Below are 54883 nucleotides of genomic sequence, written 5' to 3' on the forward strand. Positions count from 1 at the left end.
CCGAGCTTCCGCAGCACCTCGGCGATGGTGGCCCGGTAGGTCCGCAGCGCCTGCAGCCCGGCGGCGTAGCGGTCGCGGTGCCGTGCGATGTCCACGGCCTGCTGCCGCGCCCGTGCAGCGTGCCAGAGCTCGGCCGTATGGTGGCGGCGTTTGCAGGTGACGTCCGCGACGGCGGTGGCCCGCTCCCGCTGCGTATGCCGGGTGTTGCCGTCACTGCCCCGTTGCCAGGCGGGGTCCGTGTACGCCGCGACGGGGTCGGGATAGCGCGTGAATCCCTGGTCTGCCACACAGCGGGACCACACGTCCCAAGCCGCGCGGAGGCGCGGGTCGCGCTTGACCGCCTTGTCGACCTCGACCGCCCGTATGCCTGCGTAGAGCCAGTCCCGCTTGAGGTCGATGCCGCGCATCAGCCGCCGGCTCGCCTCGGCGTTGCAGGCGGGGAAGTCCGCATACTCGGCGTCGGTCATCCGACGGCCCGTCGGCCGGAGGGCCGGGGACTTGGCCGGGTCCCAGCCGTAGCCCCAGCGGCCGGCGGCGGCGAGATCCAGGGCACCGTAGTCGGTGCCGACCGCGGTGGCGACGACGGGGTCGCTGGGGTAGCGGGGGTCGAGCGGGAAGTCCCGGTGGCCGCGCTCCGCCATGCACTGCCGGACCAGCAACGCCGATGCCCGCTGCGATCGCTGGTAGTCCTGCGGCGTGACGTCGTAGCGGTCGGCCGGCAGGGGGCCGAGGTCGGACGCCGTGCTGATGACGTCCGGGCGCTCGGGACCGGAGACGCAGATCGCCGCCAGCACCGCCACGACGCCAAGTCGCCACCCCCGCCCCGTCATACGAGGGATGCTAGCGGGCGGCGTGCAGGGGGGCGGGATGAGGGTGTCTGTCGTTGGGAGAATGAAATGCAGGCGGGTTGCCGGGTGTTGGGACATGCGCCCGGCACCCGCGCCGTCGGCCGTCACACCGGACCCTTGCTACGCCGACCGCAGGGTGAGCACCGTGATCTCGCTGGGGGCGAAGATCCGGAAGGGCGGGCCCCAGAAGCCGGTGCCCCGGCTCGTGTAGAGCTGGGTCCGCTCGCCGTGCCGGCTCAGGCCGTACACCACCGGCTGGTCGATCCGGACGAGGAAGTTGAACGGCCAGATCTGCCCGCCGTGGGTGTGCCCGGAGATCTGCAGGTCGATGCCGGCGCTCGCGGCCTGCCGGACGTACTTGGGCTGGTGCGCGACGAGCAGGACCGGCAGATCCGGGTCCGCCCCCGCCAGCGCGCCGACCAGGTTCGCCCGGTGTCCGGTCTGACCGGAGTACTCCGCGGTCACGTCGTCCACACCCGCGAGCACGAGGCTGTCCCCGCCCCGTTCGACCACGACGTGGCGGTTGTGCAGCGGCTCCCACCCCAGTTCCGCCATGAGGTCGAGCCAGCCCTGGGCTTGGCCGGAGTACTCGTGGTTCCCGGTGACATACACCTTCGCCAGCCGTGACCGCATCGTCCCGAGCGGCGCAGCCTGCTCTCGGCGCTGGTCCGGGGAGCCGTCGGCGATATCGCCCGCGTGGCAGACGACGTCGGCGTCCAAATCGTTGACCGCCTCGGCGACCCGCGCCGACCATCCGGCCCGGTCGATCGGCCCGTAGTGGGTGTCGGCCAGCACGACGACCCGCGTCCCGTCCAGGCCCCGGCCGAGCCGCGGGACGGTGACGTCCAGCCGCGCCACCCGGGGCACCCGCATGGCCTCGCGGTACCCCCAGGCCAGCAGTCCGGCCCCGACCGCCGCGAGGAGAACGGCCACGATCCTGGACCGGTCCGGGTCACCGACGCCGAGCACGATCAGGACCAGCCGCAACAGGCCGCTCAGCGCCGACCAGGCGAACAGCACCCAGACCACGCCGAGGGTGGTGTCGGCGATGCGTGCCGCCCGGTCCGAGCGCCTGCGCCCGTGCCCCATGACCATCAGCACCGGCAGGGCGAACGCGGCGGCGGCGAAGAGGACCGTACCCACCAGGACCACCGGGAACGGCCAGTCCGTGCCGGAGGAGAACAGCGTCCACCAGGGCAGGAAGAACAGGGAGACCAGTACGGCGACGAGGATGGCGAGCCGGCGCAGGATCCGAACGGCGGTTCCGCCCCTCGTCGCCGGCGAGGCTCCGGCGTCGGCCTGTCCCTCGACCCCGGACGACGGTCCGAGCACGACGGTGTCCGGTCCGCCGCCGCGGGCCGACGGTGCAACCGGCTCCGACCGGTCAGATTCGTAGTCCGTCACTGCACTGCCCCTCACGTCCGCGGTCCGGCCGATACCCATCATCGGGCATGCCGGACCGCCACCTGAACGGGGTCCGCACCGCATCAACCGCGCAGGACGCACTGCCGGGCGTCGTGCCGGGACGCCTCGGCCCGGTTGGTGCGACGTGCCGTCGAGCACCAGCGGCGGCCGTTCTGCGAGTTGTCGGAGAAACGCCGAGATCCACGTCTTTCGGAAGGAAGAACCTCGCCGCGCGGACGGCTGCCTTGTCCTTGCACGGGCCAGGGCCCATCGCCCGCCACATCCACGGCGTCGGCGGGCATGCCGTCGACGCCGCGCGGGAAGCATCGGCCTGCAACGGTACTTTCTGTCCCAGGAGTTCACCGAGGACGTCGTCCGCCGCACGCTCCGTGTCCTCGTCCCTGATGAGCTCATGGCCCGCACGTCGTGACCGGACATGCTCCCGCATCCGAGGTGCCCGCTCGCCCATGACCAGACCGCAGGAGGAAACGACATGGCCCTCTCCCGTCACGTGCCCGGGCTGCCCTTCCCCCTCTCGCCGTCGTCCGGCGAGGCATGGACCATCGACGAGGCGACCGCCACAGTGACCGCCGCGGCGGCCGCCCACAGCGACATCTTCATCGACCCGGGAGCAGGCACCCAGCTCAACGCCGAGTCCATGCTCAACGCCGCGACCCTGCTCGGTGTCCCCCCGGACGGCGACTTCCAGTTCAGCGCGCGGGTCACCGTCGAGTTCGCCTCCACCTACGACGCCGGCGTACTGCTCCTGTGGATCGACGACCGCCACTGGGGCAAGTTCTGCTTCGAGTACTCCCCCGACCGCGAACCCATGATCGTCTCCGTGGTCACCCGCGGTGTCTCGGACGACGCCAACGCCTTCGTCGTCGACGACCGGACGGTATGGCTGCGTGTCTCCCGGATCGATCACGCCTTCGCCTATCACGCCTCCCTCGACGGCAAGACCTGGCGGATGATCCGGTTCTTCACCATCGCCGACACCTCCACGCCCGTCTCCATCGGCTTCGAGGCACAGTCACCGACCGGTGACGGCTGCCTCGTCACCTTCGACGACATCCACTTCACCAGTACGCGCCTGCGCGAACTGCGCGACGGCTCATGACTCAAGGCCCGGCATCGCGCGTGCCCGCACTGGCACACGCCGCGTGGCTGGTCGCCGAGGGCTGGATCGTCGCCCCCGAGTTCCCGCTGGTGTGGCGACCGCGCAGGGAACGGGCCAGCTCCGGCGCGCTGGGGGACCTCGGGTCGCATCTCGTCGACCTGCTCCAGCACCTGACCGGAGAGCGGCTCACCGGGGAGTCGGCGACGCAGGCGACGTTCGTGGGCGAGCGACCGCTGCCGGAGGAGTCCGGCGGGCTCTCGGCGCGGGAGGGTGACCGTCGACGACGCGACCGCGTTCACCGGCCGGCTGGAAGGGGGCGCACTCGTCGTGGTCGAAGCGACGCGCTTCGCCACGGGGCGCAAGAACGCGATGCGGACAGAGGTGAACGGATCACGGGGGTCGCTCGCCTTCGACTTCGAGTCGACGAACGAGCTTGTGCTGTACGACGCGGCCGACCCGGAGACGAAGGCGGGTTTCCGCCAGATCCTGGAGGCCGAGTCCGAACGCAGCGCCGCGGACGCGTCTCGCTGGACGAGCATCCGCTGACCGCCGGGCACCCGAGCAGCGCCCTGAAGGGGCGCTGGGGGTACCCCCGGCCGAAGGCTGGGGGAGGAACTGCGCGACCAGCCACGACGGCGGCGCAGTCGACCGACGGCATATCGCGGCACTTCCCGCGGAGCGCTTAGTCGGCCTCGCGGTACAGCACCAGGTGCTCGTGGTAGAGAACACCGTCGCGGATGTCGCCGGTGGCGGTGAAGCCGGTGTCGTCGACGTAGTCGAGGTGGTTGCCGGTGACGGTGTAGCTGCCGGTGTAGGCGCTCGGGCGGTTGCCGCGAGCCTCGTCGTAGCGGCCGTTCGGCAGCAGTTCCTGGCGGATGTGTCCGTCGGCGGTCACCCACATCCCGACGTACGGGTGCGGGTCGCGGGGCGTTTCGTTGCTGGTCATGCCTCTACGATCAGCCCGGCGGCCGGTGCCGACCAGGCCGCCGTCTCCCCAGGTGGGGGCTTCCTGGGTGCGGTGCACCTAGGGACAGAGCGGCCTGGTTCCGGTTCCGCCGCGCGACGAACCTGGTGGTCAGGCGGCTGCCCCGGCCGCCGGACCCTCGCCTCGGAACGGCGTCGACGCTCACTCCCGCAGCGGACACACCGATGAGGCGACTCCACCGAGGAGCGCGCAATGACCATCACCGACAGCTGCACCGACACCGGCACCGTGAGCTGGAATGCCGAGGCCCTCGACGAGATCCTCTCGAACGACGGGGGGCGTCCCGTCCTGTTCGCGAATGCCCGGATCCTGACGACGGACCCGTTGATCGGGGCCCTGGTCGGCGCCGACATCCTGTTCGTCGGCCCACTGATCGTGGGGGTCGGCCCTGGCATCGTCACCGCGGCCGGGGACGACAACGCCATCGTCGTCGACGCCACCGGCATGACCGTCGTCCCCGCCGTCCTGGACACCATCGCGCTGACCGGCGGCCGCAGCACCCGCTCGGAGTACGTCGCGACGCTGGCCCCGGGCAACACCACCGACTTCCTGGTGGTACCCGACGAACTCGCCGACGACGTGCCGGTCGCGGTGGCCACGCTCCTCTCCCGGCCGGAGCAGGTCCGCGCGCTCGTCGCGGCCGGCCGCCCGGTCCTGTGGGCCGGTACCGCCGTCCCCGGCCGCCCCACCGCCCCCGAGACGGGCATCCCGGCCGCCGCGGACCTGACCGGCAGCCCGCGCGTCGGCGTCTGGACCGACCGGAACGACTTCCTGCACCAGGAGCTCAGCGCCGACGGCCGCTACGACGAGACCCGGGGCGGGCGCCCGCACGCCTACCAGGGCCGCTACTGGATCGACGGCGACCGCATCGACTACCTGGACGACCTCGGCTTCTGGGCCTACGGCGAGTTCCACGGCGCCGAACTCCACCACGCGGGCTACGTCATGAAGCTCGGCTGACCTTCCCTCCGCTCCCCTCCCCCTTTTTCCTTCCCCCTCCTCCGCCCTCTCCCTCCGCCGTACCGAAAGAAGAGCCCTCATGAACGTCAACGACACCACCAGCGCCGCCGTACTCGAAGAGCTCCGGCGGCGGCCCGCCGACCGGCGGCGCATCCTGTTCACCGGCGCGACCGTCGTCACCATGGACCCCGGCCTCGGCGTCCTCGACGGCGGCGACCTCCTCGTCGAGGGCGACACGATCACCGCCGTCGGCCCCCGCCTCGACGCGGCGGACGCCGTGGTCGTCGACGCCACCGGCACGATCCTCACCCCCGGCTTCGTCGACACCCACCGGCACGCCTGGGAGGCCCAGTTGCGCCGGATCATGCCGGACGTCGACGACCTCGGCGGTTACGTGATGGCCACCCTGGCCGGCTACGCCACCGTCTACCGGCCCCAGGACATGTACATCGGCACCAGACTGGCCGCGTTGACCGCGATCGACAGCGGTATCACGACCATGCTCGACTTCTCGCACAACTCCCGTACCCGCGAGCACTCCGACGCCGCCGTCGAGGCGCTGCGCGACACCGGCATCCGGGGTGTGCACGCTTCCATGGGCCCGCACTTCGGTGACTGGGACCGGCAGTGGCCCGGCGACCTCGCCCGGCTCAGGAGCCGGTACTTCAGCAGCGACGACCAGTTGCTCACGCTGCGCCTCGCGACCCTGGCCACCGACGAGATCGCCGGACCCGCGCTCGCCTACGGCCCCGAACTCGCCCGTGTCGCCCGGGAGCTGGGCATCGGGGTGAGCGTGGACGCCGTCTTCGGCACCGCCTCCTCCGACGCGGTCCTGCGCTGGGCCAAGGACGGCATCCTCGGCCCCGACGTCACCCTCATCCACTCCACCGGGCTGACCCCCGAGGCGTGGCAGGCGATGGGCGGCGCCGGCACCACCGTGGCCCTCGCGCCGACCTCCGACGCCCAGATCGGCCTGGAGACCGCGATCCCCGCCGTCGACGAGGCCCTGTCCGTCGGGATCCGCCCCGGACTGAGCATCGATGTCGAAGTCGCCCTGGCCAGCGACATGTTCACCCAGATGCGGGCCCTGCACGCCATCCAGCGGATGCGCGCGGTCAACGGCGTCCACGGCACCGACCGGCAGCCCTCCCGTATCACCACCCACGACGTACTCGACTTCGCGACCCTCCAGGGCGCCCGCACCAACGGCCTGGCCGGTGTGACCGGTTCACTCACCCCGGGCAAGAAGGCCGACCTCCTCGTCATCCGGGCCGAGGACCTCAACAACATGCCTCTCAACGACCCGATCGGCACGATCGTGCTGGGCTCCGACGCCCGCAACATCAGCGCCGTCCTCATCGACGGCGAGCCCCGCAAGTGGGACGGACAGGTCCTCGACGTCGACCTGGCCGCCCTGCGCGGCGAGGTGCACGCCTCGCGCGAGTACGTACTGAACACCCCGGCTGTGTGAACGCGCGCGGCGAAGGAGTCCGCCATGGCAAGCCTGGAACTGATCGCCGTCGTCGCCGTCGGTGTGCTCCTGATGGGCTGGCTGTCGCGTCGTACGGGCCTGAGCGAACCGCTGCTGCTGCTCGGCGCGGGCTGCCTCGTGGGACTCACACCGCCCTTCGCGTCGTTCGCGCTGTCCCCCGAGGTCGTCCTGTTCCTCTTCCTGCCCGCCCTGCTGTACTGGGAGGCGCTGACCTCCTCGGTCCGCGAGATCCGCGACAACTTCCGCAGCATCGCGCTGCAGTCCACCGGGCTGGTCCTGGCAACGGCCGTCGCCGTGGCGGCCGTTGCCCATGCGCTGGGCTACGGCTGGCCCGTCGCCTTCGTCCTCGGGGCCGTCCTGGCCCCGACCGACGCCGCGGCCGTCGCCGCCGTCGCCAGGGCCATGCCGCGCCGCATCCTGACCGTGCTGCGCACCGAGAGCCTGCTGAACGACGGCACCGCGCTGGTGCTGCTGGCGGTGGCCGTCGATGCCGTCACCGACGAGCGGCCCTTCTCCTGGTCGGGCACGGCGGTCGCCTTCGCCGGGTCCTACGCCGGCGGAGTCCTGGCCGGCGGCGTGGTCGCGCTGCTCCTCATCCCGGTCAGGCGCCGGTTGCCCGACCCCCTGCTGCACAGCGTGCTGAGCGTCGCCACGCCCTTCCTGGCCTACCTGCCCGCCGAACTCCTGCACGTGTCAGGCGTCCTCGCCGTCGTCACCTGCGGCCTGGTGACCACCCGGTTCGGCCCTCGTGTCATCGGTCCCGACGCCCGTATCCAGGCCGTCGCCTTCTGGGAAGTGTCCAGCTATCTGCTCAACAGCGCGCTGTTCGTCCTCGTGGGTATCCAACTGCCCTCAGCAGTACGCGCGTTGACCTCAGTCTCCTTGGTACAGGCGACGTTCGCCGCCCTCGCCGTGAGCGTCGCCGTGATCGGGACCCGGATCGCGTGGTTCTACTCGGTCCCCTATCTCGTCAGGCTCCTGGACCGGCGTCCCCTCCAGCGCGAGCGCCGGATCAGCGGACGCCAGCGGCTGCCGCTGGCGTGGGCGGGGATGCGTGGTGCCATCTCGCTGGCCGCGGCGCTGACCGTGCCCGCCACCACGGCCGAGGGACATGTGGTCGGGCAGCGTGACGCGGTGGTGTTCCTCACCGCCGTCGTCATCGTGGTCACCCTCGTGGTCCTCGGTCCCACGCTGCCGGCCGTGGTCCGCCGGGCCCGTTTCCCCGAGGACGCGGACAAGTCCGCCGAACTCACCCTCGTGCGCTGCCGTATGAGCAGTGCCGCGCTGCACGCCCTTCCGGAGCTGGCGCAGCGGTTCGGGGTCGCCGAGCAGGACACCCGGCGCATGGTCCAGGACATCGAGGACCGTACGGCCCCCGCTCCCGGCGCCGCGCGACGTCAGGAGAGCGTGCGGCGCCTCGAACTCGCCCTGCTCCGGGTCAAGCGGGACACGCTCACGGACCTGCGCGACGCCGGCCGTATCGACGACATCGTCCTGCGGACCGTCCAGCGCATGCTCGACGTGGAGGAGGTCCGGCTGCGGGGCAAGGCAGGTCCCGCAGCCGGTTCCGCCGTCACCCCGCGGCGGCGGTGAGCGCTCCGAGGGCGCTGGCCTGGGTCCGCCAGTCGGTCTGGTTCGGGCTGGTGCCGGCCCAGCGTTCGCCGAGGGCGTTGAGGGAGGTCCGGTCCTGTGCCCACAGGGTGTCCGCCTGGTTCAGGACGTAACTCCGGTAGGCACCGGCGCCGGTGGCGGTCGCCAGGTCGGCGAGGTTCCGCAGGAAGATGCCCTTGAACTGCTTCTGGTTGTCGTCGCAGGACGCCGAGCCGACGTCGCAGGACTCGGTGAGCACTCCGCCGACGGTCAGCGCCGGGCTGCTGATCGCGGCATCGGCCAGGGTCCGCGCGGTGGTCAGCAGCGAGCTGTCCCCGGTGGACTTCCACAGTTCGGTGAAGCCGCCGATGGCCAGCCCCTGGTTGTAACTCCACACGGTGGAGCCGTTGTTGGCGCAGGCCGAGGTCAGGCCGTCGTTCACCAGACCCGAGGAGTTGATCATCCCGCTGGCCCGGTACCAGGCGGCGGACGTCTTCGCCCGCTGGAGCCACACCGTGTCGCCCGGGATGCGCTGGTGCAGTGCCGTGGTCAGCCACAGGTACTGCCCGTTCGTCACGGCGTTCTTGTAGGTCCGTTCGCGGTCCCACCACACGCCACCGCCGCAGGTGCCGGTGTCCCAGTACTGCTGCACGTAGTTCGCGATAGTGACGGCCTCGTTGAGATACCGGGAGTCGCCGGTGTAGTCGTACGCGTCGATCCACGCGATGGCCCACCAGCCCGAGTCGTCGATGGCACGGCTGATGAAGTCGCCGTCGATCGCGTCCGAACTGCGGACTCCGGCGGCGAAGGCGCCCTTGTTCTGGTCGAAGGTGCGCGCGATGGCCCAGTCGTAGTCGTGCGTGCCGGTGGTCCTCGCGAAGTCGACGAGGGCGGTGAGGGTGGCGGCCGAGTTCCACCAACTGCTGGGCCACCAGCCGTTGTAGGGGTCGTACGACGACATCAGCGCGTCCGCCGCCGCGCGCGCCCTGGTCGGTGCGGGCCTGATCCACGCGGTGCAGCTGCCCTCGTTGTGGCTCGCCTCCCGGCCGCAGGCGCGGACCGCGCCGCCGTAGAGGAGGCCGCGCGGATCGCGGGTGGCGTACATCGCGGTGCGGGTGCCGGTGGCTCCGGAGGGGGTGCTGGTACGGCCGAGGGAGGAGCCGTCCGGCCAGGTCGAGCCGCCGTCCCAGGAGCGGTCGAGCCAGATCTCGTCACCGGCGCCGCCGCTGTCGATGCTCGCCCAGGCCATGGAGTTCCGCTGGTCGACATGGAGCCGGATGGTGCGGCCGTAGAGGGTGGTGGAGGGTACCGGCTGGTCGTCGCCGGCCGCCTGGCCGGCGCTCGTGCCGTCGCAGAGGGTGTCGCAGACGGTGGGGTAGACCCAGTTCGTGCAGCCGACCCCGGCCGCGTCACCGCAGGCCCGGACCAGCCCGCGGCGGTGGTTGCGGGGATCGGTGATGTTGTACATCAGCGTCCTGGTGCCGGTCCAGGTACCCGGGATGCTCGCCTTGCCGAGCAGTCCCTCCCAGGTCGCGCCGCCGTCCCAGGAGCGGTCCAGCCACACCGAGTCCCCGGTCACGCCGTCGTCGATGCTGGCCCACGCCATGTCGTCCGCGTCGGACACGTGCAGTTCCAGACGGCGGCCGTTGAGGTTCTTGTCCGGTACCGGGAAGGTCTCCTGCCGGGCCTGCGAAGGGTCCAGCGTGTCGCAGGCCAGTACGCAGACCTGGGTGGCGGCGGACGCGGGCGTCGCGGCCGGCACCAGGGCGGCGAACGCGAGCGCGGCCGCCAGCAGGAAGCCGAGAAAGCGTGGTACGACAACGATGTCTGAGCTGCGTGAGGACACCAGGACTCGCCTCGATTTCGCGATGGGGGGACGACGGTCGGCGCACGTGACGGGGGCCGACGGCTCTGGTCGAGCCGGGCCGGAATCGAGCACTGGTCCATACCTGTCAACGAGGCAGTGAACCGGCTTGGCGAGGTCCTGTCAATGCCACAAGGGCAGCCTTCCCAAAGGGAGTCGGGAGGCTGCTGTGACGGGTTGACACCCGGATTTCGGGCGCCCATCATCGGTGGAACTTCGGCGAGACCCCTCGTGCATCCACCTGTCGCACCACGCACCGGGTCTCGTGCGGCGCGGATTTGAATCGTTTCAGACACTGCGTTTCCCCAGGCACCCGCACCCCCCACCCAGGAGGTCTCCATGCGCCGTCGATCACCGCTGAGCAGACCGCCGGGCCGGCATCATCTGCTCGGCCTGGCCGTCGTCGCGGCCGCCACGCTCACCGTGGGCCCCGCCCCGTCCGCCGACATCGTGCCGGTATCCGCCACGGGGACCTCAACGGGCGCCCGGGCGGCGGCAGTCGACCCCCTGAACTACTCGCCGGCCTCACGGACTCTGAAGCCGACCGCCGTCTACCGGACGTCCGGCAGCGTCGCCAGCCCGCAGAACGTGCTGAGCGGACAGCCGACCCGGATCTCCGGCTCGCAGTCGGCCGTCACCCTCGACTTCGGCAAAGAGGTCGGCGGCCTGGCAACGTTGTCCTTCGGGAGTGTGAGCGACAACGGCCAACGGGTCGGGCTGGCCTTCAGCGAGTCGTCCCTGTACGCGGGCAACAACAGCGACCGCAGCAGCGGCCGTGACGGCGAGGACGGCGCCCTCTACGCCACGGCCTCCGCCAACGGCACCTATACGGTGCCCACCGCTCAACTCCGGGGCGGCTTCCGGTACCTGACGGTCTTCCTCGACACCTCGGGCTGGGTCGACCTCACGGGCGTCAGCCTCGGCTTCACCGCGGCGCCCGGAAAATCGAACCCGGCCGACTACGCCAACTATTTCCACTCCAGCGACGACCTGCTCAACCGCATCTGGTACGCCGGGGCCTACACGGTGCAGCTCAACACGATCGCCTCGAACCAGGGCCGCGCCTGGCCCCCGCCGGCCTCGACCTGGGACAACGGCGCCACCGTCGGGGTGGGCGACTCCGTCCTGGTCGACGGCGCCAAGCGGGACCGCACGGTATGGCCCGGCGACATGGGCATCGCCGTCCCCACGCAGTACGCGTACTCCGGCGACCTCACCTCGACCCGCAACGCGCTCACCACGATGTACAACGCGCAGTCGGCGGAGGGTGAAATCCCCTGGTCGGGGCCGCCGTTCAACCTCACCGGCTCGGACACCTACCACACCTGGACGCTGCTGGGCACGTCGACGTACTACACCTACAGCGCCGACCGGGCGTGGCTGGACTCCGAATGGGCCAACTACAAGCGCGGGATGGCCTTCATCACCAACAAGATCGACGGCAACAACCTGCTCGACGTCACCCGCACCCAGGACTGGGCCCGGGTCGGCCAGGGCGGCGAGAACATCTCCGCCAACGCGCTGCTGTACGCCGCGCTCAAGGGCGGCGCCACCCTGGCCGTGGCCGAGGGCGACAGCGCCCTTGCGGCGAGCTGGACCGGCAGGGCGGACGCGATCAAGGCCGCTGCCAACTCCCTTCTGTGGGACGCCTCGAAGGGCATGTACAAGGACAACCCCACCAGCGGTCTGTATCCGCAGGACGGCAACTCCCTCGCGGTCTGGTACGGGCTGACCGACTCCGCGGCCAAGGCGCAGAGCGTTGTCGCGGGGCTGGGGAAGAACTGGGGCGCGTACGGCCCCACCACCCCCGAATGGGGCGGCAACGTCTCGCCGTTCGCGGGCGGCATGGAGCTCAACGCCCGTTTCACGGCGAACGACGACTACACCGCGCTGGACCAGATCCGGCGCACCTGGGGCCACATGCTCGACAGCGACATCGGCACCAGGAGCACCTTCTGGGAGGGCGTCAAGGCCGACGGCGGCCTCGCCTACGGCGGTTCGTTCATGAGCCTGGCGCACGGCTGGTCCTCCGCGCCCACCTCCACGCTCACCTTCGACGTGCTGGGCACCGCACCGGAGTCGGCGGGCGGCGCCTACCGCTTCGTCCCGCACCCCGGCGACCTGACCAGCGCTGAGGGCCGTATCACCCTGCCCCAGGGCGCCGTCGACGCCTCCTGGTCCCGCGACCCCGCCGCCGGCACCTATACGGCGCACCTGACCAGCCCGGCCGGGACCACCGGCCGTATCGGCATCCCGAAGTCCGGCGGCGGCAACGTCTCGGTGTCCGTGAACGGCACCGTCGTCTGGAGCAACGGAACGTTCACCCCCGCCTCCGGCATCACCGGCGCGAGCCAGGACGACACCTACGTCTACCTCACCGGTGTGGCAGCGGGCAGCTACACGGTGACCGCCACCGGCCTCGGCAACCCGGCCGCGCCCGCCGACCCGGCCACCACCGGTGCGCTGCGCGCGGGCTACACCCGGTGCGCGGGCGAGGGCGGCACCTGCTCCTTCAGCGGCACCCGCTCGGTGGCCTACGGCGCCGGAACGTACACGTACAAGACCGTGACCGGCAGCACCGCCTGCGCCAACGACTCCTTCGGCGGCGACCCGGCGCCGAATCTCGTCAAGTCCTGCTACGTCGCCGACGCGGGCGGCCCGCCCGGCTACACCGCCTGCGCTGCCGAGAACGGCACCTGTGCCGTGCCCGGTTACAACCGTGACGTCGTCTACGGCGCCAACGGCAACTTCGTGCACCAGGTCACCAACGGCTCCGTCGCCTGCTCCAACGCCCACTTCGGCGATCCCGTCGACGGCGTGGCCAAGTCCTGCTATCTGCCGCCCGCCGGAGCACCGGCCGGCGGCTGGACCAAGTGCGCGGACCAGAACGGCACCTGCGCGGCCGCCGCCGGACAGCCGGTGATGTACGGCGCGTTCGGAGCGTTCACCACCCTCAAGGCCACCGGCGACACCCCGTGCACCGACGCGAAGTTCGGCGACCCGATCCCCGGCGAGTCGAAGGCCTGCTACACCGCCGGCGGCGGGCCGGCCGGTTACGCCACCAACTGCTCGGACGAGACCGGGACCTGCGCCTTCAGCGGACAGCAGACCGTGGCCTACGGCGCCCGGGGCGCCTTCGTCTACAGAACGTTCACCGGCGGCACCAGTTGCACGACGACGGCTTTCGGCGGCACGGACCCGCTGCCGGGCGTACGGAAGGGCTGCTACCTCACCTCCTGAGGAGGGCGACGCTCCCGGCGGCCCGCGCGCTTGCGGTGCGCGGGCCGCCGGATCACTCGGGGGGCGCCGGTGTCAGCTGCCAGGCACGGTGTCCTCGAAGGTGGTGCCCGCGCCGCGGTACGCCGCCACCTTGGCGGCGACCTGCGCCGGCGTGAGGACCTGGTCCTTGACGTGCAGGACGTAGTCGACCTGCTCGTCGTACGCGCGCGCGGTGGAGCTGGTCAGACCGCCGAAGTCGATCAGCCACTGGTTGAAGTTGATCGACATCGGCCGCTCCGGCAGGTACGCGGCGTCATGCGTGCCGAAGAGCTGTCCGTCGATGTAGTACTTGATGTTGTTGTTGTCGATGGTCAGCACCAGGTCGTGCCAGCCGTCGTAGCTCTGCCGGCCCTCGGTGTGCTGGTTGACCGCCACCCACGGGTCGGGCTGGTAGGTCTCCCAGGACGTCGTGTAGAGGATGTTCGACGACTCGCCCCAGCCGCCGTTGGGGAGGTACTCGAAGTCGTACTCGGAGTAGTCGTCCGCCATCGGTGCCGTGAGGTCGTTGATGGTGAAGAACGTCTGGACGAGGTGGTCGCCGTCCGGGCCGGACTTGGGCGCGTCGCTGAACCTGACCCGGGCCGCGTAGGTGCCGTTCTTGAACTTCCGCGCGTTGGTGACGACTTCGGTCTGCCTGGTGCTGTCGCCGGTACCCGATGTCGAGGTCTCCAGGTTCATGACGGAGTTGCCGCTGGAGGTGGCGAAGGTGACGTTCTGGGGCGCCCAGGTGGCGCCGGAGACGCCGGGGCCGCCGGAGGTGGAGCGCACGCTCCAGCCGTGCGCCGAGATCTTCGGGTCGTTGTAGGCGCTGTAGTCGAAGTCGTCGAACAGCGTGGCGCCGGTGGCCGGAGGGTCGGTCGGCGGGTCGGTGGGCGGGTTGGTCGGGTCGTTGCCGGCGGGGGCCTGGCCCCACAGGGTGGTGCCGGACAGCTGTGCGGTGACCTTGGACCAGTCGCCGTAGGAGGTCTGGGAGGCGCCGAAGGAGTAGTCGTCGCTCTGGACCAGCGGCTGCCACGTCGACTGGTAGAAGCGCAGCTGCATGTCGCCGGTGTCGGCGCCCGGAGCGAGGGTGCCGGCACCGGAGGTGAAGCCGATCTCCAGGTAGCGGTCGGCCGTGGCCGTCGGGTTGGTGAGCGTGCCGAAGGTGCCGGTGACGTTGGCGCAGCCCTTGACGGCCCAGGAACAGGCGAAGCGGTAGGTGGCGCTCGCCGCGTCGGCCTTGAAGTAGTAGCGGATCCTGACGTTCGCGAGTGGCAGGGTCGTGGTGCCGGTGTTCTTCACCTTGAACCAGGGTTCGGCCTGGTCGGCGGTGGCTCCGGTGGCGCTCGTACGGTACTGGACGCTCAGTCCGTCGCCGGCCGCGCTCGCGGTGGCCGGGAGTGCGGTGAGCGCGGCGGCTCCGATGGCCGCCGCGACCGCGGCGGATGCGGCGGCGCGCAGCCGGTTCTTCGCGAATCTCATGGTTGTTCCTCTCCAGAAGGTGGGGTGATTCCGGAACGGGACAGGGTGTGGGGTTTCGTCAGGGGCTGTGTCAGGGGGTGGTGTGCGGGGTGGTGGCGGACGCCGAGCGCGTCGAGCCGGGCGGTGTGCCCGTCGAGGCGGGAGCGGAAGTCGGCCCATTCGGTGGTGCCGCTCCAGGCGCGGTCGGCGAGGGCGCACAGCCGGGGGTAGGTGAGGTACTCGATGTGGGCGGGCGTCGTGACGAACTCGGTCCACAGCTGGGCCTGGGTGCCGAGCACCCGCGCGGCCACGTCCGGTTCGGCGTCCTCGGGTACGGGGTCATGGGCGTGGGCGGCGCGCAGATCGACGACGGTTCCGGGCTGGGCCGGCGGCTCGTGCGGGTCGGCGGTCTGGGCGTAGTCGAGGTAGGCGGCCCGGTGGTACGCGCTGACGACGGGGTGGCCGCGGCGCGCCGCCGTCAGGGTGTGGGACGCGTCGCGCCAGGTCATCACCGTGAAGTCGAGGGGCAGTTCGGCACCGGTCTCGGCCCAGCCGACCGGGCGGCGGCCACGCCGGACGAGGAACTCGCCGATCTGCCCGAGGAACCAGCCGTGCAGGGCCTCGGGGTTCGGCAGGCCCTGTGCCGACGCCCGTTCGCGCGCGGCGGCACTGTGCGTCCACTCGGTGGTGGGGCACTCCTCGCCGCCGATGTGGATGTACGGCGAGGGGAAGACGTCCATGACCTCGTCGAGGACGTCGCGGCAGAAGTCGAGGACCTCGTCGTGGACACCGAGGACGGTGTCGCACACTCCCCAGCGCGTCCAGACGTCGAGGCTGCGCTCCGGCTGGTTGCCCAGTCCGGGATAGGCGGCGAGGGCCGCGCGAACGTGTCCGGGCATCTCGATCTCCGGCATGACGGTGACGCCGCGCGCGGCCGCGTACCGGACCAGGCCGCTCAGTTCGGCCCGCGTGTACGACCCTCCGTGCGGGACGCCGTCGAACGTGCCGCTGCCGGCCGGGCCCTGCTGCGACTCGGCGCGACGGCCGCCGATCTCGGTGAGTTTGGGACGGGCGGTGACCGGCATCCGCCAGCCCTGGTCGTCGGTGAGGTGCAGATGGAACACGCTGATCTTGTGCAGGGCCAGCAGGTCGACGTAGCGGCGCAGGTAGGAGACGGGCTGGAAGTGGCGTGCCACGTCCAGCATCGCGCCGCGCCAGGGGTGCCGCGGGACGTCGGTGATCTCGACGCAGGGCAGCAGCCACTGAGTAACGGGCCGCGGGGTCTCCGACAAGGCCTCGGGGGACAGGAGTTGACGGATCGTCTGGATGCCGCGCAGCAGGCCGGTGAGGTGCGCGGCGCGCAGCAGCACGGCGTGCGGGGCGACGGTGAGTCCGTACCCTTCGTCGCCGAGACCGGTGAGCCCGGGGGCGAGCGCCAGGGTGAACTGTCCGTCCGGGGACGGTCGCAGGGGCAGTCCGGTGGCGGGGGCGAGCAGGGTGCGCAGCAGTTCGGCGGCCGGTTCGGCGCCCGCGCCGATGTGCAGCGCGGTGTCGGCGTCGAGCGTGAAGTGCCCCGGCCGGAGTGCGGCCTTGGTGGGGCGTGGGACGAGGGCGAGCACAGACGGGTGTGCGGGCATGGATCGTCTCCGTGGGCGGGTCGCGTCGGGTGGGCGGATGTGCGGTCAGCCCTTGACCGCGCCGGCCGCGAAGCCGGCGGTGACATGGCGCTGGAGCAGCAGGAACACCACGAGTGCGGGGGCGGCGAAGAGGGTCGAGGCGGCCATGGTGGCGCCCCAGTCGGTGCCGAAGACGTTCTGGAACGAGGACAGCCAGACGGGCAGGGTGCGGTGGTCCTGCTGCTTGATGATCAGGAAGTTGGCGTACGCGAACTCGTTCCAGGCGGTGATGTAGCCGAACAGCGAGGTGGCCATCAGCCCCGGGGCGAGGAGCGGGAACGCTATGTGCCGGAACGCGCCGAGCCGGGTGCAGCCGTCGACCTGGGCGGACTCCTCCAGCTCAGGGGGGATCGTGCCGATGAAGCCGCGCAGCACGATGACGGTGAAGGGCAGCGTCATCATGAAGTAGACGAGGGTCAGGGTCGGCAGCCGGTCGAGCATGCCGGTGTCCCGGGAGATGATGTACACGGGGATGATCAGTGACTCCCAGGGCGCCATCTGGGCGATGAAGACCATGAGCATGAACTGTCGGCGTCCCCTCCACCGCATCCGGGCGACGGCGTAGGCGGCGCCGAGCGCGATGACGAGGGCGAGCAGGACGGCGCTCAGCGTGACGAGGATGCTGTTGCGCCAGAACAGGCCGAAGCCGGCGGCGCCGACGGCGGTACGGAAGTGGTCGAGGGTCCAGGTCTCGGGGATGATCCGGGGGTTGTCGGACTGGATGTCGCGGGTCGGGGTGAACGCGGTGGCGACCATCCAGTAGACCGGGAACAGGCAGACCACGACCGTGACGACGGCGGCGGCGTTCAGGGGCAGGCGGCGGACGCGGGGCCGGGTGGTGCTCATGCGAGCTCGTCCTCCTGGCGGAACATCTGGCGGAAGTAGAGGACCAGCACGCCCGACATCAGCACGACGGTGACCATGGAGGCCGCCGAGCCGAGGTCGTAGCGCTGGCTCGACAGGGCGGTCTGGACCGCGTACACGGGCAGGATCGTGGTGGCGTCGCCGGGCCCGCCGTTGGTCATCACCCAGATCTGGACGAACGCCTTGAAGGTCCAGATCACTTCGAGCGAGAGGACCAGCAGGAAGATCGGCCGGACGATCGGGAGGGTGATCGAGCGGAAGATCCGCGGCCCCGACGCCCCGTCGAGCCGGGCCGACTCGTACAGCTCGGTGGGGACGGTGGTGAGGGCCGAGTACAGGGTGATCGCGGCGAACGGCACGGACTGCCACACGACGAGGACGACGACGATCGCGAAGGCGGCCGGGCCGTGCGCGAACCAGGGGTAGCGGTGGAAGGACTCGAACCCCAGGTCGGTGAGGACCGCGTTGACGATGCCGAACTCCGAGTGGAACAGCCACTGGAACACGGTGGTCGCCGCGATGACGGGCATCGCCCAGGTCAGCACGAGCGCACTGAGGACCGTGGTCCGGCCGAACCGGCCAAGGCGTTCGACCATGAGCGCGACCAGGGTGGACAGCACCATGATCAGTACGACGTTGACCGCCATGAAGAGGAAGGTGCGGCGCACCACCTCCCAGAAGCGGTCGTCGCCGAGCAGCGTCTCGTAGTTCCGGAACCCGACGAACCGCGCGTCGCCCAGGATGAGCTGGCGCAGACCGAAGTCCTGGAGCGAGATCACCACGGCGCGGACCAGGGGGTAGACGAGCAGGTAGAGCGTGCCGAGGACGGCGGGCGCGATCAGGACGTACGGCCAGATCCCGCGGCCGACGGCCGTCGACGGGCGGCGCCTGCCCGTGCCGGAGGACCGCCGGGGCGGCCGGGTGGTGAGTGGGGGGCGGGACACGGTCTGCTCTCGGACTGCCGGCACGGCACTCCTCCTTCCCGTGCGTCGACGACGGTTCAGGAGCCGGAGTTCATCGCTGCGGTGATGGCCTCGGACGCCGTGGTGGCCGCCTTGTGCACATCGCCTCCGGTGAGCACGGCGGTCATGTAGTCCTTGATCGGGTTCTTGGCCTCGACCGCCGCCCAGCCGGGTGTGTTGGGCGTGGCGTGGCCCTCGGCCGCGCCGACCGCCATGGCCGCGGCGCCCGGGTCGGAGGCGACCGCGGAGGCCAGGGTGGTCTTGTTCGGCACGTAGCTCATGGCGAGGGCGAGCTTCTTCTGCCAGGTGTCGCCGGTGAGTTCCCTGATGAAGGTGTAGGCCGCGTCCTGCTTGGTGGAGGCCGTGGGGATGACGAGGTCGGAGCCGCCGGTGAAGACCGCGCCGGGTGTGCCGGCGGTCTTGCCCGGGATCGGGAAGAAGCCGAGCTTCCCCTTCAGCGCCGGGTTGCTCTGGATGACCACGTTGGCGCCGCCGGGTGTCGAGACGACCTGGGCGACCTTGCCCTTGGCCATGACGTCCGCCTGCGGGGGGTTCGCCTCGTCGGCATCCTTCGGTCCCCTGCCGAGGGCCTGGAGCTTCTGGTAGAACTCCATGCCCCGGATCGCCTCGGGGGTGTCCAGGCTGCCTTTCCACTTGCCGCCGGACTCGGTGGCGAGGTCGCCGCCCTCGTCCCAGACGAAGCCCGCGAGGGTGTACCAGTTCTGGCCGGGCAGGTAGATGCCCTGCGTACCACCGGTGTTGAGCTTCTCGGTGGCGGCGATCCACTGGTCGCGGGTCTTGATGGCGGTCGCGTCGATGCCCGCCTTCTTGAAGAGGTCGGTGCGGTAGATGACGACGCGGTTGGCGGCGTAGTAGGGGATGCCGTACTGCTTGCCCCCGTAGGAGCCCGGCTCGGCGAGGCCCTTGAGCCAGTTCTGCCCGCCGAGTTCGCCGGCCTTGCCGCTGAGGTCGAGCAGCCCGCCGCTCTGCGCGAACTGGGCGACCTGGGTGTTGCCGGTCTCGATGACGTCCGGGGCGTCGTTGCTGGCGAGGGCCGCCGTGACCTTCTCGCCGATCCCGTCCCACTCCTGGATCTGCACCTTGACCCTGATGTCGGGGTGGGCGGCCTCGAAGCCCTTGACGAAGTCGCTCTGGAACTCTGCCGAGACACTGTCGCGCATCAGCCAGACGTCGATGGTGGTGCTTTTGCCGGAGCCGTCGCCGGAGGCGTCGGAGGAGCTGCTGCAGGCACTGAGCCCGGCCGTCATCAGGAGCGCGGACACGCCGGCGCACAAGCGGAGCTTCACGGTTCACCTCTGGAGGACATGACCTGACCACCTGACCAGTGAAGCCCACTGGTCAGCTTACCTCTTGATGTGAGGACGAAGGTGGCATAGACCAATTGAGGCGTCAACCCTCCGTACAGCAACGGCATTTGACGGGCAGACCGGGCGGAGTCCGGACAGTCACCGCTCGGTGGCCGTTACACTTCCCAGAACCAAGAGGGCAGTTGCAGGTGACCACTGGTCAGCTGGTTAACTGGTCAACTGGGATTCCGGGCAACAGGGAGCGCGACATGACGGCCGACGAACCAGGCGCGGTGCTCAAGCGGGAGCGAGTGCGCGACTTCCTCCTCGACCTGGTCGAGTCACAGCGCCCGGGGGACGCCATCCCCTCCGAGCGCGCCCTCTGCGCCCGCCTGGGCGTGTCCCGTCCCACCCTGCGCGCGGCGGCCGACGAACTGGTCGCCGCGGGGCTGCTGGTACGGGAGCACGGGCGGGGCATGTTCGTCGCTCCGGAGAAGATCACCCAGGAACTCGTCTCCGGACAGCAGGCCATGACCGTGCCCCGGGCCACCGGAACCTGGTCGAGCCGGCTGCTGGAGTTCACCACCATCCCGGCGGGCGCGCGCGTGGGCCGCAGGCTGCGCATCTCCCCCGCCGCCGAGATCGTGTACGTGGCACGGCTGCGTCTGGTCGACGGCGCCCCGATGGCCATCGAGCACCTGCACATCAAGGCCGGTCTGGTCCCGGCCCTGTCCGCCGGGGAACTGGAGGCCGGCGACCTGTACGAGCACCTGCGCGAACAGCACGGCGTGCACGTCCAGGAGGCCGTCCAGGCGATCGAGCCGACCGTCGTCACCCGGGCCGAGGCCGAACTGCTCGACGTGCCCGAACTGTCACCGGCGCTGCTCTTCGAGCGCCTCACCTCGGACACCACGGGACAGCCCGTCGAGTACGTCCACTCGATCTACCGCGGGGACCGCTACCGCATCGTCTCCCGGCTCACCCTCGGCCCCTCGGCCCCGGTGCCGTCGGCAGGCGTCGGACACCATCCCGGCATCCCCCCGGGCGACTTCGCACACGGCGACACCATCACGTCCTCCACCCACGGCGACATCCAGTCGGCACCGTGAGCCACGGCGGGGGAGAACAGCACCGGGCTGCTCTCCCCCGCCACGCCGGGACGGAGCTCAGATGGCCTGGGCGGTGGGCAGGATGGTGATCTCGGTCAGGTTGACGTGGCGCGGGACGGCGGCCATGAAGGCGACGGTCTCGGCGATGTCGGCGCTCTGCAGGACGTCGATGTCGTGGATGAGGTCGGCCATCAGCTTGGAGGCGTCGGGGTCGGTGACGTGGTCGGGGAGTTCGGTGTCGACCATGCCTGGCTCGATGGTGGCCACGCGGACCATCCTGGGGCCGAGTTCGACGCGCAGCAGCCGGGTGAGGTGGCTGATGTACGCCTTGGTGCCGGAGTAGACGGAGAACTTCGCCAGGATGCGGGTGGCCGCGATCGACGAGGTGTTGATCAGGTCGGCGGGCCTGCCCGCCGCGGCGGATTCCGTCAGGTGCGGGACGAACGCGGCGATCACGTTCATCAGGCCGCCGATGTTGAGGTCGATCTGGCGCTGCCAGTCGTCGACCCTGAGTTCCTCGATGCCGGAGATGAGCTGGACACCGGCGTTGTTGAACACGAGGTCGGCCTTGCCGAAGCGCTCGGCGACCCGGTCGGCGGCGGCCTGGACGGCGGCGCGGTCGGTCACGTCGACGGCCAGGGCGAGCGCGGTGCCGCCGGCGGCCTCGATGTTCTTGACCACGCCGTCCAGACGCTCCTTGCGCCGGGCCAGTACGACCACGGTGGCGCCGAGCCCGGCCAGCCGCTCGGCGGTGACGGCACCCATGCCGCTGGAGGCGCCGGAGACGACGGCGACACGGCCGGCGAGAGGGGTACCGGTGAGCAGGGCAGCAGACATCACACAACCTCAGTCTCTTTGGTCACGGGGTTCGGAAGGCGGAGTGTCAGGCGGCGTCGTCGTGCGCGGTGGCCGCGGACTTCTCGCGCCACGGGGCGAGGTCGTCCTGCACCTGCCGGTACTTGACGTCGAGCCGCTCCAGCGTGTCGCGCCCGAGGTAGAGGTGCGTGGGCAGCTTCTCGGTGGCGGCCACCTCCACGATGAGGGCGGCGCCCTTGACGGGGTCGCCGAGCTGGGCGTGGTTGGCCCGGTCGATCCAGTCCAGGGTCACGTGCGCGGGGGTGTCGTCGTAGTCGCCGATGCGGTTCGCGGCGACCGACAGGGAGCTGGCGTCCAGGAAGTCGGTGCGGAAGACGCCGGGCTCGACGACCATCGACTGGATTCCGAACGGCGCCATCTCGGCGGAGAGCGCTTCGCTGATGCCGGCGACCGCGAACTTCGACGCGGAGTACAGGCTGACGCCCGGCTCGCCCTCGAATCCGGAGCGGGAGCCGATGTGCACCAGCCGTCCGGAGCCCTGCTTGCGCATCACGGGCAGCACGGCCCGGGTGACGTTGACCAGGCCGAAGACGTTGAGGTCGAACAGTGACCGGGCCTCCGCGTCGGAGATCTCCTCCAGCGCGCCCAGCAGGCCGCGGCCGGCGTTGTTCACCAGGACGTCGATGCCGCCGAACCTCGCCACGGCCGCCTCGACCGCCTGCGGGATGCTGTCGTTGTCCGTGACGTCCAGGGCGACCGCGAAGACCTTGTCGGAACTCTTCAGATCGTCCGGTACCCGCTCCGGATTTCGTACGGCGACCACGACATTGTTACCGCCTGCCAGAGCGGCACGGGCGATTTCCGCGCCGATTCCGCGGGAGGCACCGGTGACAAACCACGTAGCCATGGGAAAACCTCTTTCGTTCCTTTTCCCCTGAGGGGGATTTCCTGTTGACGTATTCGAGTCTGTCCCTCCTCCGGAGCGATATGAAGGCAGCGGTTTTCCTGGGAGTCCTGCACCCAGGATGGGGCTCAGGTGCCGTGCGCGGGGTTCTGCTGGTGCGGCACTTCGGGTGCGCCGACGGAGCCCAGCAGGGCCAGCCCGTCGGCTGAGGGGGAGCCCGGCTCGGCCTGCAGGATGACCAGCTGCTGGCCCGGGACGCTGCGGATGTCGAGGGCCTCGTGGCGCAGCTCCAGGTCCCCCACGACCGAGTGGTGGACCTGCTTGGTCTCGTAGGGCGGGACCCGGGTGTACTCGCGTGCCCACAGGGCGCGGAACTCGCCGCTGCGCACCGACAGCTCACCGACCAGCTCCAGGATGCGGGGGTCCTCCGGGGTGCTCGCGGCGGTCTGCCGAAGGTCGGCGACCGCCCGGTGCCTGGCCCGCTCCGGGCTGCGGTAGAAGGACTTCGCGGCCGGATCCAGGAAGAGCATGCGCAGCACGTTGTCGTGCTGCGCGAAGTCACGGTAGAGGGCGTCGGCCAGGGCGTTGGTGGCCAGCAGGTCCTGGGCGTGGCCGATGATGAAGGCCGGCGTCCTGGTCCAGCTCTCGATCAGCTGCCGCAGATGCGGGCGGACACGCTCGACCCGGACGGGCGCCCTGGTGCGACGGGCCGACGGCAGCGCCAGCCGGAAGAGTTCCCGCCTGTCCTCGTCCCCGAGCCGCAGCACACGGGCCATGGCCTCAAGGACCCGGGGCGACGGACTGACCTCACGGCCCTGTTCGAGCCGGCTGTAGTAGCTCAGGCTGACCCCCGCGAGCGTCGCGACCTCGTCGCGTCGCAGCCCCGGCACCCTCCGCCGGCCGGCGGTGAGCAGTCCTGCCGCCTCGGGGCTGAGGCGCTCTCTGCGGGAGCGGAGGAAATGACCCAGCCCTTCCACTGAGTCGAGGTGCGTGTCGTTGTCCATGTCATCGAGGCTAGGCGGAAAACGCCCGGAAAAGTTCCGCCGACGGTGGGTGCATTACACCCAGGATTACGGGCGCCATGGGGCGGGACCGTGCAACACCCCGGCCCTGACGTCTCGGTCGCCTCCCCCTCGGACACGGAATCACCCTCTGCGACGAACGCACGACCTCATGTGATATTGCACGCCCGGCACTTCTCACAGGACGGAATCCATCTACTCTTGCCGCATGAGCAATGGGACGCCTTTGGGTGATTTTCTCCGAGCCCGCAGAGAAGCCCTGAAGCCGCACGACGTCGGTCTGCCCGAACACGGGCGGCGCCGGGTGCCGGGACTGCGCCGAGAGGAAGTCGCGCTGCTCGCCGGAGTCAGCTCCGACTACTACATCAGGCTGGAACAGGGGCGCGAGAACAGCCCGTCCCCCCAGGTCCTCGATGCCGTGGCGCAGGCGCTGAAACTGGACGCGGAGTCCACCGACCATCTCAACCGCCTCTGCCTGGCCGCCTCGCAGCGCCCGCGCGACCGGGGCGACGCGGAGGTCAGCCTGCAGCTGTTGCAGCTGATGGACGGCTGGGATCACACTCCGGCCTTCGTCGTGGGCCCGGCCCTCGACATCATGGCGGGCAACTCCCTGGCCACCGCCCTGCACAGCGGTTTCGAGAAGTTCGACAACCTCGCCCGGATGGTGTTCGTCGACCCGGCCGGGCGCGACTTCTACCAGGAATGGGAGCGGGCCGCGCACTCCTGCGTCGCCGAGATCAGGGCCGCCTACGGCCATGACCCCGAATCCGCCCGCATCGCCGAGGTCGTGGCGGAACTGTCCGCCCGGAGCGAGGAGTTCGCCGCGCTCTGGCAACTCCACGACGTCAAGGGCAAGTCCCAGGAGGGCAAGCACCTGAAACACCCTCAGGTCGGAGACCTGCACATCAAGTTCGCGGCGTTCACGGTCAACGGGGCCCCGCACCAGCAGCTGGTCGTCTACCAGGCCGAGCCGGCCGGCCCGACGGCGGCCGCCTTCGAGACGCTGAGGGCGATGGCCGCCCAGCCGAAGCAGGCCCGGGCCGGAGCGGTGGACGCGGGCACGTGAGCTCGACTGCCTGGAGCGCTGATCCGATGACGGGGCTCAAGTGGTGGCAACGAGTGGCGTTGATCGTGTGCTTGTGTGCGCTCACTCTGCCGTTGTGGTTCGCCGCCAAGAACACCTACCGCTTCGTCGACGGTCACCGGACCTTGACGGAAGGACATGTTCACTGCGACTGGGGCGGCCCCTGCCAGGGCGCGTGGCGGCTGCCCGGCGGACGGCAAGGGCGGGGTGAGATCGAAGGTCTGTCCTTCCAGGACGACGAAGAGCTCGTGACGGGCATACCGGTCTACGCGGGCGGGGACTGGGCTGTGGCCGACCGCTCCGACCTGGCTGTCCATGCGGCCCTGGAACTCGGCGGTGCTGTGATCGGCGCGGCTCTGGTGCTCTCGATGGCCTGGATCAGGTCCAGAGACCTCTGACCGTGCGGGGTGTGCCGGCGTCGCCCCCGGTCCGGAGCGAGATCACCGGAATCCGGTGAGGACCGCTCGCCTGTCCCGCGGCGAACCTGAGCGCGCGCCACCCCCGTACGTCGTCCACCCCCCGTGTGTCATCCACGAACCGCCGCTCGTTCCTTGCCCGCGGCGCGGCTCTCGCGGCCGTGCCCACGGTCGCCGCGCTGGCCGACGGCGCACTGGCCGGCCAGGCGTCGGCCGCCACGCTGCCCGACTACGCGCCGATCCCGCCGTCCGCACTCGGTCCCCGCCGTCAACGCGCAGGGCTACTACGTGGGCCGGGTCGAGAAGAACCTGTACTGGGTGACCGACGGCACCTACCAGGCGGCGTTCCTGACGACCCGTGAGGGGGTCGTGCTGTTCGACGCACCGCCGTCCATCGGGCACAACCTGCAGCGTGCCGTCGACGAGATCGCGTCCGCCAACGGCGTCTCCGGCAAAGTGACCCACCTGGTCTACTCCCACCACCACGCCGATCATCTCGGCGCGTCGTCGCTGTTCGGCCGCGACGTCGTACGGATCGGCCACGCCGAGACCAAACGGCTCCTGGCCCGCGACAACGACCCGGCCCGGCCGGTTCCCGACATCACCTTCGACAAGCGCCACACGCTGCGCGTCGGCGGGGAGCGCATCGAGCTGGCCTGGCACGGCACCAACCACACCCCCGACAACGTCTACATCCACCTGCCCGACCGCGACACCCTGATGCTCGTCGACGTCCTCCTGCCCGGCTGGGTCCCCTTCGACAGCTTCAACCTCAACGAGGACGTCCCCGGCTCCATCGCCGCCCCCGCCAAGGCCATGAGCTACCCGTGGAAGCACTTCATCGGCGGCCACATAGGCAGGCTGGGCACCCGCCAGGACATGGTGGTGTACCAGCAGTACGTGGACGACATCGTCGACAACGTCAAGAAGGCGCTGGCGACGGTCGACCCCACCCCGTACTTCACGAAGTACGGGAACAACGTGTGGGCCGCGGTCAAGGAGTACCAGGCCGCCCAGGTCGCCTACGCCTCCGAACCGGTCGTCAGGAAGTACACCGGCGTCCTCGCCGCCGCCGACGTCTACACGGCCAGTACGACGTTCATCATTCTCGAGTCACTCCGCCTCGACCTCGGCGTGGGCTCGCAGGTCCACGCCTGACCGCGACCGGGATCGCGGTCCGGGCGGCCGAGGGCGGTCCGGGCCGGGCGGCCGGCGCGTCAAGTCGTCGCCGGGGTGCGGTGTTTCGCGTCGACTAGGCTGGCCGCGTGCCTGGAAGACATGGCCCGGTGCCCGGTCCGCCGGCCGCGGCAGGCCCGGTCCGGGTACCGGGACGGGGCCGTCCCGGTCTGATCGGCCGTCGCGACCTGGTCGCCGCCTTGGAGCGCGCGGCCGAGAAGCGGGTGACGATCATCTCCGCGCCCGCCGGCAGCGGCAAGACGTCGTTGCTCCGCGAGTGGGCCGACCGCCCGCGTGCGGACCGCCGGGTCGCGTTCATGTCCGTGCGGCCGAACCAGCAGGACGCACAGCTGTTCTGGCTCGCGCTGCTGGAGGCGGTCCGCGGCGCGGCGGGCACCGCGGGTGCCGCCGAGCCGCCGCCCGCGACGCCCGGCTTCGACGGCGGCGCCATGGCGGACAGGATCCTGTCCGAGGCGACGGCGTCCGGCGGAACCTTCTTCCTCGTCATCGACGACCTGCACGAGCTCGGCTCGGCGGAGGCCATCGAGCAGCTCACGGCCCTGCTGGCGGATCTTCCCCGGGGCGTACACGCGATCCTGGCCACCCGTCAGGACCCGCCGCTGCGCCTGCACAGGCTGCGGCTGGCCGGGGAACTGGCCGAGCTCCGGGCCGCGCAGCTGCGCTTCACGGAGGCCGAGACCCGTGAGTTCCTCGCCGCTTGCGAAGTCGCGCTGCCCGACCATGCGGCGGGCGTGCTGCACCAGCGCACGGGGGGCTGGGCGGCCGGGCTGCGGCTCGCGGTGCTCTCCCTGGCCGGGCACCCGGATCCCGAACGGTTCGTCGCCGAGTTCTCCGGCAGTCACCGTACGGTCGCCGAGTACCTGACGGCCGAGATGCTGGAGCGGCAACCCGCCGAGGTGCAGCGTCTGCTGCTGCGCACCTCCCTGCTGGACCGGGTCGACGGCGAGCTCGCCGATCTGCTCACCGGCGCGACCGGGTCCGGGAGCATCCTGCTGGATCTGGAGGACGCCAACGCGTTCGTCGTGTCACTCGACCCGGGCCGCACCTGGTTCCGCTACCACCGCATGTTCGCCGACCTGCTCCGGCTGGAACTTCGCCGCAGGTTCCCGCAGGCCGTCCCGGAGCTGCACCGGCTGGCCGCGCGCTGGTTCGCCGACCACGCCCAGGCCGTCGACGCCGTTCGGTACCGGCAGGCCGCCGGCGACTGGGCGGAGGCGGCCCGTCTCCTCACCGACCACACCGTCAGCCTCACGCTCGACGGGCAGGCCGGAACCGTGGTGGCGCTGCTGAGCGACTTCCCGCCCCGTACCGGCGAGGAATGCCCCGAGCTCGCCCTTGTGTACGCCAACGCCGATCTGCACCGGCATCGCCTGGAGGAGGCCCGGGCCCGCCTGGAGATCGCCAGGTCGTACGCCGGCACGGCACCGGTCGGCCGCCGTCCTCGGCTGCGGATGGCGGCAGCCGCCCTGGAGCTGCTGCCGGCCCGGCTGCGCGGGCACTTCGACGACGTCTTCGAGCAGGCCGACGCGCTGCCCTCGCGGGTCGCCGGCCAGTCCCACACCGAGGTCGCGCTCGCCAGCGATCTGCGGGCTCTCGTCCTCCTGAACCTGGGGGTCACCGAGGCCTGGTCGCTGCGGCTCGCCGACAGTGAACGGCACCTTCTGGAGGGCGCCGCGCTCGCCCGTGACATCGACCGCCCCTATCTGGAGGTGGCCTGTCTCGCCCACCTGGGTTTCGCCTCCGGCAACCGCTCCTTCGCCCTGGTCCGGCAGCGGTGCGAGCAGGCCCTGGCGCTGGCCGCTCGGTACGGCTGGGAGGCCCAGGCGGTGATCGCCTCGGCCCAGGCGTCCTTCGCCTGGACGCTGATCTGCACGGGCGAGTTCGACCACGGCGAGCGGTGGCTGGATCGCGCGCGGCGGGCCACGCGGTCCGGGGGCGAACCGGGCATCCGGTTGCTGGTGCGTCTGGTCTCCGCGATGCTTCCGGCGGTGCGCGGCCGGCACCGCGAGGCGCTGGCCGAGTTGACGGCAGCCGAGGAGGTGCAGGCGCACATGGTGGGCCGGCACGGGCTGTCGACGCACGTGGCCGCCTGGACGATGGCGGCTCGGGCCCGGCTCGGGATGGTCGACGAGGCGAGGGCGGACCTCGCCGCTCTCGACGACCGGGAGGCCGCCGTCGGGGAGATGCGCAACGCGGCCGCGGTGATCCGTCTCGCCGAGCGGGATCCCGCCGGCGCCCGCCGCGAGCTCCGGCCGGTCCTCGCCGGCCGCGCCCCCGTCAACTCCTTCCTCACCCCGGTCGAGGCCCGGCTCCTGGACGCGCTGACCTGCCGGGACCTGGGCGACGGCCACGCGGCGGGGGCAGCCGTGGAAGAGGCGCTGAACCTCGCCGAGGCGGACCGGATGATCCTGCCGTTCGCGATGACCGGCGCCTGGGAGCTGCTTGAGCCGGTACAGCAGAGGACGTCGCACGCCGCACTGGTCTCCGACATCCTCGACGCCGTCCGGGGCGGCGCCCCGGCCGGACCCGACCGAACGGCTCCGGGGCCGGCCGAGGAGCTCAGCCCGAGTGAGCTGCGCATCCTGCGCTACCTGCCGACGAACCTCACCCGGCCCGAGATCGCCGCCGAGCTGTCGGTCTCGCTCAACACCGTGAACACCCACGTCCGGCGGATCTACGCCAAGCTCGGCGCCGGGGACCGGTCGGCGGCGGTGCAGCGCGGCCGGGAGCTGCGGCTGCTGTCGAACGGCGGCCGCGCCTGACGACGGAACGCGTCACCGGAGAGCGGGTGTCATCGGCTACCTGAACGCATCCTGACTGCGCCTGGTGATCACCGCCCGGACACCGCTGCCGTCCGCACACGATGACCTCATGAACCTCCGCGCAGCCCGCCCGCGCATACCGGCGTCCCGTCCCGCCCCTGCCCCCGTGACGGAAGAAGGTCGCCGTGAATCCACCCCCTGCCTGCCCTCCACCGCTTGACCGGGCGACGAACTGGCTGCGGTGCCGGCTCGGCCGCGCCGTGCTGCTCTCCTACGGCGCCGCTCTGCTGCTGCCGGTCCTCGCCTACGGGCTGCTGCAGAAGACGGCCGCCGGCCGGATCGTCACCCGGGCCGCGGGCCGCGGCTCCCGCGCCGCGCCGGCGGGGGGGTCACTCGCCGTGGGTCCGCAACCGGTGCTCGTAGGCGAAGATCACCACCTGCACCCGGTCCCGCAGCTGGAGCTTGGCGAGGATCCGGGTGATGTGGGTCTTCACGGTGGCCTCGGTCAGGAAGAGCCGTTCGGCGATCTCGGCGTTGGCCAGGCCGCTCGCGACGAGGTGGAAGACGTCCCGCTCCCGGGCGGTCAGCGTGTCGAAGAGCGCGCCGGCGGCGGCCTCCCGGGGCCAGGGCGCGATCTGCGCGAACCGGTCGACCAGGCCCCGGGTGATGCGCGGGGTCAGCACGGCGTCACCGGAGGAGACGGCGCGGATCGCCTGGTGCAGGACGGCCGGGACCACGTCCTTGAGGAGGAACCCGCAGGCTCCGGCACGCAGGCCCTCGAAGGCGTACTCGTCGAGGTCGAAGGTGGTCAGGATGAGGACCCGGGAGGCCACGGTGCCGGTGATGCTCCGGGTCGCCTCGATACCGTCCATGACCGGCATGCGGACGTCCATGAGGACGACGTCCGGGGCCGTGCGCCGGGTCAGGTCGACCGCCTCCGCCCCGTCCGCGGCCTCGCCGACGACCTCGATGTCCGGCATCGTGCCCAGCAGGCTGCGGAAGGCCATGCGGACCAGCGCCTGGTCGTCGGCGAGCAGGACCGAGATCGTCATCGCGGTTCTCCGAGTCTCAATTGGCCGAGCACGGCCCAGCCGGACGGGGTGGGGCCCGCGTGGAGGTCGCCGTCGAAGAGGGCGACGCGTTCGCGCATGCCGGTGAGCCCGTTTCCGGGGCGGACCGCACGGGCCGGGGTGCCGTCGTCGGCGATACGGAAGGCGACCGTGCGGGGCGCGCAGTCGAGGACGACGTCGACGCGGGAGGCGCCCCGGGCGTGCTTGACCACGTTGGTGAGGGCCTCCTGCACTATCCGGTAGAGGGTGGTCTGCGCCTGCGGGCTCATGTTCTCGCTGGTCCCGGTCTCGGTGAGCCGGACGTCCAGACCGGTCCGGCAGGTCTGGGCGACCAGACCCTTCAGCGCCGCCAGGTCGGGCTGCGGGGAGCGGTCGGCTCCGTCGTCCTCGCGCAGTACCCCGAGCAGCCTGCGGGTCCCGGCCAGCGACTGCCGCCCGGTGGCGGCGGCCTGGAGCATCTTGTCGCGGGCGCCGTCCGGGTCGGTCGCGGTGGTGGCGGCCGCGGCCTCCGACAGGGCTACGACGACCACCAGGCCGTGGGCGACGATGTCGTGCATCTCGCGGGCGATCCGGGTGCGTTCCGCCGCCGCGGCCAGTTGTGCCTGCTGTTCCCGTTCCCGTTCGAGCCGCTCGGCCCGGTCCTCGATGGAGGCCAGGTAGCGGTGCTGGGCCCGCACGGTCGTGCCGAGGAAGAACGCGGCGCCCGCCAGGCCGCCCAGGATCACCATGGCGTCGTTCACACTGCCCGCCGGCCCGAACCGCACCGACATCAGCACGACCCCGAGCCCCACGGCCGCCGCCGCGCCGAGTGCGAACCGCAGGTCCCGGTGGGCGGTGACGGTGTACAGCGCGACCAGGACCGCCAGCTCCGCGAACGACACCGTGCCCAGCGCCCACGTCAGCATCGCCACCGCCCAGCAGACCGCGAAGACGGCGAGCGGGGCGCGCCGGCGCAGCAGCAGGGGCCAGACGACGGCCATGGCCAGCGCCCAGTCCCGTACCCCGGCACGGTTGTAGAGCAGCTCGTGCGCCGCGAGCGCGGTGCACACCAGGCACGGCACGAGCAGCAGCACGGCCGCGGAATTCAGGCGCGTCCGGACCGGGGAAATCAGCGAAACCAGGGAAACCACCTCGCCGAGATTACGGGAATTCGCCTCGGCCGCCATCAATCGATGGTCGTACATCGCCGGGAAAGAGCCCACCTTCGTCGGATGTCACGGACCTGACGTGGCCCTTAGCGTCTCCGTCCATCCCGGCAAGAGCACAGAGCAAGAGCACACAAGAGCACAGAGTAAGAAAAGGGAAAGAGGCGAAGGTATTCATGGATTCCCATCGGGCGGCGACAAAAGTCCCCGCGGCGACAGCCCTGTTCTGGGTCATCAAGGTCCTCACCACCGGCATAGGCGAGGCCACTTCCGACTATCTCGGCCAGTGGAGTCTGTGGCTGTCCGCCGGGGCGAGTGCCGCCGCCCTGACGGTGGCCTTCTGGCTGCAGTTCCGCTCGCCGCGCTACCGGCCGGCGACGTACTGGTTCACCGTCGCGATGATCGCCGTCTTCGGCACGGCGGCCGCCGACTGCTTCCGGATCGGCCTGCACGTGGAGTTGCCGTACACGACGACCGGCTACGCGCTGGCGCTCGCCGTGTGCTTCGCCGCCTGGTACGCGACCGAGCGCACCCTGTCGATCCACACGATCGACACCCCGCGCCGCGAGGTCTTCTACTGGCTCACGGTGCTGCTCACCTTCGCCCTCGGCACGGCGGCCGGCGACCTGACCGGCTTCTACCTGGACCTCGGGTTCGTGCACTCGGCGCTGCTGTTCGGCGCGGCGATCCTCGTGCCGTGGCTGCTGTACCGCTTCGCGCACCTGAACGCCGTGGCCGCCTTCTGGGCGTCGTACGTGCTCACCCGGCCGCTCGGCGCGTCCCTGGCGGACTACCTGGGCATGGACAAGCCGTTCGGCGTGGGCGTCGGCTTCGGTACGACGGCCCTGCTGTCGGCGGCGGTGTGCGCGGTGCTCGTCGGGTACGCCGGCTGGTCGTACCGGCGCCCTCAGCCGCAGCCGACGCCGGTGTCGTCGCGGGTGTCGTCCTGACGGACCGGCACCGCGGGGCAAGGGCGAGGGCGAGACATGGTCGGTCTGCGCCGTCGGCTCAGTCCGCGTTGGGGCGGGCGAGGCCCTGGTCGTAGGCGAAGATCACTGCCTGGACGCGGTCGCGGGCGCCGATCTTGGCCAGGACTCGGCCGACGTGGGTCTTGACGGTGGACTCGGTCACGACGAACCGCTCGGCGATCTCGCCGTTGCTCCAGCCCTTGCCGATGGCGACGAGGATCTCGCGCTCGCGGTCGGTGAGGGAGCCGAGTCTCGGGTCCTCGTCACGGTCTCCGCTGGGGGCGGGGACGTAGCGGGTGAACTCGTCGAGGATGCGGCGGGTGAGGGCCGGCGCGATGACGGCGTCCCCGGCGGCGACGGCCCGGATGCCGGCGAGGAGTTCCTCGGCGTGCGCGTCCTTGAGGAGGAAGCCGCTGGCTCCGGCGCGCAGGGCGGCGTGGACGTACTCGTCGAGGTCGAAGGTGGTGAGCACGAGGACCCGGGAGCGCTCGCCCGCGGCGACGATGCGGCGGGTGGCCTCGATCCCGTCCATGCCGGGCATGCGGACGTCCATCAGGACGACGTCCGGGCGCAGTTCGGCGGCCTTGCGGACGGCGTCGGCGCCGTGCGCGGCCTCGCCCACGACCTCGGTCTCCGGGACGGAGTCCAGCAGCATGCGGAAGCCGTAGCGCTGCAGCGGCTGGTCGTCCACGATGAGCACGGTGGTCATCGGGCACCGCCCTGAGGGGTGAGGTCGAGGACGGCCTCGACGCGCCATCCGCCGCCGCGCGCGGGACCCGCGCTGACGGTGCCCCCGTACAGAGCCGCTCGCTCCCTCATGCCCACCAGTCCGTGTCCTTCCTCGTTCGGCGGTCCGGCCGGTGCGGTCCGGCCCGTGTCCCGGACCCGGATGGTCAGTCTGCCGTCCTCGGCGAGGATCGCCAGGTGGACCCGGGTGCCGGCGTCCGTGTCGGCGTGCTTCAGGGTGTTGGTGAGGGCTTCCTGGACGATGCGGTACACGGTCAGCTGCACCCCGCCGTCCAGGGCGTCCATGTCGCCGGAGGTGCGGTAGACGACCTCCAGTCCGGCGGCCCGCACCTTCGCGCACAGCGAGTCGAGGTCCGCGATGCCCGGCTGCGGGCTGAGCTCGGGCCCGCCCGTGGGGCCGTCCGCCGGCTCGCGCAGCACGCCGAGCACCCGCCGCAGCTCGCCCAGGGCCTGCCGGCCGGTGTCGCCGATGATCTGCAGGGCCTCCTTGCCCCGTTCGGGGGCGGTGTCGGTGGCGTAGGCGCCGGCGTCGGCGAGCGTGATGATCACGGAGAGGTTGTGGCCGACGATGTCGTGCATCTCGCGCGCGACGCGGGTGCGTTCGGTGGCCGTGGCCAGTCGGCTGCGCTGGTCGCGTTCGATCTCCAGCTGGGCGGCCCGCTCCCGCAGTCCGGCGAGCTGGGCCCGCCGGATCCGTACCATCAGGCCGAGCGCGAGGGCCGCCGTCGCCGTGCTGAGCAGGAAGAACAGCGCGTCCCAGACCGACACCACCGCGGAGACGCGTACCGCCACCAGCGCCATGGCGCCCGCCATGACCCCGCACGCCCACGGCAGCCGCCGCAGCCGCCCGTGCAGGGTCAGGCTGTACAGGGCGATGAAGAGCGCGACGTCCGCGCGCAACGCCGCGCCCAGGGCCCACTGGACGACGAACACCGCGGCGATCACGCCGAAGGCCGCCTCGGGCCTGCGCCGCCGCCACAGTAGGGGCAGGACGAGGCCGGCCTGCACCGCCAGCATCGCGGCGAGGGGGAGCTGGGTGAAGGCGAGCCGGAAGTGGCGGGCGCGGTCGCCGTCGCCGTCCCCGTCACCGTGGTGGAACAGGTCGGGCAGGCAGAACATCAGGAAGACCAGGACCACGACCCCGGTGTCCAGCACCCAGGGGTGGGCCCGGTCGGCCTGCCGCAACCGCTGGCCGCCCCGGGAGAGCCGGGCGACCAGCGGTACCGTTCCGCTGATGTCATCGATGGTCACGGATGTCACGCTGCCATGGTGCGGGGCTCAGACGTCGCTGCGCACGAGCCGGTACGCCGCACCGGCCAGCGCCAGTGCCGTCCACCCGAGGAAGACCAGCAGTCCGGCGGTGGGCGACAGAGTGGTGCTGTCATGGGTCAGGGCGAACATCGACTCGCCCGCGTTGGACGGCAGGTAGGGGCTGATGTTGTCCTGCCAGGAGCTGGGCAGCAGGGAGATCAGGCCCGGGACCAGCATCAGGGAGGCCACCAGGACCGAGATCCCGCCGGCCACCGACCGCAGCAGCGCACCCAGGGCGGTGCCGATCACCCCGACCAGGCCGAGGTAGAGCCCGGCGCCCAGCAGGCTGCGTACGACGCCCGCGTGGGAGAGACCCATGGCCGCGGGCGTGCCCGAGACGATCTGGCTGCCGAACAGGAAGGCGACGAACGCGCCCAGCGTTCCCACCGCCAGCGCGACCAGCCCGAACACGACCGCCTTGGACCACAGCACGGGCAGCCGGCGCGGCACCGCGGCGAGCGTCGAGCGGATCATTCCGGTGGAGTACTCCCCCGCCGTGACCAGCACGCCGAGCACACCCAGGGCAAGCTGGGCGAAGTTCGTACCGAAGAGCGACAGGCTCACGGCCGTCGCGGTGGCGAAGTCACGGTCCTGGTGCCCGGAGCCGATGCCGGACTTGTAGTGACTCGCGGCGATCAGGCCGAAGGCCACCAGGAAGAGCAGGCCGAGGGCCAGGGTGATCCAGGTCGAGCGCAGCGACCACAGCTTGGCCCACTCCGAGGAGAGCACACGCCGTCCGGTCACCCGGTAGGCGGGGCGGTCCGGGGCGGTGGTCCGGGGCTGCTCCTCGGCGGTTGCGGTCAGGGTGCTCATGCCACACTCCCCTGGGTCTCGACGGCGGTCGTGGAGCCGTGGTACTCCACGGCATCCCTGGTCAGGTCCATGAACGCCTCCTCCAGCGACACACTCCGCGAACTCAGCTCGAACAGCGCGATCCCATGCTCGGCCGCCTTCAGGCCGATCTCCCGGGCGGTCACCCCGGTCACCTGCAGTTCCTCGGAACCGATCCGGCCGGTGACGTCGACGCCCGGCCCGGCCAGGACGTCCCGCAGCCGCGCCGGATCCTGTGTCACCACCGTCACGGTGTCACCGCCCGCGTCCCGGATCAGGTCCCCGACGGTGGTGTCGGCCAGCAGCCGGCCGCGCCCCACGATGATCAGATGGTCCGCGACCAGGGCCATCTCGCTCATCAGGTGCGAGGACACGAACACGGTCCGGCCCTCGTCGGCGAGCGCCTTCAGCAGGTTGCGGATCCAGAGGACGCCCTCCGGGTCCAGACCGTTGACCGGCTCGTCCAGCATCACCGTCTGCGGATCGCCCAGCAGCGCCGCCGCTATCCCCAGCCGCTGCCCCATACCGAGAGAGAACGCACCGGCCCGCTTCTTCGCCACGCTGCCGAGACCGGCCAGTTCGATCACCTCGTCCACCCGGCGACGCGGAATACCGTGGGTCAGCGCGAGCGCCCGCAGGTGGTTGTAGGCCGAGCGGCCCGGGTGGATCGACTTCGCCTCCAGCAGGGCACCGACCTCCTGGAGCGGCGCCTCGTGGCGGGCATAGGGCCGACCGTTGACCGTCACCGACCCGCTCGTCGGGGCATCGAGTCCGACGATCATGCGCATGGTCGTCGACTTACCCGCGCCGTTGGGCCCCAGGAAGCCGGTCACCGTGCCGGGCTTGACGACGAAGTCCAGGCTGTCGACGGCGGTCTTCTCGCCGTATCTCTTGGTCAGCTGCCGTGCGTCGATCATGCGCGTGTCTCTCTGTCGGCCTGCGGCGTCCCTGGTCTGCGACGCCTCACGGCAACGCTAGGCGCGGGATCACCCCGTCCCGTGGTACCGGGAGGCTGACCTGGGCCGGGCGCGTGGTACCCCGGTACTACGCGTCCGAGCTGCGTCGGGGCCGCTTGTCCCCGCGGTGCCGGGCCCGGTTCACAGGACGGAGCGGCGGGTCAGCAGTGCCAGTACCAGCAGGCCGGGGAGCAGCGGCAGCCAGCCGGTCAGCATGCGGTATCCGAAGACCGCCGACAGGGCCGCGGCCGCGGGCGCCCCGGCCGCGGTGAGCGTCAGTACGAGCGCGGCGTCCAGCGAGCCCAGGCCGCCGGGGGTGGGCAGCAGTACCGCGGCTCCGCTGGCGACGAGGTAGGCCAGCAGGACGTGTCCGGCGGGCACGGTCACCTCCAGCGCCCGGACCACGGCGACCAGCACGGCGGCGTGCAGCAGGGCGAATCCGACGGATCCTCCCCACAGGGCGCAGGCCCTGGAACGGCTGCCGTGCACGGCCCGGACATCGGCCAGGACGTGCCGGACCGCACCCCGGGCGCGGTGGCGTACCGGTCGGCTCAGCGCCACGGCCAGGACCACCGCCACGGCGCAGCCGACGGCGGGCAGCAGCAGGGAGGCGCGCGGGACGGCCGGCGGGAGCCGCAGGGGCCGGGGCGAGGCCAGCAGCAGTACGGCGGCCAGCGCGAACCGGACCAGCGCACCGGCGGCGGCCTTGACCGCGAGCGCGGTCGCCGACCGGGCGGTGGACAGCCCGCAGCGGGTGAGGAACCGCAGGTTGACGGCGCTCGCGCCGACCCCGGCCGGCAGCACGTGATTGGCCGCGCAGGCCGCGAACTGTGCGGCCACCAGCCGCCCGGCGGGCAGCCGTTCGGCCACCGCTCCCTGCTGGGCCACGGCCGCGCACACCCAGGTGGCCAGGGCGGCCGCGCCGCCCGCCAGCAGCCAGTCGCGGTCGGCGACGGCGAGCCGGTCGGCCCCGGCGTCCATCGTGTGCCGGTGCGCGGCGAGCAGCCAGCCGGCCGCCACCGTCACGGCCGCGGTGACGGCGAGCTGCCAGGTCCGGCCGAGGCCGCGGGACAGCGGCAGGCCGGCGCTGCTCACCGCTGCCCTCCCCGGTCCGGGGCGGGTGCGACGTAGACGCGCACGCCGGCCACCGTGTGCGGGGTCCAGGAGCGGGCGTAGCCGGGCGGGCGGCCGCCGGGTGCCAGGAGCGTGGCGGTGGGCAGCCGGCGGGCGGTCCGCCGGATGGCCGCCGGCGTGGTGTTGGCGTCGTGTCCGCCGGTCGACGCCGAGGAGCAGCCCGCGTAGTAGGCGATCGGGGCGTAGTTGTCCCCGGTGACCAGACAGGGCGGGTCGACGCCCAGCCGGTGCAGCCCGGCGGCGACGCGCGCCCACTCGCGGTGGGCGGCGGTGGTGCGCTGCACGGTGTGCTCCAGGACCACGAACTGCACGACCAGATGACCGGCCAGGGCGAGGGTCAGCAGTGCCGCGGTCAGCGGCCGGCGGATCCGTCCGGGGGCCCGGACCAGGCGCACCAGGAGGTCGGCGACCGGGACGGCGAGCAGTGCGTAGGCGGGCAGCAGAAAGCGCGCTGCCGCGTAGCCGATGAGGAAGAGGTACGGGAAGGCCGAGGAGGCGGCGCAGGCCAGCGCCACCAGGGTGGCCGTGCCGCGCCGGGCGCGGATCGCGATCACGGCGGCGAGGACGGCGAACACCGGGAGCGCGTACCACCACAGGGTCACCGGGGCGGAGGGCACGGCACCGGTGCACGGGCGGCACAGCGTACGTCCGCCCAGCGCGCGCAGCTGGTCCGTGACGGCGACGTGCCAGCCGAGGCCGCCCTGGATGCGGGACGCGTCGGACAGGCGCTGTGCCAGTCCGCCGTAGGAGACGAAAGCCTCGATCACCCACTCGGCCGCACCGGCGGCGAGGCCGCCGAGCAGCGTCGCCAGCAGCGCGGGGCGCCGCCATCGCCGCACGCCGACCAGCAGGACGAGCAGGGGCAGGGTCGCCCAGACCGCGTCCACGGGCCGCATCCAGCCCATCACGGCCGCGCTCAGGCCCACGCCCCACAGGGCCGAGCGGTCGAAGCGGTCGGCCTGGGCGCGCAGGAAGGATCCCGTGCAGGCCAGGGCGGCGACGGCGACCCAGTAGTTGGGCATGGCCTGCGGGCCGTAGTACAGCGTCACCCACAGGGTGGCGAAGAGGGCGCCCGCGGTCGCCTGCACGCGGGCCGGGAAGACGCCCCGCCAGGCGCGGAGCGCGAGGAGGAGCGCGAGGCCGGACAGGACGGCCAGGTAGATCCGCAGCAGCGCGGTGGACGACGACCAGGCGGCGACCGGCGCCACCAGCAGCGAAACACCGCGGGCCCGCGGGGCGCTGAAGAACGCGGCGGGCGCATGGGCGGCCACCTGGCTGACGTAGACCGACTCGTCCCAGCCGAGGCCCATCCCCGGCCGTACGAGCAGGAGCTGGGCCAGGGTGAAGGCGGCGGCCACGACCGCCGGCGCCCACTCGCCCCGGAATCGCCGGGCGGGACGGCCGGTCGTGGGCGGGCCGGGCCGGCGCGGGCCGGTCGACGTGGCCGGCGCGCTGTCCGTGACCTGTGGGCCGTCTCTCATCTCACACCCCTCCCCCTACAGCTTGTAGGGCTGCAGCAACCCTACAGGCCGTAGGGGCAGATCACCGACGGCAGCGAGGGCGGGGGCCGGGAAGGGCGGATAACGGGGCGAGTCGGGCGGCACGCAAGGCCAGGAGGGCCACCCGGCCAGTCTCCCAGTCGGGCGGCACCCGCGGCGGGCGACACCACAAGTAGTCCTGAATTCACCGGGCAGCCGCCCGCATACCCTTGCGCAGGACACGGAACACTACCCGCCATACCTTCGTCTACAGTGAAGTAGACCGTCTACAGAACTGTAGTCACGAAGGAGATCCCGACGATGACCACGGCCGTGCACCTGTCGTCGCAGCTGCCGAATCCCGACCGGTATCCGCGAACGACGGCTGCCGTGATCGCCGGCCTCTCGCCGATCCCGCACGTCACCGCGGTGTACCGCACGCGCCGGGCGGCGATGGCGAAGGAGGCCCGCGGATGATCCTCGCGCTCGACGGTTCGTCGCTCGACGGTCCCGCCTACACCGATGTGGTGAACCTCGCCCGGCATGCTCCCGCATGGCTCAACGACACGGTGTCGGCGTGGTCGACGTACGGGCTGGCCTTTTTCGCGGTGCTCATGGCCGTCGGCTGGTGGCGTGCCCGGCGGGACAGCGCCGGCGCGTCGGTGACGGCGCTCGCCGTGCCGTTCGCCGTCCTCGCGGCGTTCGGGGTGGACGCGGTGCTGAAGCTCCTCGTGCGCGAGGACCGGCCGTGCCAGAGCCTGCGCGTGACCACGCTGGAGGCGTGTCCGGCGCCCGGCGACTGGTCCTTCCCCAGCAACCACGCGGCCATCGCCGCCGCGGCGGCCGTCGCCCTGCTGTTCGTCTCCCGTCGGCTCGGCATCGTGGCCGCCGTGGCCGCCGCCGCGATGGCGGCCGCACGGATCTGGGTCGGCGTGCACTACCCCCACGACGTGCTGGCGGGGATCGCGGTGGGCGCCCTCATCGTCCTGCTCGTCATGCGGGCACTGCGCAGGCACGCGGACACCCTGGCCGGGCGGCTGACCGCGACCCGTCTGCGGCCGCTGCTGGGTCCCGGCGGCACCGACACCGCGACAAGGACGGGCACGGCCGCGCGGGACGACGGCCGCGAGGCCGTTCCGTCGGCGGGGCGTGACATCACGAGGTGGTAGGGATCCGCATGGCACAGCGGAACATCAGATGCTCCGGGAGCGGCAGGCTCGCTTCGAGCGGCCGGCACACGCGGTGGTGAATCCGCTGCATCGGTATCCGGTGCGACGGGTGACCGCGGACACGGTCAGGGCGGGAGGCGCGTGCGGCGCCTCCCGCCCGGTGGCGTTGCGAGCCGGCGGGGACCGCCCGGCCGCGACCGGCGTCAGCCGGTGTAGCCGGTCACGTCGCCGATCCACGTGATGAAGTCGCCCGGGTCCTCGTCGGCGCCGTGGGCGGCGTCCCAGTACATGAGGGCGTTGACGTCGTCCCCGAGGTTCTCCAGGCTCAGGGCGAGGTTGCCGACGATCGTCAGCGCGGTGTCGGTGTCCTTGGTGCCGGTGCGGATCCACCAGTACTTGGCCCGGTCGTCGTTGGACTCGCCGATGAAGTACATCGGGTTCATCATGTCGAGCTTGCCGGGGATGTCGCTGTCCAGTGACGTGCCGCCGGTGCCGCTGGTGTCGTTGGCCAGGCTGTAGTCGGTGAAGTGCCGGGCCTCGGTGGTGTCGACGCCGAACTCGTTGTTCTCGCCCGCCGACAGGTCGAAGGCGTCGAAGGCCGGGGCGTCCTTGCCGCGGGATCCGACGTGGTCGAGGTAGTCGGACCAGGAGAACGTGGCCGAGGAGCCGTCCCAGGTGATGAAGGTGTTGGAGGACAGGTAGGTGGTCCGATCGTCGTCCGACAGGTCCGCCAGGTAGCTGGTCGCGGCCGGCTCCAGGTAGGTCGCCAGCAGGTAGTCGTCGAGGTTGTCCGCCGTGATGGTGCCGTAGTCGTCCGCCGTCAGGCCGAGCCCGGACTGGTAGGTCTCGAACAGGGCTGTCAGGTCCGCGGAGACGTCCTGGTCCACCTCCTCGCCGCTGCTGAGCGTGTTGGTGCCCCAGTTCCACTCGTAGGCGCCGTCGGCGTTCTCCAGGTCGGTGATGGGGCACCAGGCGCCGGTGGCGTAGACGACGTCGTCGGCGTCGGCCGCGCCGAGCGCGCTGAGGTAGTCGTCGTACAGCGAGCTGCCGCCGGAGGCTCCCAGCAGGGCCGACAGGGCGCCGCCGGCGCTGGTCCCGGCCGTGACGATCTTGTCGGTGTCGCCCGGGACGGTGCCCGCGTTGTACCGCACGTACCGGATCGCGGCCTTGAGGTCCACGATCGCCGCCGGCGCGGTGCCGTAGTAGTCACCGCTGGAGTCCACCAGGGTCCGGCCGCGCGCGCCCGGCTCCACCGCGACGTACCCGGCCGCGATCGCCAGTTGCGCCCGGCTGCTGCTCACGCCCGTGTTGGTCGACACCGAGGAGGGGAGGTAGCCGCCGATCGAGTTGGAGACGAGGATCGGGGCGTCGGTGGCGTCCACGGCGGTGCCGTCGATCGACACCGGGACGCTGACGGTCAGGCTCTGGTAGGTCTCGTCCACCGGGTCGGTGACGTAGGTGATGGCCGACCAGAAGTGGTAGGTGACCTCCTTGTCGCCGTCGTCGGTGGAGATCGTCGTCGTGATCTCGGTGTACGCGTCGGGGTCGAAGGCCAGGGAGCCGGACGCGGTCGCGCCGGACGACGCGGTCGCCGCCAGCGCGTTCGTGCCGCCGGCGATTCCCGCCACCGGTACGGCGACGGCGGCCGCGGCAATTCCCTTGATCAGGGCCCTGCGGTTCATCTTGTGCGTCATTTCGTGTCTCCTTCGCGAGGCGCAGCAGTTTCCGAACCGCGGGCGACGGCATGACGGGATTTCTTCGCCGATGGGAGAGCCAGTGCGGGTGTCCGGAGAGTTCTGAAACTGCTTCACGGGGCGCTTGTCTCGATCTCGGCAGCGAACGTAATTCAGCGGTAACAATATCGTCAACAATTCCAGCGATTCCACGGTCAATCCATAGAGACCGCTCTGCAGCCTGAGATTCCTGAAAATCACGAGCGCATTCCGGCCGCGGCGGCCGCGGCGGCCGTCCGGGGTTCGGCCGCACCCCGCGCGCGATGGTCAAGAGTGCGTCACATGATCTCGGGAGCTGAGCGGGCGAGAGCCGGCCGACGTACTCAGGGAGCAGGTAGACGCGACTCCGACGAAGGGCAGTTCCTTGATCCCGCGACGCATCGGTCCGAGCCTCGCCGCAGGGCTCGCCTCCGCTTTCCTGCTGGTGGCGTGCAGCTCCTCGAACGGCAGCGACACCGCCGGCACCGCCCCGGTGGCGCCGGCCACGTCGGCGGCCCCGACCCCGGCCACCTCGGCGCCGGCCGCCGTCAGCAGCCCCGCGAACGGACAGACGGCCACCACCGCCGCCGTGTTGACCAGGGCGGCCCAGGGCCTGGGCAGCATCGTCACCGACGAGAACGGGCTGACCCTCTACCGCTACGACAAGGACGAGCCGAATCCCTCCAAGTGGACGTGCTCCGGCGCGTGCACCAAGACCTGGCTGCCCGTGATCGTGCCGGAGTCCGTGCAGACCTCAGGGGTGGAGAAGAGCCTCCTCGGCACGGTCCACCGGAACGGCGAGACACAGCTCACCCTCGCCGGCTGGCCGCTCTACCGGTACGTGGGCGACACGGCGGCCGGGCAGACGAACGGCCAGGGGAAGGACCAGGAGTGGTACGCGGTCACTCCCTCCGGCCAGAAGTCCAGCGTCACGGGCTGACACCCACAGAACGAGCCGCGAGAATCGATTTCCAGGACCTGTTCTTTTTGAATGGGATTTCGAAGAGCCTGGAGAAAGTCCACGCCGCGAGTATCGAAACCGGCAGAGCCACCGCCAGCGTGAACCAGAACGTGGAAAGCCCCGGCGACACGAAATGCGGGGCGATTCGGCGGATCACGGTCATGACGATCGGAAGATGGATCAGGTAGAGGCTGTAGGAGAAACCGCCGAGGCCGTGGACGGGGCGTGCCGTCAGGAGCCGTACGAGGACGGCGGGTTTTCCGGTGGCGACGGCGGCCAGCAGCATCGTCATGGCGGGGGCGATGGCCAGGTCGATCCAGAAGTAGTGGTTCACCGTCCAGACGGAACCCCGGAGGGCACCGACGGCCAGGACCGGCAGGGCCGCCAGGACGGCGAACCATCCCCACGGCAGGCGTCGCACCCGGTCCCCGGCGGCGACGACTCCCGCGCCCAGCACGCCCGCGGCGAACACCGGAGCGAGGTGGGGAGCGAGCCAGTTGTCACCCTCCACGGGGTTCGCGCCGGGCGCCGTCAGACCACCGGCGATCACCGGGAGCGTCACGCACGCGGCCAGGATCACGGCGCCCCAGCGCCGGCGGACGAACAGGAGGAGCGGAAAGAGGAGATAGAGCTCGGCCTCCACCCCTATCGACCAGAACGCACCGTTCGGCGTCGGGGCGGTGACCATGTCCTGGGCGACGAGGCCGTACACCGCGACCGTCGCGCCGGTGGGCGGCCCGAAGTGCGAGGCCGGCACCACGAACCACGAAATCACCAGGCTCAGGGCCAGTGCCGCCCAGTACGGGGGAAGGATGCGCCAGGCGCGCCGGCGCAGGAACTCGCCGACACCGGCCGACCGCCAGCCGTGCCGGGCCGGGGAGATCGCCAGGGAGAACCCGGACAGCACCAGGAAGAAGACGACGGCCAGGCGCCCGAACATCAGCCCGCCCAGCCATGGGGGTGCCGAACTGCGGGGGTAGCCCGGGAAGGTGTACAGCCAGCAGTGGAACAGGACCACATACAGTGCCGCCAGGCCGCGGAGACCGTCCAGGCCCTGCACCTGCCGACGGACCTGCGCCCCGTCGCCGTTCCCGTTCTCCCCCTGCCGCACGGGGGCGGCCAGGTCGAGAGTGCCTCCGGCCGGGCGGCTCGCATCCACTGAAATCGTTCAGCCCTTCCTCCGGGCAGCCCGGCGCCGCCCACAGCGACAGGTACGTGACCCCCGGCCGGGCCGTTCAACAGGCGAGTCCGCATGATGACGAGTCGCAGGGCTTGGTGTCCTCTTGAACCGAAAATCGTTGATTGTTTGAGTAAGTGATCCTTACGATCCTCCGACTGGGGAGCGGGGGGACTGATCCATGGCACGACCGGTGCGCTTCACGCGCGGCAACAGCCTGCTGGCAGTGGCTGCCGTCGCCGCCGTGCTCGGCTTCGGCACGAGCTCGACGGCCGCGACGGCATCGATGAGCACGCCGCCCGCGACCGGGGACGCCCTCACGGCGGCGGGTCCGCCCGCGTTCGGGATTCTGGGGTATCCGCACGCCAAGGTCGGAATGGTCTGGAGATTCGCCTTCCCGCTGTTCGTCAACAACTCGAGCATGACGGTCCGGATCACCTCGGTGCGGCTGGACCACGTTCCGCCCGGGGCGCGGGTCGAGGGGTACCCGGTCTACTCCGCGAAGGACACGAACGGATACATCCTGGGCAGCATGGAGGGGGACAAGAACGTCCCGGGCTCCCGGGACATGACGACGATGCCGGACTACGCCGGCAGACCCATCGTGGTACGCGGCCACGCCGACAGCGGCGACTACTACGCCATGGTCAGGGTCAGGATCGTCGGGCGTATCAGGGAGCACCTCAGCGGCTGCCGCGTGAACTACACGCAGGGCGGCAACCGGTACACCCAGGAGGCGCACTGCGAGTACGCGCTCGACATGAAGTGAGCGGGCGCGTGCGTACGGCGGGCCGCCTTACGGAGTCGTGACGTGCGGGCGTGGGCGCGTGGTCCGGGGGCCGCGCGCGCCTAGCGTGGCCGTATGCGTGTACTGGTCACCGGCGGTGCCGGGTTCATCGGGTCCCATGTCGTCGAGGCGCTGGCGGCGCGCGGGCACGAGGCGGTCGTGTTCGACGTGCGGGACGATCCGGGCGCCGACGTGCGCAGCCCGGTGGCGGTGGGGCGGGCGCTGGCGGGCATGGACGCGGTCTGCCACCAGGCCGCGATGGTCGGCCTCGGCGTCGGGTTCGGCGACGCGGCGGAGTACGTCTCGCGCAACGACCTCGGTACGGCCGTACTGCTCTCCGCGATGGCCGAGGCGGGGGTACGGCACCTCGTGCTGGCCGGGTCGATGGTCGTGTACGGGGAGGGGCGGTACGAGTGCCCGCGCCACGGCGTCGTACGGCCAGGGCCGCGCGCGGTCGCCGATCTGGACGCGGGGCGGTTCGAGCCGAACTGCCCCGAGTGCGGTGCCGAGTTGACGCCCGGGCTGGTCGGTGAGGACGCGCCCGTCGATCCGCGCAACGTGTACGCCACGACCAAGCTGGCCCAGGAACATCTGGCCGCCGCCTGGGCCCGGTCGACGGGCGGGTCGGCGGTGTCGCTGCGCTACCACAACGTGTACGGGCCCCGGATGCCCCGTGACACCCCCTACGCGGGCGTCGCCTCCTTCTTCCGTTCCGCGCTCGCCCGGGGCGAGGCGCCCCGGGTGTACGAGGACGGGCGGCAGCGCCGGGACTTCGTGCACGTCCGGGACGTGGCCGCCGCCAACGCGGTGGCGCTGGAGGCGCGGCCGGCCCCGGGTGTGCTGGCCGCGTACAACACCGGAAGCGGCGAGCCGCACACCGTCGGCGAGATGGCCCGCGCACTGGCCGAGGCGCACGGCGGGCCGCTGCCGGTGGTCACCGGGGAGTACCGGCTGGGCGATGTACGGCACATCACGGCCGACTCCTCGCGGCTGCGGGCCGAACTGGGCTGGAAGCCCGAGGTCGGGTTCGCGGAGGGGATGCGGGAGTTCGCGCGCGCGGAGTGAGAGGCGACGCTGCCGACGGCGTGTCCTTTCGGCGCCGCCGGCAGCGCGCGCCGCGGTTACGGTGCCGGCGGCAACGCGCGCGACGGTTGCGGCGCCGTCGGCAACGCGACGGGCATCACGGCGCTGTCGCCGGCGCGACGGGCGGTTACGGCGCCGTCAGCAGCGCGAGCAGCGGTCACGGCACCGTCAGCAGCGCGAGCAGCGGTCACGGCACCCTCAGCAACGCGAGCAGCGGTCACGGCACCCTCAGCAACGCGAGCAGCGGTCACGGCACCCTCAGCAACGCGAGCAGCGCTCACGGCACCCTCAGCAACGCGAGCAGCGCTCACGGCACCGTCGGCAGCGTGACCTCGAAGCGGCAGCCGCCGGGGATGTTGTGCACGGTGGCCCGGCCCTGGTGGGCCTCGACGATCCCGCGCACGATGGCGAGGCCGAGCCCGGCTCCGGCCGGCGGCGTCCGGGCGTGGCTGCCGCGCCAGCCGGTGTCGAAGACGCGGGGCAGGTCCTCCTCGGGGATGCCGCCGCAGCCGTCCGTGACGGACAGGACGACGGCGCCCTCGGCCGACCGCTCGGCGGCGACCGCGACCGTGCCGTCGGGAGGCGTCCGGCGGATGGCGTTCACCAGCAGGTTGCCCAGCACCCGGCTCATCTCCTTGCCGTCCACCTCGACCGGCACCGGCTCCACCCGGTCGCCGACCAGCCGTACGCCGTGCTCGCGGGCCAGCGGGTCGGCGCCCGCGAGGGCGTCGCCGACGAGGTCGTACAGGGACATCCGGCTGGGGCTCAGCGCCAGCGCGCCGGCGTGGATACGAGAGAGTTCGAAGAGGTCACCGACCATGTCGTTGAGGCGCTCGACCTCGGTGCGGATCTGCTTGTGGTAGCGGCCGGGGTCGGTGGCGACGCCGTCCTCCAGGGCCTCCGACATGGCGCGCAGACCGGCCAGCGGGGTGCGCAGGTCGTGCGAGATCCAGGCGACGAGCTCCCGGCGCGAGGTCTCCAGCGCACGTTCCCGCTCCCGGGACTCGGCGAGCTTCGCACTGGTCGCGGCCAGCTCGCGGCTCACCTCGGCCAGTTCGGCGGTGGCCGGGACCAGGGGCGCGGCGAAGTCGCCGTCCTCGCCGAACGAGCGTGCCGCGAGGACGAGTTCACGGCTGCGGGCGACCACCCAGCGGCCCAGTATCAGCGCGGTCGCGAGGGACACCACGGCCGCCATCGCGACGACCGTCGTCACCACCGACAGGTCGTGCGAGGAGAGGAACATCGCCCAGGCGACGGCCAGGGTGCCGGCGAGCATCGCGACCACGCCGACGGTGGCGACCACGGTGAGGGACGCGGTCAGCGAGCGGCGCCGCAGCAGGCGCAGCGCGGCCGCTCCGAGCAGTCCGGTGCCGGCGGCGCCGGCGAAGGCGTACAGGGCGATGAGGAGGGTGTCGCGCATGTCAGGCCGCTCCTTCCGGTCCGCTCTGCCCGTCCTGTCCGTCCTGCCCGCTCGGCTCGAAGCGGTAGCCGACGCCCCACACCGTCTGGATCAGCCGCGGCCGGGCCGGGTCGTCCTCGACCTTGGCGCGCAGCCGGCGGACATGGACCGTGACGGTGGACAGGTCGCCGAAGTCCCAGCCCCACACCGCGCGCATCAGGTCCTCCCTGCTGTACGCCCGCCCCGGGTGCCGCAGGAAGAAGGCGAGGAGGTCGAACTCGCGCAGGGTGAGGGCGAGTTCGGTGCCGTCCTTGGTGGCGCGGCGGGCGCCGGGGTCGAGGGTGAGCCCTGCGGAGGAGAAGGACCGGTCGGCGGGGGCGGGGCGGCTGCGGCGCAGCACCGACTCCACCCGCAGGACCAGCTCCCGGGGGCTGAAGGGCTTGGTGACGTAGTCGTCGGCGCCGACCTCCAGGCCGAGGATCCGGTCGTCCTCGTCGCCGCGTGCGGTGAGCATGATGACCGGGACGGGGGCGTGGCCGCGCAGCCGCCGGCAGACCTCCAGGCCGTCCATGCCGGGCAGCATCAGGTCGAGCACGACCAGGTCAGGCCAGTGCGCGGCGGCGCGGGTCAGGGCGGTGGGGCCGTCGCCGGCGTGGTCGACCAGGTACCCGGCGCGGTCCAGGTACCCGGCGACGATCTCGGCGACGGTCGGATCGTCGTCCACGACCAGGACCCGGGCACCGCCGGCGGTGGCCTCGGCCTCGGTGAGCTCGTACGGCTGCTGCATGCCTCCACCCTCGCACCGGGCCGTCGCGGGTGTCGCGGCCGAGGGTGGGCCCGGAGTGCGACGTTCGCGTTTCGTAAGAACCACGGGAGGCGGGGGCCCGGCGCCGACGTCCGCGTTTCGTAAGCAGCCGGGGCCCGATATGCCCGGTTCACGTTCGTAGGGTGAAGCCGTGACCACCTCACCTTCTTCCCGTTTCCCGGCGACTTTCCCGGCGACGGACGTGGACGTCGTCCTCCCCTGCCTGAACGAGGCGGCAGCCCTGCCCTGGGTGCTCGGCCGGATCCCGGCGGGCTGGCGGGCCCTCGTGGTGGACAACGGCTCCACCGACGGCTCGGCGGACATCGCCCGGGCGCACGGTGCGACCGTCGTCCACGAGGCGCGGCGCGGCTTCGGCGCGGCGTGCCATGCGGGGCTGACCGCCGCGACCGCCGGCATCGTCTGCTTCTGCGACTGCGACGCCTCGCTGGACCCGGGACTCCTCGTGCCGTTCGTACGGGAAGTCCTGGACGGCGAGGCGGACTTGGTGCTGGGCCGGCGGCGTCCGCAGGGGCGGGGCGCGTGGCCCGCGCATGCCCGCGCGGGGAATCTGGCGCTGGCGCGGATGCTGCGGCGCCGTACGGGGCTGCGGCTGCACGACCTCGGTCCGCTGCGGGCCGCTCGCCGCGAGGGGCTGCTCGCGCTGGACCTGGACGACCGGCGCAGTGGGTATCCGCTGCAGATGGTGGTGCGGGCGGCGGACGCGGGGTGGCGGATCGCCGAGCGCGAGGTGCCGTACCGGCCGCGTACCGGTAAGTCCAAGGTGACGGGTACCTGGCGCGGCACGTGGCAGGCGGTGCGGGACATGAGCAAGGTGCTGCACGAGTCACCTCGGGTGCAGGCAGGTGGGGGCTGGTCGCGCAGTTCCCCGCGCCCCTGACGGGGCGCTGTCCAACCGCCTCCTCCATACATAGCTGCGGGCAGGCGTGCCTCCCCCAGAGCCCTAAAGGCCTGGGGGGACCCCCAGGCGGCACGGGTGGGCGCAGCGGCACCCGGCCGGCGCCGGTGAGCGTCCCCACCCCCCGCCCCCACCCCGGACCCCCCAAGGAACCCCCCATGACCACCCTCCTCGTCATCGCCAAGGAACCCCGCCCCGGCAGGGTCAAGACCCGGCTCACCCCGCCCTTCTCCCCCGCGCAGGCCGCCGCTCTCGCCGAGGCCTCGCTCGCCGACACCCTGGACGTGGTGGCCAGGACCCCCGCCACCCGCCGCGTTCTCGCCCTCGACGGAACCCCCGGCCCCTGGCTGCCGCCCGGCTTCGACGTCGTGCCGCAGTGCGCCGGCGGACTGGACGAGCGTCTCGCCGACGCCTTCGCCCACTGCTCCGGCCCCGCCCTCCTCATCGGCATGGACACCCCCCAGGTCACCCCGGCCCTGCTCACCGTGGACTTCGCGGAGTGCGACGCGTACTTCGGTGCCGCCGAGGACGGCGGGTTCTGGGCGCTGGGGCTGGCCGACCCGGACCCGGCCCTGCTGCTCGGGGTGCCGATGTCCGTGCCGGAGACCGGCGCCGTCCAGCGGCGGCGCCTGGTCGCCGCCGGGCTGCGCGTGCGTGACCTGCCCCGGCTGCGGGACGTGGACACCGCGGCCGACGCGGCCGCCGTCGCCGCCCTCGTCCCGCACGGCCGTTTCGCCGCGCTGCTGGCCAGGTGCACGGCACACAGCGGAACGGGCCGCCGATGACCACCTCGCCGGCCGTCCCCTGGACCGGCCCCGACCCCTACGCCGCCGCCCTGCACGCCGGGCACGGCCCGCTGTTCCTGCGCCGCACCGACGGCTGGCTGCTGCCCCTGGACGTCGAGCGCTGGTGCGCGCGGGCCGACCCGGTCGACCGGGCGGTCCTCGACCGCTGCGAGGGCCCGGTCCTGGACGTCGGCTGCGGCCCCGGGCGGCTGGTCGCCGAACTCGCCGCCCGGGGCCGTACCGTCCTCGGCATCGACGTCAGCGCGGCCGCCGTCGACCACACCGTGCGGCTCGGCGGCCAGGCCCTGCGCCGCTCGGTCTTCGAGCCGCTGCCCGGCGAGAGCCGCTGGGGCACCGTCCTGCTCATGGACGGCAACGTCGGCATCGGCGGCGACCCGCACGCCCTGCTCGGCCGGGTGGCCCGACTCCTCGCTCCCGGTGGGCTGTTGATCGCCGAGACGACCGAGGCGGACGTCGACGAACGCGTCGACGTCCACCTCACCGACGCCCAGGAGGCGGTCGGCGCCCCCTTCCTCTGGGCGCGGCTCGGCACCCCGGCCCTGCTCCGGTACGCGCGGGGCTGGGAGCAGGAGGCTCAGTGGGTGGCCGGCGGCCGCCGCTTCGTCGCCCTGCGCAGCCGGCGCGCCAGCAGCAGCGCCGAGCCGCCGAAGAGCACGGCGGTGATCAGCAGCCAGCGGGCCAGGAAGCCGTCCGCGGACTGGCCGGTGGCCGACCGGTAGTGCCCGGCCACCGTCCCGCTGATCAGCGGGAACCACACGAGGAGGAGCAGCGCGGAGAGGGCGGCCGGGACCCGGACGTACATCGTCCTCCCCCACTGCCTTGAGGGCGTGGGCGGTGCCCCCACCCGGCGGCCGGCGGCGCCAAGGCCCCGTGCCACCGCCCGGTCGGCCAGCGCGTACAGCGGCAGCAGGACGAGGTCGTGCAGCAGCGCCGCCCCGACCACCCACAGCGCCACGCCGAGCCAGTCGCCGGACAGCAGCCGTACGCCGGCGTAGGCGGCGAGCGCGAACGAACAGGCCAGGATGAGGATCTGGAAAGGACTACCGACTGCCGGGCGCAGACTCGGGCGCATCACAGGTCTCCGAAGGTCATCCGGGCCACCCACTTGGTGTTGAGGACACCGGGTGCGGCGGGCACGATCACGCGCGCCGGGTAGCCGTGGTCGGGGGACAGGTCCTCGCCGTTCACCTGGAGGGCGAGCAGGGAGCGCGGGTCGGCGACCTGGTTGGCGCGCAGGGCCGCGCGGCGGAAGGCGCCGTGCCGCTGGATCGACTCGACGAGCACGTCCGGCGGGTCGCCTTCGTAGCCGACGAGCGCGGCGAGGTCACGCAGCCGCACCCCGCGCCACCACTGGTCGGCGGTCGACCAGCCCTCGACGCAGGCGATGGGCAACGCGGCGCTGTGCTGGGGCAGTCGGAGGAGCTGGGTGCGGCTGAGGCGGACCGTTCTCCCGCCCCGGCCCGTGACGACGAGCCGCCACGCCTCCTCCCCGGTCTCCTTCGTGTCGATCCCGGCGTACGCGGCCGTCTTGTTGATCTGGAAGCCGTTCGGCCCGCTGCCGGGGTCGGCTCCGCCGTGCGGAGCGAGCAGGGCGGTGCGCCGCAGCACGCCCCCGATGCTCTGCCCGGCCGTCGTGACGAGCAGCAGCAGGGACGCGCCGCCCACGAACCACAGCGCCCCGCGCCGCGAGACGGTGGGCGGGTCCGGCCGGGGCGCCGCCGACTCCCCTTCGTCCAGGCGCCGCCCGCGAACGGCCCGGAGCGCCGTCGGGGTCTTCAGGGCGGCATGCGCGAGGAACGCGGCGAAGAACACCCAGGCGCCGTAGAAGTGCAGGGGGTAGAAGGAGCCGGGGAAGACGTAGTCGAGCTGGACGTTGAGGACACCGGTGGTGAACTCGAAGAGGCCGCCGCCGACCAGCAACAGCAGCGAGATCCGCTCCAGGGCGTGGGCGAGCGAGCGGGCCGGGGGCAGCGTGAACAGCTTGGGCACCACCGACCACAGCTTGGCGAGCAGCACCGGGATCAGGACGATCCCGAGGGTGACGTGCAGGCCCTGGGTGAGCCGGTAGAGCCAGGACGGGTTCGTCGGCCAGGAGAAGAGGTAGAAGCCGAGGATGCCCTTGTCCGGGGTCTGGTCGTTGACCGGGGCCAGGTCCGGGTTGTACGCGGCGTACGAGACCAGTCCCGTCACGAAGAGCACGGTGATGCCGACGAGCAGCACCAGGCCGAGCACCGAGGTGAACCAGGTGCCGCGCAGCGGGCTGCGCCAGAAGCCGGGTGAGGTGGGAAGCCGTGGGTCGTCGTGTCGCATGGTCCGACCGTAGGCCGGGGAAACCCCCGGAAAGGGTGCGCGACCCATGACGAAAGTCTGACGTCAGCCGCTTGATCCACACTCTCGCGCGGTCGCCGACCTAGCGTTCCGGTGTGACCCGCGCCCCGCTCCGTGATCGGTACGCCGATCTGCTCGCCGTCCTCGGCGCCGCCCTGCTCGTGCTCGTGGCCGTACTGGTCGGCCGGCACATTCAAGACACCTACCGCACCCTGTTCGTGCACTGGCCGCCGCTGTTCGCCGACTGGGACCCGCACGTGGGTCCGGGCACCCCGGCCGCCGTGCTGGTCGCGGCGGCCGTGGTGGCGTACGGGCCGAACCTCGCCGTACGGCTGTCCTGGCGCGGGCTGCTCGGCGCGGCCTGGGGTGCCTGTCTGGCCTGGACGTGGTCGCTGGCGCTGGTGGACGGCTGGCAGCGGGGCGTGGCGGGCCGGCTCACCAGCCCGAACGAGTACCTCACGGTCATCGGCCGCTTCCACGACATCCCGGCGACCCTGCGCGACTTCACCCACCACATCGTCAGCGGCACCCCGGCTCCCTGGCCCGCCCACATCGCCGGACACCCGCCGGCGGCGACCCTCACCTTCGTCCTCCTGGACCGGATCGGGCTGCGCGGCGGGGGCTGGGCGGGTGCCTGGTGCATCACCGTCGGTTCGACGGCCTGTGTCGCGGTGCTGGTCGCGGTGCGGGCCCTGGCCGACGAGCGGCTCGCCCGGCGGGCCGCGCCCTTCCTGGTCATGGCGCCGGCCGCGGTGTGGGTGGGCGCCTCGGCCGACGGGTACTTCGCGGCCGCCGCCGCCTGGGCGGTGGCCCTGCTGGCGCTCGCGGTGACCGGCCGGTCGGTGGCCTGGGCGGCGGGTGCGGGACTGCTGTACGGGCTGACCTGCTACCTCTCGTACGGGCTGACGCTCTTCGCGCTGATCGGGGCGGCCGTGCTGGTGCTCGGCCGGCGCCGGGTCCGGGCCCGGCCGGCCGTCCTCGCCCTGCTGGTGGCCGGGGCCGCGGTCGTCCCGCTCGTGTTCACGTTCGCCGGGTTCGACTGGTGGCAGGGGTACCGGCTGCTGGTCACCCGCTACTACCAGGGCGTCGGCGGGACCCGGCCGTACGGCTACTGGGTGTGGGCCAACCTGGCCTGCACGGTGGTCATCACGGGTCCGGCCACGGTCGCCGGGCTGCGGCGGGCGGGTGCCGTGCTGGTCCGCCGCCGTACCGCGCCTGCCCCGCAGGCGCGTCTCGCCTTCCTCGCGGGCACCGCCCTGCTGGCCCTGCTGATCGCCGACCTGTCCGGGATGAGCAAGGCGGAGACCGAGCGCATCTGGCTGCCGTTCGCGATGTGGCTGCTGCCGGCCGGCGCGTTCCTGCCCCGGCCGCGTGCCTGGCTCACGGCGCAGGCGCTGCTCGGGCTGCTGCTGAACCATCTTCTGTTCACCGGCTGGTGACCCGCCGGAGGACCCCGCCGACGCCCCGCCGGCAGTGGGGATCCACTGCGAGGGTGGGACAACTCTGTGGTCCGGCACATCGACTGCCGGCGTGACGGCGATCATCCTGGATACGGCATCCGTGCGGGCGGCCGGGAAAGGAACGCAGCGCGCCCGGCGTGCTGCGCGTTCCGGCGGAAATCCGCGTCCCGACGGAATTCGCCGCCGAAACACCGGACGGATATTCCGGCGAGCGGCTCACTAATGCGTCGGGCGGGCAGCGAGGGACATTATTCCGCCCTCTGCTGCAGCCCGGGGAATCTCCCTCGCCGCTTATGGAGGAGTTACCGCCGGGTCGCACACCCCTCCACCCTGCACCATGAATGAATCTTCAGTCACTTCACTGCGCATGTCAAGTCACGGACGTCACCAGGTGTTTCACGTCGACGGCGAGGCGATCCAGACGCCGGGGCAGCGCGTCCGGTTCCACCGGAGCGGGCAACGAGTCGGTTAATTGTCGCCACCCGGGCGACCTCCGGGTTAAATTGGCGGAATTATTGCGTACGCAAGGACGTCACACCGGGGGAGGCTTGACAAGTCCCGGATATCGTCGAGAAGAATCGGGCGATCGAGAAAGTTCCGCAATTGAACGGCGTGCGCCGCCGGAGCCTGGCTGTGCCCCACACGCAGAAGGCCCGGTGCAGGGTTCGGCCGAACCCTGCACCGGACACCGGAGAGGAGAGACCGATGGCAGGCGCCACCCCGCGCAGTGCTCCACCCGCCGCGCCGGCCGGCCCCGGCAGGACGGAGCCGAGAGCACTCAACCCCCTCTCCGCGCGCCCGCACCCGGTCCCCGGCGGTCTCGGGGGCGACCAGGGCCACGGCCGGTCCCCGTCCGAGGGCGCGGACGCCGCCGACACGGTCCGGCTGGCGGTGCACGCCGCCGACCCGATCACCCGGTCCGCCCTGGTGAGTTACCTCCGGCGGCAGCCCGGTCTGACGCTGACCGGCCGGGACGCACCCGCCGACATCGTCGTGGCGGCCCTGCAGGACCCGGACGCCCGCACGCTCACGCACCTGAGCCAGGAGGCCGAGGGCGCCGCCAGGCTCGTCGTGATCGTGGACGGCGAGTGGTCGGTCGACCCCTACGCCGCGCTGGAGGCGGGCGTACGTGCGGTGCTGTTCCGCCCGGCGTTCACCTGGGAACGGTTCGGCGAGGCGCTGCAGGAGGTGCGGGCCGGTCACGGTGACCTGCCGGCGGCGTTGCAGGGCCAGCTGATGGACCAGATGACGAGGACCCACCAAGAGGTGCTCGCCCCGCACGGCCTCACCCCCGGCGGGCTCACCCAGCGGGAGGCGGAGGTGCTGCAACTGGTCTCCGAGGGTGACGAGTTGCAGCACATCGGAGACAAGCTCGGCTACTCGGAACGGACCATCAAGAACGTGCTCTACGGAATGATCAAGCGGCACCGGCTGCGCAACCGCGCCCACGCGGTGGCCTACGCGATCCGGAGCGGCCAGATATGACCCCCGCCCGCCGGTACCGCGCACGACCCGCGTGGCACCGCCCGCTGCCCGGCC

47 protein-coding genes and 1 pseudogene are annotated in these 54883 nt (G+C 71.8%); 23 read left to right on the top strand and 25 right to left on the bottom strand.

Features of this window, described 5'->3' with window-relative positions; all coding sequences use genetic code 11:
- Positions 1-830, bottom strand: an 830-nt coding sequence (locus tag SSP29_RS32610; RefSeq protein ID WP_150135350.1) for a hypothetical protein, incomplete at its 3' end; no start/stop codon positions are given.
- A 138-nt stretch (positions 831-968) separates the two neighbouring features.
- The gene (locus SSP29_RS32615; RefSeq protein ID WP_438363826.1) at positions 969-2180 is read right to left on the bottom strand and encodes a metallophosphoesterase; all 1212 of its coding nucleotides are present in this window, start codon (positions 2178-2180) and stop codon (positions 969-971) included.
- A gap of 565 nt (positions 2181-2745) precedes the next feature.
- On the opposite strand from SSP29_RS32615, the gene SSP29_RS32620 reads away from it, so the two are divergent.
- The 3 genes and pseudogenes from SSP29_RS32620 (at position 2746) to SSP29_RS61605 (ending at position 3918) form a co-directional block, all read left to right on the top strand.
- Entirely contained in the window at positions 2746-3372 is a 627-nt protein-coding gene (locus SSP29_RS32620; protein WP_089104472.1) for a DUF1349 domain-containing protein, read from the top strand.
- Positions 3369-3530 (top strand): annotated as a pseudogene (locus SSP29_RS61600) (gfo/Idh/MocA family oxidoreductase); the annotation flags it as partial. The gene SSP29_RS32620 and the pseudogene SSP29_RS61600, both read left to right, overlap by 4 nt.
- A 112-nt stretch (positions 3531-3642) precedes the next feature.
- On the top strand, positions 3643-3918 hold the full coding sequence (locus SSP29_RS61605; RefSeq protein WP_438363825.1) for a hypothetical protein: 276 nt from the start codon (positions 3643-3645) through the stop codon (positions 3916-3918).
- A 136-nt stretch (positions 3919-4054) separates the two neighbouring features.
- On the opposite strand, the gene SSP29_RS32630 is transcribed toward SSP29_RS61605, so the two are convergent.
- Positions 4055-4318 (bottom strand): Atu4866 domain-containing protein, encoded by a 264-nt coding sequence (locus SSP29_RS32630; protein WP_089104473.1) that lies wholly within the window; start codon positions 4316-4318, stop codon positions 4055-4057.
- A 231-nt stretch (positions 4319-4549) separates the two neighbouring features.
- On the opposite strand from SSP29_RS32630, the gene SSP29_RS32635 reads away from it, so the two are divergent.
- The 3 genes from SSP29_RS32635 (at position 4550) to SSP29_RS32645 (ending at position 8402) form a co-directional block, all read left to right on the top strand.
- Complete coding sequence (locus tag SSP29_RS32635; protein ID WP_150135354.1) at positions 4550-5317, top strand: Atu4866 domain-containing protein; 768 nt, start codon at positions 4550-4552, stop codon at positions 5315-5317.
- Between the two features lie 79 nt (positions 5318-5396).
- Positions 5397-6788: an amidohydrolase family protein gene (locus SSP29_RS32640; protein WP_089104474.1), complete on the top strand. Its 1392-nt coding sequence runs from the start codon at positions 5397-5399 to the stop codon at positions 6786-6788.
- Between the two features lie 24 nt (positions 6789-6812).
- The gene (locus SSP29_RS32645; protein WP_089104475.1) at positions 6813-8402 is read left to right on the top strand and encodes a Na+/H+ antiporter; all 1590 of its coding nucleotides are present in this window, start codon (positions 6813-6815) and stop codon (positions 8400-8402) included.
- Here the strand turns inward: SSP29_RS32645 and SSP29_RS32650 are convergent.
- Positions 8383-10005, bottom strand: a complete 1623-nt coding sequence (locus tag SSP29_RS32650; RefSeq protein ID WP_245883360.1) for a glycoside hydrolase family 76 protein — start codon at positions 10003-10005, stop codon at positions 8383-8385. The two genes, SSP29_RS32645 and SSP29_RS32650, sit on opposite strands and share 20 nt — an antisense overlap.
- A 597-nt stretch (positions 10006-10602) precedes the next feature.
- Here SSP29_RS32650 and SSP29_RS32655 point away from each other — a divergent pair.
- Complete coding sequence (locus tag SSP29_RS32655; protein WP_089104477.1) at positions 10603-13503, top strand: alpha-L-rhamnosidase-related protein; 2901 nt, start codon at positions 10603-10605, stop codon at positions 13501-13503.
- Between the two features lie 72 nt (positions 13504-13575).
- Here SSP29_RS32655 and SSP29_RS32660 read toward each other — a convergent pair whose 3' ends face one another.
- The 5 genes from SSP29_RS32660 to SSP29_RS32680 are packed head-to-tail and all read right to left on the bottom strand — an operon-like array spanning position 13576 to position 19791.
- Positions 13576-15003 carry a cellulose binding domain-containing protein gene (locus SSP29_RS32660; protein WP_089104478.1) on the bottom strand — a complete coding sequence of 476 codons (1428 nt, stop codon included), beginning with the start codon at positions 15001-15003 and terminating at the stop codon, positions 13576-13578.
- Positions 15000-16619: a beta-N-acetylhexosaminidase gene (locus SSP29_RS32665; RefSeq protein ID WP_089104479.1), complete on the bottom strand. Its 1620-nt coding sequence runs from the start codon at positions 16617-16619 to the stop codon at positions 15000-15002. The genes SSP29_RS32660 and SSP29_RS32665 overlap by 4 nt, the downstream gene beginning before the upstream one ends.
- Before the next feature lie 45 nt (positions 16620-16664).
- Entirely contained in the window at positions 16665-17504 is an 840-nt protein-coding gene (locus SSP29_RS32670; protein WP_089104480.1) for a carbohydrate ABC transporter permease, read from the bottom strand.
- A complete protein-coding gene (locus SSP29_RS32675; RefSeq protein WP_089104481.1) occupies positions 17501-18490 on the bottom strand; it encodes a carbohydrate ABC transporter permease in 990 nt (329 codons plus the stop codon). The genes SSP29_RS32670 and SSP29_RS32675 overlap by 4 nt, the downstream gene beginning before the upstream one ends.
- Before the next feature lie 32 nt (positions 18491-18522).
- Positions 18523-19791 carry an extracellular solute-binding protein gene (locus SSP29_RS32680; protein WP_150135356.1) on the bottom strand — a complete coding sequence of 423 codons (1269 nt, stop codon included), beginning with the start codon at positions 19789-19791 and terminating at the stop codon, positions 18523-18525.
- Between the two features lie 269 nt (positions 19792-20060).
- Here SSP29_RS32680 and SSP29_RS32685 point away from each other — a divergent pair, with 269 nt between their 5' ends.
- The gene (locus SSP29_RS32685) at positions 20061-20900 is read left to right on the top strand and encodes a GntR family transcriptional regulator (RefSeq protein WP_089104482.1); all 840 of its coding nucleotides are present in this window, start codon (positions 20061-20063) and stop codon (positions 20898-20900) included.
- A gap of 57 nt (positions 20901-20957) precedes the next feature.
- On the opposite strand, the gene SSP29_RS32690 is transcribed toward SSP29_RS32685, so the two are convergent.
- From SSP29_RS32690 to SSP29_RS32700, 3 genes are all read right to left on the bottom strand, one after another.
- A complete protein-coding gene (locus SSP29_RS32690) occupies positions 20958-21740 on the bottom strand; it encodes an SDR family oxidoreductase (RefSeq protein ID WP_218036938.1) in 783 nt (260 codons plus the stop codon).
- Positions 21741-21783: 43 nt separating this feature from the next.
- Positions 21784-22623, bottom strand: coding sequence for an SDR family NAD(P)-dependent oxidoreductase (locus SSP29_RS32695; RefSeq protein WP_089104484.1), 840 nt, complete (start codon positions 22621-22623; stop codon positions 21784-21786).
- Between the two features lie 125 nt (positions 22624-22748).
- Positions 22749-23624, bottom strand: coding sequence for a helix-turn-helix transcriptional regulator (locus tag SSP29_RS32700; RefSeq protein WP_089104485.1), 876 nt, complete (start codon positions 23622-23624; stop codon positions 22749-22751).
- A gap of 226 nt (positions 23625-23850) precedes the next feature.
- Here SSP29_RS32700 and SSP29_RS32705 point away from each other — a divergent pair, with 226 nt between their 5' ends.
- From SSP29_RS32705 to SSP29_RS60995, 4 genes are all read left to right on the top strand, one after another.
- Complete coding sequence (locus SSP29_RS32705) at positions 23851-24708, top strand: helix-turn-helix transcriptional regulator (RefSeq protein WP_089104486.1); 858 nt, start codon at positions 23851-23853, stop codon at positions 24706-24708.
- A 26-nt stretch (positions 24709-24734) separates the two neighbouring features.
- Positions 24735-25124, top strand: coding sequence for a hypothetical protein (locus SSP29_RS32710; RefSeq protein WP_089104487.1), 390 nt, complete (start codon positions 24735-24737; stop codon positions 25122-25124).
- A 306-nt stretch (positions 25125-25430) separates the two neighbouring features.
- Positions 25431-26300 (top strand): MBL fold metallo-hydrolase, encoded by an 870-nt coding sequence (locus SSP29_RS32715; protein WP_245883341.1) that lies wholly within the window; start codon positions 25431-25433, stop codon positions 26298-26300.
- A 107-nt stretch (positions 26301-26407) separates the two neighbouring features.
- Positions 26408-29101, top strand: a complete 2694-nt coding sequence (locus SSP29_RS60995; protein ID WP_150135358.1) for a winged helix-turn-helix domain-containing protein — start codon at positions 26408-26410, stop codon at positions 29099-29101.
- Between the two features lie 389 nt (positions 29102-29490).
- Here the strand turns inward: SSP29_RS60995 and SSP29_RS32725 are convergent, their stop codons facing one another.
- Complete coding sequence (locus tag SSP29_RS32725) at positions 29491-30153, bottom strand: response regulator (protein WP_089104489.1); 663 nt, start codon at positions 30151-30153, stop codon at positions 29491-29493.
- Positions 30150-31301, bottom strand: a complete 1152-nt coding sequence (locus SSP29_RS32730; RefSeq protein WP_167450050.1) for a sensor histidine kinase — start codon at positions 31299-31301, stop codon at positions 30150-30152. The genes SSP29_RS32725 and SSP29_RS32730 overlap by 4 nt, the downstream gene beginning before the upstream one ends.
- A 191-nt stretch (positions 31302-31492) precedes the next feature.
- Between SSP29_RS32730 and SSP29_RS32735 the strand changes: the two genes are divergently transcribed.
- Positions 31493-32266 (top strand): COG4705 family protein, encoded by a 774-nt coding sequence (locus SSP29_RS32735; protein WP_089104491.1) that lies wholly within the window; start codon positions 31493-31495, stop codon positions 32264-32266.
- A 58-nt stretch (positions 32267-32324) separates the two neighbouring features.
- Here SSP29_RS32735 and SSP29_RS32740 read toward each other — a convergent pair whose 3' ends face one another.
- The 6 genes from SSP29_RS32740 to SSP29_RS56830 form a co-directional block, all read right to left on the bottom strand.
- The gene (locus SSP29_RS32740; RefSeq protein ID WP_089104492.1) at positions 32325-32993 is read right to left on the bottom strand and encodes a response regulator; all 669 of its coding nucleotides are present in this window, start codon (positions 32991-32993) and stop codon (positions 32325-32327) included.
- Complete coding sequence (locus tag SSP29_RS32745) at positions 32990-34291, bottom strand: sensor histidine kinase (RefSeq protein ID WP_089104493.1); 1302 nt, start codon at positions 34289-34291, stop codon at positions 32990-32992. Before SSP29_RS32745 ends, SSP29_RS32740 begins: the two co-directional genes overlap by 4 nt.
- An 18-nt stretch (positions 34292-34309) precedes the next feature.
- A complete protein-coding gene (locus SSP29_RS32750; protein ID WP_089104494.1) occupies positions 34310-35155 on the bottom strand; it encodes a hypothetical protein in 846 nt (281 codons plus the stop codon).
- Complete coding sequence (locus tag SSP29_RS32755) at positions 35152-36090, bottom strand: ABC transporter ATP-binding protein (RefSeq protein ID WP_089104495.1); 939 nt, start codon at positions 36088-36090, stop codon at positions 35152-35154. The genes SSP29_RS32750 and SSP29_RS32755 overlap by 4 nt, the downstream gene beginning before the upstream one ends.
- Positions 36091-36270: 180 nt before the next feature.
- The gene (locus SSP29_RS56825) at positions 36271-37224 is read right to left on the bottom strand and encodes a lysylphosphatidylglycerol synthase domain-containing protein (RefSeq protein WP_089104496.1); all 954 of its coding nucleotides are present in this window, start codon (positions 37222-37224) and stop codon (positions 36271-36273) included.
- On the bottom strand, positions 37221-38744 hold the full coding sequence (locus SSP29_RS56830; RefSeq protein ID WP_089104497.1) for a hypothetical protein: 1524 nt from the start codon (positions 38742-38744) through the stop codon (positions 37221-37223). Before SSP29_RS56830 ends, SSP29_RS56825 begins: the two co-directional genes overlap by 4 nt.
- Before the next feature lie 318 nt (positions 38745-39062).
- On the opposite strand from SSP29_RS56830, the gene SSP29_RS58725 reads away from it, so the two are divergent.
- Positions 39063-39218, top strand: a complete 156-nt coding sequence (locus tag SSP29_RS58725) for a hypothetical protein (protein WP_167450051.1) — start codon at positions 39063-39065, stop codon at positions 39216-39218.
- A complete protein-coding gene (locus SSP29_RS32770; protein WP_089104498.1) occupies positions 39215-39910 on the top strand; it encodes a phosphatase PAP2 family protein in 696 nt (231 codons plus the stop codon). Before SSP29_RS58725 ends, SSP29_RS32770 begins: the two co-directional genes overlap by 4 nt.
- A gap of 203 nt (positions 39911-40113) precedes the next feature.
- Here SSP29_RS32770 and SSP29_RS32775 read toward each other — a convergent pair whose 3' ends face one another.
- Entirely contained in the window at positions 40114-41604 is a 1491-nt protein-coding gene (locus SSP29_RS32775; RefSeq protein ID WP_150135361.1) for a subtype B tannase, read from the bottom strand.
- Between the two features lie 403 nt (positions 41605-42007).
- On the opposite strand from SSP29_RS32775, the gene SSP29_RS32780 reads away from it, so the two are divergent.
- Positions 42008-42562 (top strand): hypothetical protein, encoded by a 555-nt coding sequence (locus SSP29_RS32780; RefSeq protein WP_089104499.1) that lies wholly within the window; start codon positions 42008-42010, stop codon positions 42560-42562.
- Here SSP29_RS32780 and SSP29_RS32785 read toward each other — a convergent pair.
- The gene (locus tag SSP29_RS32785; protein WP_245883344.1) at positions 42552-43742 is read right to left on the bottom strand and encodes an acyltransferase family protein; all 1191 of its coding nucleotides are present in this window, start codon (positions 43740-43742) and stop codon (positions 42552-42554) included. The two genes, SSP29_RS32780 and SSP29_RS32785, sit on opposite strands and share 11 nt — an antisense overlap.
- A gap of 199 nt (positions 43743-43941) precedes the next feature.
- Here SSP29_RS32785 and SSP29_RS32790 point away from each other — a divergent pair, with 199 nt between their 5' ends.
- Positions 43942-44529, top strand: a complete 588-nt coding sequence (locus tag SSP29_RS32790) for a hypothetical protein (protein WP_145968976.1) — start codon at positions 43942-43944, stop codon at positions 44527-44529.
- 93 nt (positions 44530-44622) lie between these two features.
- The gene (locus SSP29_RS32795) at positions 44623-45612 is read left to right on the top strand and encodes an NAD-dependent epimerase/dehydratase family protein (protein ID WP_089104501.1); all 990 of its coding nucleotides are present in this window, start codon (positions 44623-44625) and stop codon (positions 45610-45612) included.
- Positions 45613-45937: 325 nt separating this feature from the next.
- Here the strand turns inward: SSP29_RS32795 and SSP29_RS32800 are convergent, their stop codons facing one another.
- Both SSP29_RS32800 and SSP29_RS32805 read right to left on the bottom strand, forming a co-directional pair.
- Positions 45938-47050, bottom strand: coding sequence for a sensor histidine kinase (locus SSP29_RS32800; RefSeq protein WP_089104502.1), 1113 nt, complete (start codon positions 47048-47050; stop codon positions 45938-45940).
- Position 47051: 1 nt separating this feature from the next.
- Entirely contained in the window at positions 47052-47816 is a 765-nt protein-coding gene (locus SSP29_RS32805; RefSeq protein ID WP_089104503.1) for a response regulator transcription factor, read from the bottom strand.
- Positions 47817-47985: 169 nt separating this feature from the next.
- Here SSP29_RS32805 and SSP29_RS32810 point away from each other — a divergent pair, with 169 nt between their 5' ends.
- The 3 genes from SSP29_RS32810 to SSP29_RS32820 all read left to right on the top strand — a co-directional run bounded on the left by SSP29_RS32810 (position 47986) and on the right by SSP29_RS32820 (position 50275).
- A complete protein-coding gene (locus SSP29_RS32810; protein WP_089104504.1) occupies positions 47986-48732 on the top strand; it encodes a glycosyltransferase family 2 protein in 747 nt (248 codons plus the stop codon).
- A gap of 176 nt (positions 48733-48908) precedes the next feature.
- Positions 48909-49535 (top strand): TIGR04282 family arsenosugar biosynthesis glycosyltransferase, encoded by a 627-nt coding sequence (locus tag SSP29_RS32815; protein WP_089104505.1) that lies wholly within the window; start codon positions 48909-48911, stop codon positions 49533-49535.
- Positions 49532-50275, top strand: coding sequence for a class I SAM-dependent methyltransferase (locus tag SSP29_RS32820; protein ID WP_089104506.1), 744 nt, complete (start codon positions 49532-49534; stop codon positions 50273-50275). The genes SSP29_RS32815 and SSP29_RS32820 overlap by 4 nt, the downstream gene beginning before the upstream one ends.
- A 352-nt stretch (positions 50276-50627) precedes the next feature.
- On the opposite strand, the gene SSP29_RS32830 is transcribed toward SSP29_RS32820, so the two are convergent.
- The gene (locus SSP29_RS32830) at positions 50628-51866 is read right to left on the bottom strand and encodes a molybdopterin-dependent oxidoreductase (RefSeq protein WP_089104508.1); all 1239 of its coding nucleotides are present in this window, start codon (positions 51864-51866) and stop codon (positions 50628-50630) included.
- 113 nt (positions 51867-51979) lie between these two features.
- Here SSP29_RS32830 and SSP29_RS32835 point away from each other — a divergent pair, with 113 nt between their 5' ends.
- Together SSP29_RS32835 and SSP29_RS32840 are read left to right on the top strand one after the other, a co-directional pair.
- Complete coding sequence (locus SSP29_RS32835; protein WP_089104509.1) at positions 51980-53323, top strand: hypothetical protein; 1344 nt, start codon at positions 51980-51982, stop codon at positions 53321-53323.
- 726 nt (positions 53324-54049) lie between these two features.
- Positions 54050-54829 (top strand): response regulator transcription factor, encoded by a 780-nt coding sequence (locus SSP29_RS32840; protein WP_089104510.1) that lies wholly within the window; start codon positions 54050-54052, stop codon positions 54827-54829.
- Positions 54830-54883 lie beyond the last annotated feature (54 nt).

The organism is Streptomyces hyaluromycini (genome assembly GCF_002217755.1).
GTDB lineage: Bacteria > Actinomycetota > Actinomycetes > Streptomycetales > Streptomycetaceae > Streptomyces > Streptomyces hyaluromycini.

Bases quoted from the DNA above. Each gene is read 5' to 3' on its own strand.
- SSP29_RS32775 (WP_150135361.1), bottom strand. From the start codon at position 41,604: ATGACGCACAAGATGAACCGCAGGGCCCTGATCAAGGGAATTGCCGCG.
- SSP29_RS32840 (WP_089104510.1), top strand. From the start codon at position 54,050: ATGGCAGGCGCCACCCCGCGCAGTGCTCCACCCGCCGCGCCGGCCGGC.
- SSP29_RS32705 (WP_089104486.1), top strand. From the start codon at position 23,851: ATGAGCAATGGGACGCCTTTGGGTGATTTTCTCCGAGCCCGCAGAGAA.
- SSP29_RS32670 (WP_089104480.1), bottom strand. From the start codon at position 17,504: ATGAGCACCACCCGGCCCCGCGTCCGCCGCCTGCCCCTGAACGCCGCC.
- SSP29_RS32630 (WP_089104473.1), bottom strand. From the start codon at position 4,318: ATGACCAGCAACGAAACGCCCCGCGACCCGCACCCGTACGTCGGGATG.
- SSP29_RS32700 (WP_089104485.1), bottom strand. From the start codon at position 23,624: ATGGACAACGACACGCACCTCGACTCAGTGGAAGGGCTGGGTCATTTC.
- SSP29_RS56830 (WP_089104497.1), bottom strand. From the start codon at position 38,744: ATGAGAGACGGCCCACAGGTCACGGACAGCGCGCCGGCCACGTCGACC.
- SSP29_RS32685 (WP_089104482.1), top strand. From the start codon at position 20,061: ATGACGGCCGACGAACCAGGCGCGGTGCTCAAGCGGGAGCGAGTGCGC.
- SSP29_RS32740 (WP_089104492.1), bottom strand. From the start codon at position 32,993: ATGACCACCGTGCTCATCGTGGACGACCAGCCGCTGCAGCGCTACGGC.
- SSP29_RS32790 (WP_145968976.1), top strand. From the start codon at position 43,942: ATGGCACGACCGGTGCGCTTCACGCGCGGCAACAGCCTGCTGGCAGTG.
- SSP29_RS32620 (WP_089104472.1), top strand. From the start codon at position 2,746: ATGGCCCTCTCCCGTCACGTGCCCGGGCTGCCCTTCCCCCTCTCGCCG.
- SSP29_RS32635 (WP_150135354.1), top strand. From the start codon at position 4,550: ATGACCATCACCGACAGCTGCACCGACACCGGCACCGTGAGCTGGAAT.
- SSP29_RS32645 (WP_089104475.1), top strand. From the start codon at position 6,813: ATGGCAAGCCTGGAACTGATCGCCGTCGTCGCCGTCGGTGTGCTCCTG.
- SSP29_RS32650 (WP_245883360.1), bottom strand. From the start codon at position 10,005: ATGGCGTGGGCCAGCATCGACGACGGCGTGACCGGGGACTCGGTGTGG.
- SSP29_RS32770 (WP_089104498.1), top strand. From the start codon at position 39,215: ATGATCCTCGCGCTCGACGGTTCGTCGCTCGACGGTCCCGCCTACACC.
- SSP29_RS58725 (WP_167450051.1), top strand. From the start codon at position 39,063: ATGACCACGGCCGTGCACCTGTCGTCGCAGCTGCCGAATCCCGACCGG.
- SSP29_RS32655 (WP_089104477.1), top strand. From the start codon at position 10,603: ATGCGCCGTCGATCACCGCTGAGCAGACCGCCGGGCCGGCATCATCTG.
- SSP29_RS32750 (WP_089104494.1), bottom strand. From the start codon at position 35,155: ATGAGCACCCTGACCGCAACCGCCGAGGAGCAGCCCCGGACCACCGCC.
- SSP29_RS32830 (WP_089104508.1), bottom strand. From the start codon at position 51,866: ATGCGACACGACGACCCACGGCTTCCCACCTCACCCGGCTTCTGGCGC.
- SSP29_RS32820 (WP_089104506.1), top strand. From the start codon at position 49,532: ATGACCACCTCGCCGGCCGTCCCCTGGACCGGCCCCGACCCCTACGCC.
- SSP29_RS32725 (WP_089104489.1), bottom strand. From the start codon at position 30,153: ATGACGATCTCGGTCCTGCTCGCCGACGACCAGGCGCTGGTCCGCATG.
- SSP29_RS32660 (WP_089104478.1), bottom strand. From the start codon at position 15,003: ATGAGATTCGCGAAGAACCGGCTGCGCGCCGCCGCATCCGCCGCGGTC.
- SSP29_RS32640 (WP_089104474.1), top strand. From the start codon at position 5,397: ATGAACGTCAACGACACCACCAGCGCCGCCGTACTCGAAGAGCTCCGG.
- SSP29_RS32710 (WP_089104487.1), top strand. From the start codon at position 24,735: ATGACGGGGCTCAAGTGGTGGCAACGAGTGGCGTTGATCGTGTGCTTG.
- SSP29_RS32805 (WP_089104503.1), bottom strand. From the start codon at position 47,816: ATGCAGCAGCCGTACGAGCTCACCGAGGCCGAGGCCACCGCCGGCGGT.
- SSP29_RS32815 (WP_089104505.1), top strand. From the start codon at position 48,909: ATGACCACCCTCCTCGTCATCGCCAAGGAACCCCGCCCCGGCAGGGTC.
- SSP29_RS32665 (WP_089104479.1), bottom strand. From the start codon at position 16,619: ATGCCCGCACACCCGTCTGTGCTCGCCCTCGTCCCACGCCCCACCAAG.
- SSP29_RS32795 (WP_089104501.1), top strand. From the start codon at position 44,623: ATGCGTGTACTGGTCACCGGCGGTGCCGGGTTCATCGGGTCCCATGTC.
- SSP29_RS32735 (WP_089104491.1), top strand. From the start codon at position 31,493: ATGGATTCCCATCGGGCGGCGACAAAAGTCCCCGCGGCGACAGCCCTG.
- SSP29_RS32695 (WP_089104484.1), bottom strand. From the start codon at position 22,623: ATGGCTACGTGGTTTGTCACCGGTGCCTCCCGCGGAATCGGCGCGGAA.
- SSP29_RS32800 (WP_089104502.1), bottom strand. From the start codon at position 47,050: ATGCGCGACACCCTCCTCATCGCCCTGTACGCCTTCGCCGGCGCCGCC.
- SSP29_RS32755 (WP_089104495.1), bottom strand. From the start codon at position 36,090: ATGATCGACGCACGGCAGCTGACCAAGAGATACGGCGAGAAGACCGCC.